This window comes from Kluyvera sp. NPDC087067 (assembly GCF_044745165.1).
In the GTDB taxonomy this organism is placed as follows: Bacteria; Pseudomonadota; Gammaproteobacteria; order Enterobacterales; family Enterobacteriaceae; genus Kluyvera.
The window spans coordinates 1-44,277 of record NZ_JBIUZS010000001.1; the positions used below are offsets into that span (position 1 = coordinate 1).

39 protein-coding genes and 1 riboswitch are annotated in these 44,277 nt (G+C 55.7%); of the genes, 20 read left to right on the top strand and 19 right to left on the bottom strand.

Annotated features, from left to right (window positions below; all coding sequences use genetic code 11):
• From ACIPDS_RS00005 to modE, 3 genes are all read right to left on the bottom strand, one after another.
• Positions 1-2,051 (bottom strand): DUF6531 domain-containing protein (locus ACIPDS_RS00005; protein ID WP_400731831.1); only part of this gene is annotated, 2,051 nt, incomplete at its 3' end.
• A gap of 233 nt (positions 2,052-2,284) precedes the next feature.
• Positions 2,285-3,754: a molybdate ABC transporter ATP-binding protein ModF gene (modF, locus tag ACIPDS_RS00010; RefSeq protein WP_400731832.1), complete on the bottom strand. Its 1,470-nt coding sequence runs from the start codon at positions 3,752-3,754 to the stop codon at positions 2,285-2,287.
• A gap of 67 nt (positions 3,755-3,821) precedes the next feature.
• Entirely contained in the window at positions 3,822-4,610 is a 789-nt protein-coding gene (modE, locus tag ACIPDS_RS00015; RefSeq protein WP_166514908.1) for a molybdenum-dependent transcriptional regulator, read from the bottom strand.
• Positions 4,611-4,740: 130 nt separating this feature from the next.
• On the opposite strand from modE, the gene ACIPDS_RS00020 reads away from it, so the two are divergent.
• From ACIPDS_RS00020 to modC, 4 genes are all read left to right on the top strand, one after another.
• A complete protein-coding gene (locus tag ACIPDS_RS00020; protein WP_073971125.1) occupies positions 4,741-4,890 on the top strand; it encodes an AcrZ family multidrug efflux pump-associated protein in 150 nt (49 codons plus the stop codon).
• A gap of 177 nt (positions 4,891-5,067) precedes the next feature.
• Positions 5,068-5,841, top strand: a complete 774-nt coding sequence (modA, locus tag ACIPDS_RS00025) for a molybdate ABC transporter substrate-binding protein (protein WP_400731833.1) — start codon at positions 5,068-5,070, stop codon at positions 5,839-5,841.
• Positions 5,841-6,530, top strand: coding sequence for a molybdate ABC transporter permease subunit (modB, locus tag ACIPDS_RS00030; RefSeq protein WP_400731834.1), 690 nt, complete (start codon positions 5,841-5,843; stop codon positions 6,528-6,530). Before modA ends, modB begins: the two co-directional genes overlap by 1 nt.
• Before the next feature lie 3 nt (positions 6,531-6,533).
• Positions 6,534-7,592, top strand: coding sequence for a molybdenum ABC transporter ATP-binding protein ModC (gene modC, locus ACIPDS_RS00035; protein ID WP_400731835.1), 1,059 nt, complete (start codon positions 6,534-6,536; stop codon positions 7,590-7,592).
• On the opposite strand, the gene ACIPDS_RS00040 is transcribed toward modC, so the two are convergent.
• Positions 7,593-8,411 (bottom strand): pyridoxal phosphatase, encoded by an 819-nt coding sequence (locus tag ACIPDS_RS00040; RefSeq protein WP_400731836.1) that lies wholly within the window; start codon positions 8,409-8,411, stop codon positions 7,593-7,595.
• Positions 8,412-8,540: 129 nt separating this feature from the next.
• Between ACIPDS_RS00040 and pgl the strand changes: the two genes are divergently transcribed.
• Complete coding sequence (pgl, locus tag ACIPDS_RS00045; RefSeq protein ID WP_166514913.1) at positions 8,541-9,536, top strand: 6-phosphogluconolactonase; 996 nt, start codon at positions 8,541-8,543, stop codon at positions 9,534-9,536.
• A 154-nt stretch (positions 9,537-9,690) separates the two neighbouring features.
• On the opposite strand, the gene ACIPDS_RS00050 is transcribed toward pgl, so the two are convergent.
• From ACIPDS_RS00050 to bioA, 6 genes are all read right to left on the bottom strand, one after another.
• Positions 9,691-10,971, bottom strand: a complete 1,281-nt coding sequence (locus ACIPDS_RS00050; RefSeq protein WP_166514914.1) for a putative acyl-CoA thioester hydrolase — start codon at positions 10,969-10,971, stop codon at positions 9,691-9,693.
• Between the two features lie 215 nt (positions 10,972-11,186).
• Entirely contained in the window at positions 11,187-11,744 is a 558-nt protein-coding gene (locus tag ACIPDS_RS00055) for an MltR family transcriptional regulator (RefSeq protein WP_400733370.1), read from the bottom strand.
• Between the two features lie 162 nt (positions 11,745-11,906).
• Entirely contained in the window at positions 11,907-13,064 is a 1,158-nt protein-coding gene (locus ACIPDS_RS00060; protein WP_400731837.1) for a mannitol-1-phosphate 5-dehydrogenase, read from the bottom strand.
• A 55-nt stretch (positions 13,065-13,119) separates the two neighbouring features.
• Positions 13,120-15,090 (bottom strand): PTS mannitol transporter subunit IICBA, encoded by a 1,971-nt coding sequence (locus ACIPDS_RS00065; protein ID WP_400731839.1) that lies wholly within the window; start codon positions 15,088-15,090, stop codon positions 13,120-13,122.
• A gap of 455 nt (positions 15,091-15,545) precedes the next feature.
• Positions 15,546-16,022, bottom strand: a complete 477-nt coding sequence (locus ACIPDS_RS00070; protein WP_166514918.1) for a kinase inhibitor — start codon at positions 16,020-16,022, stop codon at positions 15,546-15,548.
• A 70-nt stretch (positions 16,023-16,092) separates the two neighbouring features.
• A complete protein-coding gene (bioA, locus tag ACIPDS_RS00075) occupies positions 16,093-17,382 on the bottom strand; it encodes an adenosylmethionine--8-amino-7-oxononanoate transaminase (RefSeq protein ID WP_400731841.1) in 1,290 nt (429 codons plus the stop codon).
• An 84-nt stretch (positions 17,383-17,466) separates the two neighbouring features.
• On the opposite strand from bioA, the gene bioB reads away from it, so the two are divergent.
• From bioB to uvrB, 5 genes are all read left to right on the top strand, one after another.
• Positions 17,467-18,507 carry a biotin synthase BioB gene (gene bioB, locus ACIPDS_RS00080; protein ID WP_166514920.1) on the top strand — a complete coding sequence of 347 codons (1,041 nt, stop codon included), beginning with the start codon at positions 17,467-17,469 and terminating at the stop codon, positions 18,505-18,507.
• Positions 18,504-19,661 carry an 8-amino-7-oxononanoate synthase gene (bioF, locus tag ACIPDS_RS00085; RefSeq protein WP_400731844.1) on the top strand — a complete coding sequence of 386 codons (1,158 nt, stop codon included), beginning with the start codon at positions 18,504-18,506 and terminating at the stop codon, positions 19,659-19,661. Before bioB ends, bioF begins: the two co-directional genes overlap by 4 nt.
• A complete protein-coding gene (gene bioC / locus ACIPDS_RS00090) occupies positions 19,645-20,400 on the top strand; it encodes a malonyl-ACP O-methyltransferase BioC (protein WP_400731845.1) in 756 nt (251 codons plus the stop codon). The genes bioF and bioC overlap by 17 nt, the downstream gene beginning before the upstream one ends.
• On the top strand, positions 20,393-21,070 hold the full coding sequence (gene bioD / locus ACIPDS_RS00095) for a dethiobiotin synthase (RefSeq protein WP_400731846.1): 678 nt from the start codon (positions 20,393-20,395) through the stop codon (positions 21,068-21,070). The genes bioC and bioD overlap by 8 nt, the downstream gene beginning before the upstream one ends.
• Positions 21,071-21,708: 638 nt before the next feature.
• Complete coding sequence (gene uvrB, locus ACIPDS_RS00100) at positions 21,709-23,733, top strand: excinuclease ABC subunit UvrB (RefSeq protein WP_400731847.1); 2,025 nt, start codon at positions 21,709-21,711, stop codon at positions 23,731-23,733.
• Positions 23,734-24,631: 898 nt separating this feature from the next.
• On the opposite strand, the gene pmrB is transcribed toward uvrB, so the two are convergent.
• From pmrB to yvcK, 4 genes are all read right to left on the bottom strand, one after another.
• Complete coding sequence (pmrB, locus tag ACIPDS_RS00105) at positions 24,632-25,711, bottom strand: two-component system sensor histidine kinase PmrB (RefSeq protein ID WP_400731849.1); 1,080 nt, start codon at positions 25,709-25,711, stop codon at positions 24,632-24,634.
• A gap of 3 nt (positions 25,712-25,714) precedes the next feature.
• Complete coding sequence (pmrA, locus tag ACIPDS_RS00110; RefSeq protein ID WP_400731850.1) at positions 25,715-26,386, bottom strand: two-component system response regulator PmrA; 672 nt, start codon at positions 26,384-26,386, stop codon at positions 25,715-25,717.
• A gap of 10 nt (positions 26,387-26,396) precedes the next feature.
• Positions 26,397-28,028 (bottom strand): phosphoethanolamine transferase EptA, encoded by a 1,632-nt coding sequence (gene eptA / locus ACIPDS_RS00115; protein ID WP_400731852.1) that lies wholly within the window; start codon positions 28,026-28,028, stop codon positions 26,397-26,399.
• A gap of 77 nt (positions 28,029-28,105) precedes the next feature.
• Positions 28,106-29,011 (bottom strand): uridine diphosphate-N-acetylglucosamine-binding protein YvcK, encoded by a 906-nt coding sequence (gene yvcK / locus ACIPDS_RS00120; RefSeq protein WP_166514928.1) that lies wholly within the window; start codon positions 29,009-29,011, stop codon positions 28,106-28,108.
• Positions 29,012-29,242: 231 nt separating this feature from the next.
• Positions 29,243-29,377: riboswitch (molybdenum cofactor riboswitch) on the top strand.
• On the opposite strand from yvcK, the gene moaA reads away from it, so the two are divergent.
• The 7 genes from moaA to ACIPDS_RS00155 all read left to right on the top strand — a co-directional run bounded on the left by moaA (position 29,365) and on the right by ACIPDS_RS00155 (position 33,519).
• Positions 29,365-30,354, top strand: coding sequence for a GTP 3',8-cyclase MoaA (gene moaA, locus ACIPDS_RS00125; RefSeq protein ID WP_400731854.1), 990 nt, complete (start codon positions 29,365-29,367; stop codon positions 30,352-30,354). It overlaps the preceding riboswitch by 13 nt.
• Positions 30,355-30,376: 22 nt before the next feature.
• The gene (moaB, locus tag ACIPDS_RS00130; RefSeq protein WP_166514930.1) at positions 30,377-30,889 is read left to right on the top strand and encodes a molybdenum cofactor biosynthesis protein B; all 513 of its coding nucleotides are present in this window, start codon (positions 30,377-30,379) and stop codon (positions 30,887-30,889) included.
• Between the two features lie 4 nt (positions 30,890-30,893).
• A complete protein-coding gene (moaC, locus tag ACIPDS_RS00135) occupies positions 30,894-31,379 on the top strand; it encodes a cyclic pyranopterin monophosphate synthase MoaC (RefSeq protein WP_166514931.1) in 486 nt (161 codons plus the stop codon).
• Entirely contained in the window at positions 31,372-31,617 is a 246-nt protein-coding gene (moaD, locus tag ACIPDS_RS00140) for a molybdopterin synthase sulfur carrier subunit (protein ID WP_166514932.1), read from the top strand. The genes moaC and moaD overlap by 8 nt, the downstream gene beginning before the upstream one ends.
• Before the next feature lies 1 nt (position 31,618).
• Positions 31,619-32,071 carry a molybdopterin synthase catalytic subunit MoaE gene (gene moaE, locus ACIPDS_RS00145; RefSeq protein ID WP_166514933.1) on the top strand — a complete coding sequence of 151 codons (453 nt, stop codon included), beginning with the start codon at positions 31,619-31,621 and terminating at the stop codon, positions 32,069-32,071.
• Between the two features lie 41 nt (positions 32,072-32,112).
• Positions 32,113-32,823 carry a Bax inhibitor-1/YccA family protein gene (locus ACIPDS_RS00150; protein ID WP_166514934.1) on the top strand — a complete coding sequence of 237 codons (711 nt, stop codon included), beginning with the start codon at positions 32,113-32,115 and terminating at the stop codon, positions 32,821-32,823.
• A 285-nt stretch (positions 32,824-33,108) separates the two neighbouring features.
• Complete coding sequence (locus tag ACIPDS_RS00155) at positions 33,109-33,519, top strand: YbhQ family protein (RefSeq protein WP_166514935.1); 411 nt, start codon at positions 33,109-33,111, stop codon at positions 33,517-33,519.
• Here the strand turns inward: ACIPDS_RS00155 and ACIPDS_RS00160 are convergent.
• From ACIPDS_RS00160 to cecR, 5 genes are all read right to left on the bottom strand, one after another.
• On the bottom strand, positions 33,481-34,587 hold the full coding sequence (locus tag ACIPDS_RS00160; protein WP_166514936.1) for an ABC transporter permease: 1,107 nt from the start codon (positions 34,585-34,587) through the stop codon (positions 33,481-33,483). The genes ACIPDS_RS00155 and ACIPDS_RS00160 overlap by 39 nt on opposite strands.
• Positions 34,588-34,683: 96 nt before the next feature.
• Positions 34,684-35,817: an ABC transporter permease gene (locus ACIPDS_RS00165; RefSeq protein WP_400731856.1), complete on the bottom strand. Its 1,134-nt coding sequence runs from the start codon at positions 35,815-35,817 to the stop codon at positions 34,684-34,686.
• Positions 35,807-37,546 (bottom strand): ATP-binding cassette domain-containing protein, encoded by a 1,740-nt coding sequence (locus ACIPDS_RS00170; RefSeq protein ID WP_400731857.1) that lies wholly within the window; start codon positions 37,544-37,546, stop codon positions 35,807-35,809. Before ACIPDS_RS00170 ends, ACIPDS_RS00165 begins: the two co-directional genes overlap by 11 nt.
• Positions 37,539-38,534, bottom strand: a complete 996-nt coding sequence (gene hlyD, locus ACIPDS_RS00175; protein WP_166515086.1) for a secretion protein HlyD — start codon at positions 38,532-38,534, stop codon at positions 37,539-37,541. Before hlyD ends, ACIPDS_RS00170 begins: the two co-directional genes overlap by 8 nt.
• Positions 38,534-39,208, bottom strand: a complete 675-nt coding sequence (gene cecR / locus ACIPDS_RS00180) for a transcriptional regulator CecR (protein ID WP_400733374.1) — start codon at positions 39,206-39,208, stop codon at positions 38,534-38,536. Before cecR ends, hlyD begins: the two co-directional genes overlap by 1 nt.
• A 229-nt stretch (positions 39,209-39,437) precedes the next feature.
• Here cecR and rhlE point away from each other — a divergent pair, with 229 nt between their 5' ends.
• The 3 genes from rhlE to ybiB all read left to right on the top strand — a co-directional run bounded on the left by rhlE (position 39,438) and on the right by ybiB (position 44,138).
• Positions 39,438-40,805 carry an ATP-dependent RNA helicase RhlE gene (gene rhlE / locus ACIPDS_RS00185; RefSeq protein WP_166514939.1) on the top strand — a complete coding sequence of 456 codons (1,368 nt, stop codon included), beginning with the start codon at positions 39,438-39,440 and terminating at the stop codon, positions 40,803-40,805.
• A gap of 96 nt (positions 40,806-40,901) precedes the next feature.
• A complete protein-coding gene (gene dinG / locus ACIPDS_RS00190; protein WP_400731858.1) occupies positions 40,902-43,049 on the top strand; it encodes an ATP-dependent DNA helicase DinG in 2,148 nt (715 codons plus the stop codon).
• A gap of 120 nt (positions 43,050-43,169) precedes the next feature.
• Entirely contained in the window at positions 43,170-44,138 is a 969-nt protein-coding gene (gene ybiB, locus ACIPDS_RS00195; protein WP_400731859.1) for a DNA-binding protein YbiB, read from the top strand.
• Positions 44,139-44,277: the final 139 nt, after the last annotated feature.

Here is a 44,277-nt window from a genome sequence, read left to right on the forward strand (position 1 = left end):
GTGATGAGGTTTTCATCAGCGCTCTGCGTGAGATGCCCGGTCAGGTCGTAGTGGTAGCGCTGGCATCTGCCGTCAAAGCCGGTCTGCGCCGTCAGGCGGTCCATCACGTCATAACTGAACGTTGTGGTGGCGGCGTTTTCGTTGGTGAGGCGAATGGCTCTTCCGGCAATATCATAGGCCATTTTCCGCGTCAGGCCGCCCTGGGTGGTGCTGGTGATGTTGCCCCGGCTGTCGTAGTGGGTTTCTGTCCGGCTGCCGTCCGGGGCGGTCACGGTTATCAGGTCACCGGCGGCGTTGTAGTCGTAGCGGGTTTCACGATTTTCACCGTCACGGACGGCGATTAACTGGCCACGGCTGTTGTAGCTGCGGTAAACGCTCAGCCCTTCCTCGCGGTGCAACGCCGTCATCTGGCCGAAGCGGTCATACTCATAGCGCGTCTGGTAACCCGAGCAGTCGGTAAAGGCCAGCAGCAGCCCGTCGTCCCGCCAGTGCATCTCCTTGCGGCTGCCGGTCGCATCTTCTGTTGATGCGGGCAGTTCACTGGCCGGATTGTCATAACTGTACGTCGTGGTTTCGCCGCTGCGCGAGGTCTCCTTCACCAGCCGGCCCATTTCATCATAGTCACGGCTGCTGTGCAGGCCGTCCGGGTACGTCGTGGCGGTCAGCTGGCTCTGGCGGTTATAGCCGTAGCGTGTTTTCCGGCCGTCCGGCCACATCACCTCCGTGACGATACCCGTGGTGACCGTCCGGCTGTATTCCGTGCGCCGTCCGGCGGCATCCGTCTGTGCCTTTAACCTGCCATAACCGTCGAACTCACTGTGAGTGACGCTGCCGTCAGCGAATTCTTTTTTCACCACCCGCTTCAGGCCGCCTTCGCCTTCGGTGTGTAAGACCTCGCGGCGGTTCAGGCTGTCGGTAATGGTGACGGTGTTTTTGCCATAGGCGTAGGTGTAGCTCAGACCATCGGGGTGATGCTGGGCGATAACCCAGCCGTCAGCATCATATTCGTAGGAGACCGGCGGGCGCCCGGCGTACTGCTGGGCCACCATTCTGCCGGTGTGGTGCGGGTCATAAGAGAAGCGGCGCACCTGCACATCGCCACGGTCATAGACCGCCAGCAGTTCACCGCGCGGGGAGTAGGCGTAGCGCACCAGCGGGGCGGCGGGAAGGTCGTCAGGAAACAGCGGGTCATGCGTCAGCCACACCTGGGACAGGCGGACCCCGCAGTCCTGACCGTATCCGGCGGCGGGCAGGGTTTCCCGATAAGGTACTTCAGCCGCTTCCGCGCGCTGTGCCTGGGTGGTCAGTACCAGCTGAAAACGTCTGCCGTTGCCATCGGTGACGCCGGTGATGTGGCCGGCCAGCTCACCCTCTACCGCGCGGTGATAGCGCAGGGTACGACCGAAGCGGTCCGCCAGCCCGGTCAGTACCCGGTACGGTGGCAGCGGCGCAGGAAGCACCTCATCCACGCCCGGCACCCGCTCTGCCCAGCCGAGTATCCACCACGGCCCCTGAAAGCTGTTCGTTGCCAGATAAATATGCGGGCTTAAGCGGATATCTTCCGGCAGCGTCTGCCAGAGTGCATGCAGCGGATGACTGTCATGCAGGGCAGCAATCCCGCCGCGCGCCAGCCAGAAGGACTCGCTGCGGCTGTACGAGCACTCGCCCGGAAAGAGCGGTTCAAAGTGAATACTTCGCCCGCCGTTGTCGTTCAGAATCAGCGCTGCATCGCGCAGCTGTAAGCGCAGGTCGGCGGGCATTTTCCAGCCGGGGCCGAATAAACCTACCAGTGCCGGTGTTTTCGTCTGGTAGCTGTTGTACGAGCGGGTGAGGACAAACGGCAGCGGGCCGGGCAGCGCGATATCCGTCTCGCCGGGCTGCACCTTTGCCCCCAGCAGCGGGTTGACCGGGTTACCGGAAGTCACCCCACCGGGGCAGACCGAGCAGGCGACGCCGGAAGGCGCACCAATCATCACACCCAGCGAGCCCTGCACTATCGGGCCGCCGTATTTGGTCATGTCCCCCTGGCGTGCCGCCGGTTTTCCGCTCATCGCTCAAATCCTTTTGCTGTTAATCCGTGCACATCAGACGTTGTGCAAAAGTATTAGAGGCAATAATCAGTTATGGATGTGTGATGAGAACCTCATTTTTATAGGAGGTGAAAAAATAAATCATAGTATTTTCAATTAATTAATAAATTTTTATGATGAGGTGGCTTTTTTGTATATGATAAAAAAATAGATCTGCATCTAAAGAGATAGTGTAGAACACTCATCCCATTGATTCAGATTGCACCCACCCTGTAGCCATATCCATCCCCCTCGGCCACAAATTCCAACCGGTGGGTAATACACTCCGGCGCATCCTCCGCGTGGTGCGAGACAAACAGCAGCTGCGTTTTTCCTTCACCGATCAGCACGTCTATAAAGCGTCGGACTACCTGACGATTGAGGGGATCTAACCCCTGCAATGGCTCATCAAGGATCAATAACGTTGGATGTTTCACCAACGCGCGAACGATCAGCGCCAGGCGCTGCTGCCCCCAGGAGAGACTGTGGAACGGCGCGTCGGCGGTGCGTGCGTCCATACCGAGAATATTTAACCACTCATCGACCAGTTTGCGCTGCTTATCGGAGACGGCCTGATAGATGCCTATCGAATCAAAATAGCCGGAGAGGATGACGTTGCGCACGTTTGTGCTGACGCGGTAATCCAGATGCAGGCTGCTGCTGACGTAGCCGATGTGCTTTTTAATGTCCCAGATGGTTTCACCGCTGCCGCGACGGCGGCCAAACAGGGTTAAATCGTTGCTATAACCCTGCGGATGATCGCCGGTGACCAGACTTAATAGCGTAGATTTCCCCGCGCCGTTTGGCCCGACAATTTGCCAGTGTTCGCCAGGGGCGACCGTCCAGCTCAGATGGTTAATGATGGGCCGGTCGTTGTAGGAAATCACGCCGTCATTGAGCACGATAAGCGGCTGGCCGTCGGGCAGAGAAAGCCGGGCAGAAGGGGCGTCCGGCTCGGGCAATGTCATGCCGGAGAGTTTTTCACTGTGCGCAAGTTGGGCGATGAGCGTTTGCGCCAGCAGCGCCTTTGTCTCACCGGTTTGCGCTAACGTACAATCTGCCAGCACACCGGCGAAGGGCACAAAGTCTGGGATATCATCAAAACGGTTAAGCACCAGCACCAGCGTATAACCGGCTTCGTGCAGCGTTGCCAGATGACAGGCAAGCTGGCGGCGGGAGGCAACGTCCAGCCCGTCAAACGGTTCATCAAGGATCAAGAGATCCGGCTGCGACATTAACGCCTGGCATAACAAGGTTTTGCGCGTTTCCCCGGTCGAAAGATACTTAAAGCGGCGCTCCAGCAGATGGCTGATGCCGAACTGTTCAGCGAGCGTTGCACACCGTGCTGGGTCGTTCACTTCATCCTGAATAATTTGTGCGGTAGTGCGTCCGGTATCGTCTTCATCGGGGCTGAGCATATCGGTGTTGTTGCGTTGCCATTCATCACTGACCAGCTTTTGCAGCTGTTCAAAAGAGAGGCGGGTGATGCGATGAAATTGGCATTGGCGACTACCGGAAAGCAGCGGCAGCTCGCCTGCCAGCGCGCGGGCGAGTGCCGATTTACCGCTACCATTACTGCCGACGAACGCCCAGCTTTCTCCGGCACGCAGCGTCAGATGCTCAATTTTTAATGTTTTTGTGTCGCTAAGACGAAACGTGCCTTGCGTAATTTGCAATGATGACATGATGTATCCCGATTTTTGCAGCGTTATACATCAGGGATACGTGTTCAGGCGGATAATGTCAATGCCATTAGCATAGCGTCGCAACAATGATACGGTCGGCATTAAAGAATGCGATGACCTCGGCACCTTCTTCCAGCGTCTGGGCCTCAGCAAGCGCAAGAGTGGCGCATAACGTCTGCCCGTCCGGTAAAGCCATCAGCACTTCGCACTGTTCTTTACCGCGCTGAATGTGGCTGATACGGCAGGCCAGCTGATTATCGGCCTGGGCGGCAACCGCGGGATCTCGCGTGACGTTAACCCACGGCGCTTTCAACAGCACCAGAACCTCTTTACCTTCATCCAGCCCCAGCCGTTCGCCGCTTTGGGCGGTGATGGCCACTTTCAGGCGGGTAGTGCCGTCCGCTAAAAGGATATCGACGTGCTGCTGTACCTGCTGATGGTCGCGTTGAGTGACCGTACCAAACCATTGGTTGCGGGCGCTGGTTTGCAGCGAGAAGCGGGAGATGGCGGCCAGCAGGCTGTCCAGCGGCAGAGCATCGTCATCGCTTAACACATCGAAGGCTTTTTGCTGGATTTGCGCCAGCAGATCGTAGAGTTGGATCAGGCGCTGACCGTAGCGGGTTAATACCGCGCCGCCGCCGCCTTTACCGCCTGTCGCGCGGTCAACCAGCGACTGTTCGCTAAGCTGATTCATCTCATTAATGGCGTCCCAGGCGCTCTTGTAGCTGATTCCCGCATTTTTAGCTCCCTGGCTGATTGAGCCGGTCTGTGCTATTTGTTTGAGTAGCGAGATGCGGCGCGGATCGGCAAACAGGCGCTGCTGGAGCTTAAGGGTCAGAAGGATTTCGGCTTGCATAAGAGTATCCTGGCAAGAAAAAGGGTATTCTGACCCAAATAGCCGCTCACGCAAAGCACACCGCACAAAAGGGAGTGTATTTCTGCGCTATCCGGTTACAATAGCCGCATCACAATATCTGGAGTTAACCATGTTAGAGCTGTTGAAAAGTCTGGTATTTGCCGTAATCATGGTGCCCGTAGTGATGGCTATCATCCTGGGGTTGATTTACGGTCTGGGTGAAGTGTTTAACATCTTCTCCGGCGTCGGTCACAAAGATCGCGACCAGAAAACTCACTGATTTCCTCAAAAACGTCCGGTTTCACCGGACGTTTTGCTATGAAGTTCCTCACACTCCTGCCGATAATATCCCGTAAATACAGTAATAATTCATGCATCTGTAATGCAATAAACCAGGAAAGTCCTTATACTCACCGCTGTATTTTTTTGTATACAACGGTATTCACAGGAGTTTCAAATGACAGGTTCATGGTTACGTTTGTTTGCGGGAGCGACATTGACGCTCTCCGTGGCGGGTCACGCGCTGGCGGATGACGCTAAAATCACCGTATTTGCTGCCGCCTCGCTGACCAATGCGATGCAGGATATTGCTAAAGAGTACAAAAAAGAGAAGAACGTTGACGTGGTTTCTTCTTTCGCGTCTTCCTCGACGCTGGCTCGCCAGATTGAAGCGGGTGCACCCGCTGACCTGTTTATCTCCGCTGACCAGAAATGGATGGACTACGCGGTAGATAAGAAGGCGATTGATACCGCCACGCGTGAAACTCTGCTGGGCAATAGTCTGGTCGTGGTCGCGCCAAAAGCGAGCGCGCAGGGCGATATCACTATCGATGCGAAAACCAACTGGACCAGCCTGCTCAAAGACGGCCGTCTGGCGGTAGGTGACCCGGAACACGTCCCGGCAGGCATCTATGCGAAAGAAGCGCTGCAAAAGCTCGGCGCATGGGAAACCCTGTCACCGAAACTGGCGCCAGCGGAAGACGTTCGCGGCGCACTGGCGCTGGTAGAACGTAATGAAGCGCCGCTGGGTATCGTTTACGGCTCTGACGCGGTGGCCAGCAAAGGTGTTAAAGTTGTCGGCACCTTCCCGGAAGATTCCCACAAGAAGGTTGAATACCCTATTGCCATTACCGATGGTCATAAAAATGCGACGGTTACCGCGTTTTATGATTATCTGAAAGGGTCGCAGGCATCTGAAATCTTTAAACGTTACGGATTTACAACTCGCTAATGATATTGTCCGATCCCGAATGGCAAGCGGTTCTGCTGAGCCTGAAAGTGTCATCCCTGGCTGTGGTTTTTAGTCTGCCGTTTGGGATCTTTTTTGCCTGGCTGCTGGTGCGCAGAAATTTCCCCGGTAAAGCGCTGCTCGATGGGTTTATCCATCTGCCGCTAGTGCTGCCGCCGGTGGTTGTGGGTTATCTATTGCTCATCGCGATGGGACGCCGTGGCTTTCTCGGTAGCTGGCTTTATGACTGGTTCGGTCTGACCTTTGCCTTTAGCTGGCGCGGTGCGGTGATAGCGGCGGCGGTGATGTCGTTCCCGCTGATGGTCAGAGCGATTCGTCTGGCGCTGGAAGGCGTTGACGTCAAGCTTGAACAGGCGGCGCGTACCTTAGGCGCCGGGCGCTGGCGCGTGTTTTGTACCATTACGTTACCGTTAATGCTGCCCGGCATTATCGTCGGTACGGTGCTGGCCTTTGCCCGCTCGCTGGGCGAGTTTGGTGCGACGATCACCTTTGTCTCGAATATTCCCGGCGAAACGCGCACCATTCCTTCCGCGATGTACACCCTGATTCAGACCCCCGGTGGCGAAAGCGCAGCGGCGCGTCTGTGCCTGATTTCCATTGTCCTGGCGCTGATTTCGCTGATGATTTCAGAATGGCTGGCGCGTCTGAGCCGTCAACGGATAGGAGCGTAACGCATGCTGGAGCTCAATTTTAGCCAGACGCTGGGCACGCACTGTCTGCAAATTAACGAATCTCTGCCTGCCTCCGGAATTACTGCCGTATTCGGCGTTTCCGGGGCGGGTAAAACCTCGCTGATTAATGCCATTAGCGGGCTGACCCGGCCGCAGCAGGGGCGCATCGTGCTCAATGGACGAGTGCTCAATGACGCGGAGCAGGGCATCAACCTCGCGCCTGAAAAAAGGCGCATTGGCTACGTGTTCCAGGATGCGCGACTTTTTCCGCACTACAAAGTACGCGGCAATCTGCGCTACGGAATGGCGAAAAGCATGGCTGACCAGTTTGATAAACTGGTGGAGCTACTCGGCATTGAATCATTGCTCGACCGCCTGCCCGGCAGTCTCTCCGGCGGGGAGAAACAGCGCGTGGCGATTGGCCGGGCGCTATTAACCGCGCCGGAACTGCTGCTGCTTGATGAGCCTCTGGCGTCGCTCGATATTCCGCGCAAACGTGAGCTGCTGCCGTACCTGCAACGCTTAGCGCGGGAGATTAATATTCCGATGCTCTACGTCAGCCATTCGCTGGACGAAATCCTGCATCTGGCCGATAAAGTGCTGGTGCTGGAAGGCGGGCAGGTCAAAGCCTTTGGCAATCTGGAGGACGTGTGGGGCAGCAGCGTGATGCACCCGTGGCTGCCGCAGGATCAGCAAAGCAGCATTCTGCGCGTGACGGTCATGGAGCATCATCCGCATTACGCAATGACCGCGCTGGCGTTGGGCGACCAACATATCTGGGTAAATAAGCTCGAGAAGCCGCTGCAAAGCGCGGTGCGAGTGCGCATTCAGGCGACCGATGTGTCGCTGGTGCTCCAGCCTTCACCCCACACCAGTATCCGTAACGTGCTGCACGCCAAAGTGTTGCAATGTTTTGACACTCAGGGCCAGGTAGAAGTCCAGCTTGACGTCAGCGGCCGCACGCTGTGGGCGCGCATCAGCCCATGGGCAAGAGATGACCTGGCGGTGAAACCAGGCCAGTGGCTCTATGCGCAGGTTAAAAGCGTGTCGATCACCGCCTGATTACAGCAGGTTTTTATAGATAAAGTCGGCGATAGCATCCGTGGTGTTTTCGCCGATCACCACGTTGGCGCGGGCTTTGACTGCCTCGTCGGCATTTCCCATCGCCACACCGGTTCCCGCCGCTTCCAGCATACTGATATCGTTAAAATTATCGCCAAAAGCAATCACGTCCTGCATAGACCAGCCCTGCGAGGTCACAAACTGGGTCAGGCGTTTACCCTTACTGTTACCCTGGCGGGCGATATCCACCTGATCGTGCCATGACCATTCGCACTCCAGTTGCAGCGTCTGCTCAACGTGTCTGGCGAAGTTTTGCAGCTTCTGGCCGTCTTCATCGGTCAGGGCAAATTTCCACACGTTTTTGACGTCGTGCGCGGCCTGGGCCAGGGAATCCACCTGAGTAAAGGAGGGCCGCTGATCTTCTGGCAGCGTCAGCGCCCAGTTACCGGTGCGAATAACATGTCCGGTGGGGTACTGGTACATCATGGTATCGTCGACATACATCAGGCCATGGATCTTGTGCTCATCCAGTAACGTAATCAGCTGCTGGGCTTTTTCCACCGGCATGGGATCGGCATCCAGGACTTTTTTTGCTTGATAATCATACAAGTAAGTACCATTACAACAAATTGCAGGTGTATCTAACGCCAGTGCCTGATAAAAAGGATGAATCGCAACGTGGTGACGACCGGTCACAATCATTAATTGATACCCCGCATCGCGGGCACGATTGAGCGCTTCCAGAGAAGAGGGGAGCAGGGTTTTCTTCGGCGTCAGGAGCGTTCCGTCCAGATCCAGGGCAATTACACGTGCAGTCATAGATATGTCTCGAGTTAAAGAGAAAATTCGCTGTTCAGGATGGTACACCGAGATACCTGTGCGGCAAAATGATGTGAAGCAGGCCGCGATAAATCGCCACAATTCTACGTTTTCCTAAAAGGAGTAGTCATGAAACAGACCGTTTATACCGCCAGCCCGGAAAGTCAGCAGATCCACGTCTGGACGCTGAATCACGACGGTAGCCTGACGCTGGTGCAGGTGGTAGATGTTCCAGGTCAGGTGCAGCCGATGGTCGTCAGCCCCGATAAACGTTTCTTGTATGTTGGCGTACGCCCGGAGTTTCGTGTGCTAGCTTACCGTATCGCCCCGGACGATGGCGCGTTGACCTTTGCGGCCCAGGCACCGTTACCGGGCAGCCCAACGCATATCTCTACCGACCGCAAAGGCAACTTCGTCTTTAGCGCCTCTTACAACCAGGCCAACGTGAGCGTGATTCGTCTGGAAGACGGTCTGCCGCGCGACACGGTGACGGTGCAGGAAGGGCTTGATGGCTGCCACTCCGCCAATATCTCTCCGGATAACCGCACGCTGTGGGTTCCTGCCCTCAAACAAGATCGTATCTGCCTGTTTACGCTTGGTGATGATGGCTTCTTATCCGCGCAAACGCCTGCGGAAGTGACGACGGTTGAAGGTGCGGGCCCGCGTCACCTGGTGTTCCATCCGAACGAGCAGTACGCCTACTGCGTCAATGAGCTCAACGGCACCGTTAACGTCTGGGAGCTAAAAGATCCTCACGGCAACATTGAGTGCGTACAGACGCTGGATATGATGCCAGCCGATTTCTCTGACACCCGCTGGGCGGCAGACATCCACATCACCCCGGATGGCCGTCACCTTTACGCCTGCGACCGTACTTCAAGCCTGATTACCATCTTTAGCGTATCGGAAGATGGCAGCGTGCTGTCATTAGAAGGCTTCCAGCCAACCGAAACCCAGCCGCGCGGCTTTAATATCGACCATAGCGGTAAGTACCTCGTCGCGGCAGGTCAGAAGTCGCACCATATCGCGGTGTATGAAATTGCCGGTGTGCAGGGGCTGCTGCAGGAGAAAGGCCGCTATGCGGTAGGTCAGGGCCCAATGTGGGTAGTGATTAACGCGCATTAATCAGGTAGGCCGGATAAGGCGTACGCCGCCATCCGGCAATGGCGTCGGGCTGCCTGATGGCGCTACGCTTATCAGGCCTACGCGGCAGTCTTATTCAGCAGGCCAAAAAAAAGGCTCATGCGATGCATGAGCCTTTTATCACTTAGCTAAATGACTATTTAGCTTCCGCCATCACATGACTTCCCACGCCGCGGTTGTTGTACTCCCACATACGGTTGAAGTTACGGTCGTTCAGATCGCGTTTCATCTCGCCTTTGTCGTCCTTCGCGCCGGTGTTGCCGCTGAAGGGACGTTTTGAAATGGCGGCGTCAGCCCACGGTTTTGCCCCGTTGAAGCCTTCGTTAATCACGCTATCGCGGATCACAACCTGACCGTTGGTATTGCTGTCGACGTCCAGAGAACGGCCCAGCTGCGCCACGCCGTCACCGGATGCGGTGAAGCGGCTGTTAGTCGCCAGGAAGCCGTAGAAGATGTTGGACTGTGTTGCCGGGGCGAACACGTAACCTTCCTGCTGGGTACGGGAGTTCACCACGCGGAAGTCGGTGTTATCAAACACCACCGCGCCGCGGCCGGAAACGATATCTACATCACCTTCAATATAGCTGTTGCTGACCAGCGTACGGGTCTGGCGGTTGTTCTGCAGACGGTTGTCTACGCCGCTGTTGGTGACAAAGAAGGTGTTCTGACGGCCCAGAATGTTGACGTTGTTCAACTGGGTTTTGTCGCCATCGGTACGCAGCGCGACGGCCTGGTGCGTACCCGCATCCACGCTATCGCCGAGGTTGTTTTCGATGGTCAGGTTCTGCATTTGCAGACCGTTGTTTTGTGACCAAACGACCGCGGAACACATCATGCCGATGGTGGCGCTACGTTTGCTCTGGCAGTTGTCGAACATATACCACGCTGGTTTACCAGGCATGTATTTACCGCCCGGGTTCACCAGACGACGCCAGGTCGCGGTGTCAATTTCGGAGTCGATAGCCAGACCGATTTTCACGTCGGAGGCTTTCTCGCCGCTGCCGTAAATGGTAATGCTGCCGGAGGCTGCCGGAATATACACGGTGCCCTGATATTCACCCGGTAACACTTCAATGAACTGGCGCGTGTTGCTGCGGCGGGTAATCGCGGCGTCAACCGCAGCTTGCAGGGTGGTATGCGTCACGCCCTGTGTACCCGCAGGCCCCACCACGAAGTCAGCTTTGGCTGGAATCGCGATAGGCGATGGAGACCAGGCAGCAGCGTTCGGATCAAGCGATGAGAAGTAACGCGCGGCGGTAAAGTTCTGCGCTTCATCAGCAGATAACACCGGACGAGAGGATGTTCCAGGTGCGGCCTGATCAGATGGCCGTTGATCCGCAGGCGTTGAGCTGCACGCCGTCAGTGTCACGCCAAAAGCCAATGCCAGCGCCAGACGAGAAACCGATAAAATGTTCATGTTGCTCCAGGCTAATTAAGTGAATGTGAATCCTGTAAAAGCAGCCTTTTTATACTATGTTGAGCGAAACGGGAAGATATACTGACAAAAATCGCCTGTTTTTTTGGCGACTTAGGTGTGCGGAAGACGATGGTGGGATTTCTGAGTAAGAATAGCCTCATCATAACGACAGCATCATTGTGCCGCTCTACGGTCGTGCGCCATCCTGCTACCCTTTAAAACGCTTTTTTATGCGTCAAATTCGTGACTAAATCGGTGATGCTCAACACTAACGTAGAACGCACCATCTGCTGATAGCGTTGCTCTTGCATGGTAATGAGTGATTCATCCACCACGTCCTCAGGCAGATGCAACGTCGGCTGCGGTGGCAGCGCCGTCATGCAGTGCAGCATGCTGATGGGCCCCAGAATTTCATCATCGGTAAAGCTGTAGATCTTATTTTCATTAAGCAATTCACCGTTGAGCGCCACCAGAAGCTCGACGTCTTCATATTCATCGCGGCTAATGACGCCGAGCGCATAAATCAGTTTCAGGCGCACCGACAAATTTGCCAGCGGCCCCGTGCCCTCCAGCAGCGGCTCTACCGCGTATTTCACGGCATAGTCGTCTTTACGAAAGGCTTGCAGAATCAGGAGATCCACCGCTTCCGCTAGCAACCCCACGGCAGTCTGAATGAAGCCGGTGAGCGTTTGCCGCGCGTTTAATCGCTCTAAAATTCGATTTTCAACGGCCTGATTTTTATAAAGATCGGATTCGTCCATTGGGGTCATCATCGTGGCTTCATATTCCGGTGCCCGCGGCTTTGCGGGCGCAGGCGCTTTTGGATGATGCTCATTTATCTCTGTTTGCGCGGCTAAGCGCAGGCGATTGTGTTTCATCTCATCATTCCTATCTGGCGCTACCGGAGAGCGGCAGCGCCAACCACATGGGTGGCATCATGCCTTGCGTTGCATGGCGTTATACACATTCGCTATCTGTGCGACAAGTTTTGGCTGGTCGTTCAGGCCACAAACCTGAACAACGGTATCCGTGACGCCATGTTCGCGCAATAAAGCGGCCATTTCTTGCGCCTGCGGGTCATTCTCGCTGCGATAGCGTAATGCGGCCGCAATGCCTATCACCAGATTTGCGTGGGGGAGGCCATACTCAAGCGTTCCGCGCAGTGGCTTAATTAAGCGATCGCCTTCGCTTAACTTACGCAGCGGCTGGCGACCCACGCGTTCAACGTCGTCATGCAAATACGGATTCTCAAAGCGGGTAAGAATTTTGTTGATATACGCCGCATGCTGGGCTGCATCAAAACCGTAGCGCTGAATGAGCACCTCGCCGCTTTCGCTCATCGCACCTTGTACCACTTCACGAATTGCCGGATCGAGAATGGCATCGCGAATGGTTTGATGCCCCGCCAATTGTCCAAGATAAGCGGTAATGGCATGACCGGTGTTAAGCGTAAAGAGCTTACGCTCAATGTAGGCCATCAGATTCGAGGTGGGCTCCATCCCGGCAATCTCTGGCAACTGGCCTTTGAACTGGGTGCTGTCAACAATCCACTCGCTAAAGGTTTCCACCGTCACGTCCAGAGGATCGTCGTTCGCCGCAAGGCTGGGTGGAACAATGCGATCGACGGCGGAATCGACAAAGCCTACATGTGCTTCAACCCAGGCATGAAGTTCAGAAGGAACGGCCTCCAGTACATGATTTTTAAGCTGACTGGTGCCGCGCACCATATTTTCACAGGCGATGATATTCATCGGCCGGTCGTTACCGCTGGCATGACGGGCAATCAGCCCGAGGGCCAGCGTATTGGCGATTTTGCTCAAGACCTGAGGGCCGACGGCGGTGGTTATCATATCCGCCTCGGCAATCTGTTGAATGGCATCAGGGCTATTGCTGTTGATGGCTCGGATATGACTGACCTGCTCCACGCGGGCGTTTTCCCCTACCACGTTGACCAGATAGCGCTGCTGATGGGCCAGCTGATCGATTAACGGCTGATTGACATCGGCAAAGGTGACTTCAGCCTTTGCATCCGCCAGCAGTTTGCCAATAAAACCGCGACCGATATTACCTGCGCCAAAATGTATTGCTTTCATAAAATGCACTCCAAAAAAGACTATCCGTATCGGGGGCGGGTCGCCCGCACAACCCTTATGCCGCTTGCTCGCCTGACAGAATCTGCAGGATTTCCTGGACGCTGGTGGTTTGCGTCAGACGTTCAATAACGTCTTTATCATCCAGCGCGTTGGCGAGGCGGGCGATAACCTGTACGTGCTCGTTATTACGGGCAGCAATGCCGATAACCAGCCGGGCAATATCATCCGGCTCATCGCCGAATCGCACGCCCTGCGGGTACTGGCAAATGACAATCCCGGTGTGAAGTACGCGGTCTTTGGCCTCTACGGTGCCGTGTGGAACGGCGATAGACTCTCCCAGATAGGTGGTGGTTAGCGCTTCTCGCGCCAGCATGGCGTCAATGTAGTCCGGTTCAACGTAGCCGCCAGCGACCAGCATCTCACCGGCAAAGCGAATGGCCTGCGCTTTGTTGTCTGCGGTTAAGTTAAGGAAAATATTGTCGGCGCTCAGCTTGAACAGATTCTCATCACGCTCACTGGCGTCAAATGCCTCGTCGTTGGCGGCAATGATCGTTTGGTTAATCAGTCGATTATCGTTCGCGGCCGGCGGCAGTTTTGCCACCATCAGGCGGGTGGTTAAATCGGTATACAGCCCGCTATCGAGGAAATTACTCAGCGAAATATGCATCGCGTGAGGCGCATGACGCATGGCACGTTCCGTTAAGTCCTGGTGCGTAATCACCAGATCAACATCTTCAGGCAGGCTGTTAATCGCGCAGTTGCTCACTGAAATATGCGTCAGACCGGCATCTTTGACTTTTTTGCGCAGCACGCCTGCACCCAGCGCGCTCGACCCCATACCCGCGTCACAGGCAACAATAATCTTGCGTACATGTTGCATATCTTTGGACAAATCGAGCGCCGGTGCCGGCTGCTCGCCGGACGGTTTGCCCGCGGATTTAGACTGCTGCTTCATTGCCTGCATGCGGCGAGTGGCTTCAGACAGGCCGTTGCTCTCCTCGTCGCCGACGCGTACGCGTTTAAGCAACATTGAAGCGGTAAGGAAGGAGACCAGCGTAGAGGCCATAATCGATAATGCCACGCCAATTAATGAAGCTTTCGGCGTCATCAACAGGACCGCAAAGATGGAACCCGGTGAGGCAGGGGAGACCAGACCTGCATTAAACAGGGTCAGGGTAAAGACGCCGGTCATGCCACCCAGAATCACCGCCAGAATTAAGCGAGGATTCATCAGCACATAAGGGAAGTAGATCTCGTGGATACCGCCGAAGAAGTGAATGATCGCCGCACCGCCCGCAGACTGTTTGGCGCTGCCTTTGCCGACGAACATATACGCTAACAGCACGCCCAGACCCGGGCCCGGGTTGGCTTCAATCAGGAAGAAAATTGACTTGCCGGTTTCCGTCGCCTGCTGAATGCCCAGCGGCGAGAAGATCCCGTGATTAATGGCATTGTTGAGGAACAGGATTTTTGCCGGTTCAACAAACACTGAGGTCAGCGGCAGCAGGTTATTTTGCACCATCACGTTGACCCCAGAGGCCAACACTTTCGACAGTATCTCAACCATTGGGCCAATCGCCATAAAGGCGAGCATCGCCAGCAGCATGCCGATAATCCCGGCCGAGAAGTTGTTCACCAGCATCTCAAAACCGCTTTTGATTTTACCGTCTACCCAGCGGTCGAAACGCTTAATCGCCCAACCGCCGAGCGGCCCGGCAATCATTGCGCCCATAAACATCGGCATATCTGCGCCGACGATAACGCCCATCGTGGTGATGGCGCCGACCACGCCGCCGCGCTCGCCGCCAATAAGACGACCCCCGGTGTAGCCGATAAGCAGCGGCAGCAAATAGGTGATCATCGGGCCAACCAGCTTGGCTAACGTTTCATTAGGCAGCCAGCCTGTTGGAATAAATAATGCGGTAATCAAACCCCAGGCAATGAATGCGCCAATATTGGGCATCACCATATTGCTGAGAAAACGGCCAAAATTCTGTACCTTGACCTTGATATCTGGTGATAACATAAAACACCCCTCGTGGTGCGCGTAAAGACGTTACGCGTCGTCATAGTTGTGATGGTTTCGCCAAAAACCATCCAGTCGTTCTGTATGCAAAATCGACTCTATCACGCCGTTTTCATCTCGCGTACTCGAGGGGGATTTGTGATGATGATCACTCTACCTACCCCCGAATTCGACTCTTTCTAGTGATACTGATCACATAAAGAGGTGTAATTTGGCTACAAAGTTAAAAAATCGCCTCCATCGACGGTTTTTTTGTGAAGTAAATCACCTTTGTTTTTTGCTTCTTTGTTTTTAAATTGTGACGCCATTCACAAGATGTTTTTCGCCTCGTCTTACTTCACCTCTTTTTCGCCGTCCGCCGCGTTTTTTACGTCATAAAATTACAACCACCCGATCGCCAGACGCAAAAAAGCCCCGCAAAGTTTCCCTTGCAGGGCTTAATGATAAGAAGGGGATTAGCTAAAAAGTGCGGTAATTGATGCGCTCGCCAGCGAGTGGAAGTGCACGTTAAAGCCCACCATCGCGCCGCTTGCACCCTCATCAACGTCGATTTTGTCGACATCCAGCGCATGCACGGTAAAGATATAACGGTGGGTTTCGCCTTTTGGCGGTGCCGCGCCGCCGTAACCGGCTTTGCCGAAATCGGTGCGGGTTTGTAGCGCGCCTGTCGGTAAATTCACGACGCCTGAGCCGCTACCGGTAGGCAATTCGCGGGTGTCGGCGGGAATATTCGCGACGATCCAATGCCACCAGCCTGAGCCGGTAGGCGCATCGGGATCGAAGCAGGTGACGACAAAGCTTTTGGTGCCGGTAGGCACATCGTCCCATGCCAGATGCGGAGAGAGGTTTTCGCCCTCATAGCCCATCCCGTTGAAAACCTGCTGCGCGGGGAGTTTTTCGCCATCACGCAGGTCGTGGCTGACTAATTTCATCGACTGCCTCCTTTGTTAATCCACTGATTAACAAAGGAGTGTAGCTTTTATTCAGCGCGATGGCTGCTGCTTATTGGATAAAAAATGTTTCCTCCTCGACCGCTAAACAGACCGCGCGGGTCAAACGCGTAAGCTGGGCTTTGCTAATGAGATAAGGTGGCATCAAATAAATCAGGCGGCCAAACGGTCGTACCCACACGCCTTGTTCGACGAAGAATCGCTGCAACTGTGCCATGTTGACCGGATAGCGGGTTTCAACCACGCCGATAGCGCCCAGGACACGCACGTCGGCCACCAGCGGAGAATCCCCCGCCGGTGCCAGCTCGCGTTTTAACTGGCTTTCAATCGCCGCGACCTGGGTTTGCCATTCGCCGCTTTCCAGGATAGCGAGGCTTTCGGTGGCAACGGCGCAGGCCAGAGGATTGCCCATAAACGTCGGCCCGTGCATAAAGCAGCCCGCTTCGCCGTTGCTGATGGTTTCTGCCACTTCCCGGGTGGTGATGGTGGCCGACAGCGTCATGGTGCCGCCGGTCAACGCTTTCCCCAGACACAGAATATCGGCGCTGATCCCCGCATGATCGCAGGCAAAGAGCTTGCCGGTACGCCCAAAACCGGTGGCAATCTCGTCGGCAATCAACAAAATGCCTTCGCGGTCGCACATTTTGCGGATGCGTCTTAACCACTCTGGATGATACATCCGCATTCCGCCTGCACCCTGCACGATAGGCTCGAGGATCACCGCGGCAATTTCCCCGCGATGCGCCGCCATCAGCCGCGCAAACGTCACCATATCGTACTCATCAAATTCGCCATCAAAGCGGCTGTGCGGGGCAGGCGCGAACAGATTCTCCGGCAAATAGCCCTTCCACAAACTGTGCATGGAATTGTCCGGGTCGCACACCGACATCGCGCCAAAAGTATCGCCGTGGTAGCCGTTACGGAAGGTCAGAAAACGCTGACGGGACTCGCCTTTGGCCTGCCAGTACTGCAACGCCATTTTCATCGCCACTTCCACCGCCACGGACCCGGAATCGGCAAGGAATACGCACTCCAGCGGCTCCGGCGTCATGGCCACCAGTTTGCGGCACAAGGCCACGGCAGAAGGGTGGGTTATGCCGCCAAACATCACGTGCGACATCTGGTCGATTTGCGCTTTCATCGCCGCGTTGAGGCGAGGGTGGTTGTAACCGTGGATGGTGGCCCACCAGGACGACATCCCGTCAACCAGGCGTTCGCCGCCAGCAAGCTTAAGCTCGCAACCTTCAGCGGAAACCACTGGATACACCGGCAGCGGTGCGGTCATGGAGGTATAAGGGTGCCAGATGTGGCGCTGATCGAAGGTGAGATCGTCCATTTTCATAATCGACTTGTAAACCATTTTGAAAAGTTTTAGGTTTACGAGTATAAACCGATCTGAAAATTAACAAAACCCCCGGAGAAGCCAATGGCTAACCCTTTACGTTGGACAATGTCGCAAGTCACCGCTCTTTTCGAAAAACCGCTGCTCGATTTACTGTTTGAAGCGCAGCAGATTCATCGTCAACATTTTGACCCTCAGCAGGTGCAGGTGAGTACGCTGCTGTCGATTAAAACCGGCGCCTGCCCGGAAGACTGCAAATACTGCCCGCAAAGCTCGCGCTACAAAACCGGGCTTGAGAGTGAACGCCTGATGGAAGTGGAGCAGGTGCTGGAATCTGCGCGCAAAGCGAAGCTCGCGGGTTCAACCCGATTCTGCATGGGCGCGGCGTGGAAAAACCCGCATGAGCGCGATATGCCCTACCTTGAGCAAATGGTGCAGGGCGTGAAAGAGATGGGCCTCGAAGCCTGCATGACGCTGGGTACGCTGTCCGATACTCAGGCGGAACGTCTGGCCTCGGCGGGGCTTGATTACTATAACCACAACCTCGACACCTCGCCGGAATTCTACGGCAATATCATCACCACCCGCAGTTACCAGGAACGTCTGGATACGCTGGGGAAAGTGCGCGATGCCGGGATTAAAGTCTGCTCCGGCGGCATTGTCGGATTGGGAGAAACCGTCACCGATCGTGCCGGTCTGCTGCTGCAATTAGCTAACCTGCCGACGCCGCCGGAAAGCGTGCCCATCAACATGCTGGTGAAGGTAAAAGGCACGCCGCTTGCGGATAACGACGATGTGGATGCGTTTGATTTTATTCGCACCATTGCGGTGGCGCGCATCATGATGCCGACCTCCTACGTGCGTTTGTCCGCCGGTCGTGAGCAGATGAACGAACAGACTCAGGCAATGTGCTTTATGGCCGGGGCAAACTCGGTGTTCTATGGCTGCAAACTGCTGACCACGCCGAACCCGGAAGAGGACAAAGATCTACAACTCTTCCGTAAGCTGGGGCTAAACCCGCAGCAGACCAGCGTGAGTCTCGGCGATAACGAGCAGCAGCAACGTCTGGAGCAGGTTCTCAAAACCCCGGACACCGAGGAATATTACAACGCGGCGGCGATATGAGCTGGCAAAGCCGAATTGAACATGCGGTAGCTGAACGCCGGGAGACGCAGGCGTTTCGCCAGCGTCAACCGCTGACGCTGGGCGCCGGGCGCTGGCTGGTGCGCGGTGAACGCCGATACCGCAATTTCTCCAGCAATGATTATCTCGGCTTAAGCCAGCATCCGCATGTGGTGCGCGCCTGGCAGCAGGGGGCCGAGCTGTATGGTGTGGGCGCGGGCGGCTCCGGGCATGTCACCGGCTATCACCAGGCTCATCAACGTCTGGAGGAGCAGCTTGCCGACTGGCTAGGCTACGATCGCGCCTTGCTGTTTATCTCGGGTTTCGCCGCCAATCAGGCGGTGATTGCCGCCCTCGCCGGCAGGGAAGACCGGATTGTTGCCGACCGTCTGAGCCACGCATCGTTACTGGAAGCGGCAGCGCAGAGCCCGGCCCAGCTACGTCGCTTCCAGCATAATGACAGCCAGCATCTTGCCCGCCTGCTCGGCGCGCCCGTTGGCGGCCAGCAGCTGGTGGTGACGGAAGGGGTGTTCAGCATGGACGGTGACCGCGCGCCGCTGGCCGATATTGCCCGCGTCACGCGAGAAGCTGAAGGCTGGCTGATGGTTGACGACGCGCACGGTATTGGCGTTGAGGGCGAAAATGGCCGGGGGAGCTGCCAGCAGCAGGGCATACATCCTGAACTGCTGATCGTTACCTTTGGTAAGGCCTTTGGTCTGAGCGGGGCGGCGGTGCTATGCAGCCACGATGTTGCCGACTACCTGGTGCAATTCGCCCGGCATCTGATTTACAGCACCGCCATGCCGCCCGCTCAGGCGGTGGCATTACAGGCGGCGCTGGGCGTTATTCAAAGCGATGACGGGCAGCAACGGCGCGAGATACTAGCCCAGCACGTGGCTGATTTTCGCCGGGGAGCCCGCGGGCTGGACTATCCTCTGACCGACTCGGAAAGCGCCATTCAGCCGCTGATTATTGGTGATAACCAGCGCACGCTGCAACTGGCCGACCGGCTGCGCGAGCAGGGTTGCTGGGTCACCGCCATCCGCCCGCCGACCGTTCCTGTCGGGACTGCACGTTTGCGTCTGACGCTGACCGCCGCGCACCAGCCGGAAGATATCGCCCATTTGCTGGAGGTGCTGAATGGCGAACGTGGATAAGCAGGCCGTCGCCGCCGCATTTGGGCGCGCGGCGGCCCATTATCATCAGCATGATGAGCTGCAACGCTTAAGCGCCGCGCATCTTCTGGCCCAGCTTCCTGCACAGACATTTGCCCGCGTGCTGGATGCAGGCTGCGGGCCTGGCAGCTACAGCCGCTACTGGCGAAGCCAGGGGAGTCACGTGACGGCGCTGGATCTCTCCCATGAAATGCTGCAACACGCGCGGGAACATCAGTCGGCAGACCGCTATTTGCAGGCCGATATCGAAGATATCCCGCCACTGGAAAGCGATTTTGAACTGGTGTGGAGCAATCTGGCCGTGCAGTGGTGCAGCGACATCCGCGTGGCCCTCGACGGTCTTTATCGGCAGCTTAGCCCCGGCGGGATATTAGCGTTTACCACGCTTACCGCAGGGTCTTTACCGGAACTTAACCGGGCCTGGCAGGCCGTGGATCATCACCCGCACGCCAATCGTTTTCTGCCCGAACAGACGCTGCGTGAAGCCCTGGCGCCGTATCGTCATCGCGCCACGGTCACTACCCATACGTTAGCGTTTCCCGATGCCTTAAGCGCAATGCGCTCGCTCAAGGGAATTGGTGCGACGCATCTTCATCAAGGGCGCAGTAGCCGGACGCTGACGCGCGGAAGACTGCAACAGCTTCAGCTAGCATGGCCATCGCAGGCGGGAGAATGCCCTTTGACTTACCATCTTTTTACAGGAGTGATCGCGCGTGATTGAACGCTACTATGTTACCGGAACCGATACGGAAGTAGGGAAAACCGTCGCCAGTACCGCATTGCTACAGGCAGCGCGTTTACTCGGGCGTCGTACCGCAGGCTACAAGCCGGTGGCGTCAGGCAGCGAGATGACCCCGGACGGGTTGCGCAACAGCGACGCCCTGGCGCTACAGCGTAACAGCGTGGTGCCGCTGGGCTATGCAGCGGTGAACCCGTATACCTTCGCTGAACCCACCTCTCCGCATATCGTCAGCGCTGATGAACTGCGTCCGATTGAGGCCCGCGTCCTCTCAGCGGGCTTGCGCAAGCTGGAGGCTCAGGCTGACTGGGTGCTCGTCGAAGGGGCGGGTGGCTGGTATACGCCGCTTTCGCCGACGTTGACGCTGGCGGACTGGGTGAAGGGGGAACAACTGCCGGTGATTCTGGTGGTCGGCGTGAAACTTGGCTGCATCAACCATGCGGTGCTGACGGCTCAGGCCGTACAGCAAGCGGGATTGAGGCTGGCGGGCTGGATTGCCAATGATGTCACCCCGCCAGGACGTCGGCACGCGGAGTATCTCTCTACGCTAAAACGGATGATCCCAGCCCCTATGCTCGGTGAAATTCCCTGGCTTGGCGATGAGATTACCGATAAGCCACTGGGTCAATATCTCGACCTGAGCATCCTGTAACCCTCTTTAATGACCCGCTGAAAGTCCTCAGCGGGTTATCTTCATTCGTAACTGAAACGCCGTAAAAAACGTAAGGGAATCATGTCTGTTATCGCCAGATAAAGAGGCGACATTTCGCTGATACATATCAAAATCGAGAGTAAAATATTTTTTTGCATCAGCATTGACAGGATGTTGCGCAAATCGCCGGGTGGCGGGGGATACGGGCTGGAGGTAGTTATCCACTATTCCTGTGGATAACCCTGTGTATTAGGGTTAGAAAACTCGCGGTGAACGAGAGAGCATGCGGCTTTCGCCCGAATTGGTGTGAAACGCGTCTTTTGTCTGTTTTCTTTAAATATCAATAAGATAAATAAAAGCAATGGCGTCATAAAAAGTGCAGGTGATTGCCATAAAACTTTCATGACCTATATTGACAAATGTTAAAAGGGAAAATGTTCTGGGGATAACCTTATCTGGTGGCGGTTTTATCTGCCCGGTCGTTAAATTTCACCGATTCTTGCGGGTTATCTGCGCAGCCTGGCGAAATACGATAATGCACAACTGTGTTTATATCCAGTATTTTTTATTGGCAAATATGCGAGGGGCGAGTAGAATTAATCTCCAGCCCGGCCATCAGTCATCAGGTAGCGTTGTCAATGAGTAAACCCTTTAAGTTACATTCCGCGTTTAGTCCTTCTGGCGACCAGCCGGTTGCCATTTCACGTCTGAAAGAGGGGCTGGAAGACGGTCTGGCGCATCAGACCCTGCTTGGCGTGACCGGTTCAGGGAAAACCTTTACCGTGGCTAACGTCATCGCTGACCTCCAGCGTCCCACCATGGTACTGGCACCGAATAAAACGCTGGCGGCGCAGTTGTACGGTGAAATGAAAGCGTTCTTCCCGGAAAACGCGGTGGAGTACTTTGTCTCTTACTACGACTATTATCAGCCGGAAGCTTACGTTCCCAGCTCCGATACCTTTATCGAAAAAGACTCCGCGGTGAATGAGCACATCGACCAGATGCGCCTGTCCGCCACTAAAGCGCTGCTTGAGCGGCGCGACGTTATCGTGGTGGCGTCGGTATCGGCCATCTACGGTCTGGGCGACCCTGACCTGTATTTGAAAATGATGCTGCACCTGACGGTGGGCACCATTATCGATCAGCGCTCCATTCTGCGTAGGCTTGCAGATTTGCAGTACACCCGTAACGATCAGGCGTTTCAGCGCGGGACATTCCGTGTGCGCGGTGAAGTCATTGATATCTTCCCCGCAGAATCGGACGATCTGGCGCTTCGCGTTGAGCTGTTTGACGAAGAGGTTGAGCGGCTGTCACTGTTCGACCCGCTAACCGGTCACGTCGAAACCACGCTCCAGCGCTATACGGTTTACCCGAAAAGCCACTACGTTACCCCGCGCGAGCGTATCGTACAGGCGATGGAAGAAATCAAAGTTGAACTGGCTGAACGACGCAAGGTGTTATTGGCAAACAATAAGCTGCTCGAAGAGCAACGCATTAGCCAGCGAACCCAGTTTGACCTCGAAATGATGAATGAGCTGGGCTACTGCTCGGGCATTGAAAACTACTCGCGTTTCCTTTCGGGGCGTGGGCCGGGCGAGCCACCGCCGACGCTATTTGACTACCTGCCGGCTGACGGTCTGCTGGTGGTGGACGAATCCCACGTGACGATCCCTCAAATCGGCGGCATGTACCGTGGCGACCGGGCGCGTAAAGAGACGCTGGTCGAGTATGGTTTCCGTCTGCCGTCTGCGCTGGATAACCGTCCGCTGAAATTTGAAGAGTTTGAAGCGCTGGCACCGCAGACGATTTATGTCTCCGCGACGCCGGGCAACTATGAGCTGGAAAAATCTGGCGGCGAGGTAATCGACCAGGTCGTTCGCCCTACCGGGTTGCTTGACCCGATTATCGAAGTGCGTCCGGTCGGCACGCAGGTTGACGATCTGTTATCCGAAATTCGCAAGCGCGCGGTGATTAACGAACGAGTGCTGGTCACCACGCTCACCAAACGTATGGCGGAAGACCTGACGGATTATCTTGAAGAACACGGAGAACGGGTGCGTTATCTGCACTCTGATATCGACACCGTCGAGCGTATGGAGATCATACGCGATCTGCGTCTGGGCGAATTCGACGTGCTGGTGGGAATCAACTTGCTGCGTGAAGGGTTGGATATGCCGGAAGTTTCGCTGGTGGCAATTCTTGACGCCGACAAAGAGGGCTTCCTGCGTTCTGAACGTTCGTTGATTCAGACTATTGGTCGTGCCGCGCGTAACATTAACGGCAAGGCGATACTGTACGGAGACAAAATCACCGCGTCGATGGCCAAAGCCATCGGTGAAACCGAGCGTCGCCGTGAGAAGCAGCATCAGTACAACGTCGAGCACGGCATTGTGCCGCAGGGCCTGGTCAAAGACGTCGTTGATATTCTGTCGATGGGTGAGGGGCTGGCGAAGACCAAAGCAAAAGGCCGCGGTAAGTCACGTGGCGCATCGTCGGTGGTTGAAGCCGATGCACCGGTGCTGACGCCGAAAGCGTTGCAGCAGCAAATCCAGGTCGTGGAGGCGCAAATGATGAAACATGCGCAAAACCTCGAGTTTGAAGAAGCGGCAGAAGCCCGCGACCGGCTGCACAAGCTCCGCGAGTTGTTTATCGCCACGTCATAATGACGGCACCCTCGGTATGACCCGGCGCTAACCCCGGCGTCACTACGTTCGGCCGGGCTACCGTCCCGTAGCACGGGCAAGGCGCCAGCCGCCCCCGTGATAGCTCGGTGCCACCCCCAGCGTCACTGCGTTCGGCCGGGCTACCGTCCTGTAGCCCGGGCAAGGCGCAAGCCGCCCCCGTGATAGCTCGGTGCTACCCCCGGCGTCACTGCGTTCGGCCGGGCTACCGTCCCGTAGCCCGGGCAAGGCGCAAGCCGCCCCCGGGATAGCTCGGTGCCACCCCCGGCGTCACTCCGTTCGGCCGGGCTACCGTCCTGTAGCCCGGCCAAGGCGCAAGCCGCCCCCGGGATAGCTCAGTGTCACCCCCGGCGTCACTCCGTTCGGCCGGGCTACCGTCCCGTAGCACGGGCAAGGCGTAAGCCGCCCCCGTGATAGCTCGGTGCCACCCCCGGCGTCACTGCGTTCGGCCGGGCTACCGTCCCGTAGCCCGGGCAAGGCGCAAGCCGCCCCCGGGATAGCTCGGTGTCACCCCGGCGTCACTGCGTTCGGCCGGGCTACCCTCCCGTAGCCCGGGCAAGGCGCAAGCCGCCCCCGGGATAGCTCGGTGCCACCCCCGGCGTCACTCCGTTCGGCCAGGCTACCCTCCCGTAGCCCGGGCAAGGCGCAAGCCGCCCCCGGGATGGCTTAGCGCGGATATTGGCGAGAAATGCGAACGGCGTCACTCTCAGGAGACGCCAGCCTTAATGTTCACTTAATAAACTGCGCTCATACTATCCTTAAAATAAATAAGGATCGCGCTATGTTCCCTCTCAATACCCAGCAACTGTTTACCGTCACTCTCTCCATTGCCATTGTCGTCGGTTTTGTCTGCCAGTGGATAATGACGTTCTGACGCGCATTAATGCTTAGGCGACTGAAACTCCACCCATGCCCGGGTGCCGTTTTCGTTCTCGCGATTTTGCAAGAAGAATGCCGCTTCATGAAGCTGGGCGATACGCGTCACGATGCTGAGCCCGAGACCAATCCCCCCATAACGACTGTCCATGCGCACAAACGCCTGGCTTAACTCACCCACTTTCGACTCATCAATCCCCGGCCCCTCATCCTCAACCACTAACATTGGTCGTGATGCGGACACAAGCGACAGCGTAATCGTCGAGTTCTCCGGGCTGTATCGATGCGCATTCTCCAGCAAATTACGCACCAGCAGACGCAGCAAGGTCGCATCACCGGAAACGGTCAATGCCGACGGCGGATGGTGAATAACCAGCTTTTGCGCTCGCGCACCCAGCATAGTTTCAAGCTCAGTGCGTATTGGCTCAATGACATCACTCAGCAGATTCACCTGCTGATAGCTACCTGCCGAAAATGACTGGCCCACGCGCGCTAAAAGCAGCAGCTGCGCAACGCTCTCAGTCATCTGATCGATGCGCTGTACCAGCGGCGCCAGATTCAAGTGCTGCGTCTTTTCCAGCAGTTCCAGATGGAGTTTTAAACCCGCCAGCGGCGTCCGCAGTTCATGGGCGACATCGGCGGTAAACAGACGCTCGCGATCGAGGGTCTGCGTCAGATTCAGCACCAGCTGGTTAATGGCGTTGGTCACAGCCTCCACCTCAACCGTCGTCTGTTGCAGAAAGATGGGCTGCAAATTTCCCGGCGTACGGGTATCGAGCTCTTTTTGCAGGTCGGCGAGCGGGCGCGTAATGCTTTTTACCGCCTGCAAGCACAGATACAACGCCAGCGAGATAATCACCAGGCTTGGCAACAGCAGGCTGGCAATTGCCTCTCGCACTTCATGCTGAATATGCTTAGCATTATTGTGATTGTTTATCAGCATCGCGACTTCCAGCTCGATCTGCTCTTTGCTTTCATGCCAGAGCCAGAACACGCTGATAAGCTGGAAAAACACCAGAATCAAGCCGATGGCGAGCAGCAGCTGATGACGCATCGGCCATTTGCGAACGGAAAATAATGCCATCGCTTAGTCTGCCTTGCAGGAGTTAACCAACTGATAACCAAAGCCGCGCACGGTACGGATACGGGCTTTCCCCACTTTATCGCGCAGATTGTGAATATGGACTTCCAGCGTATTGGTCGCCGGTTCGTTATCCCAGTTGTAGATATCGTTGTAGAGAATCTCACGGTGTACCGGACTACCTGCTTTAAGCATCAGGCGTGAAAGCAGGGCGTATTCTTTGGGCGTCAGCTCCAGAATCTCACCGTCCAGCCATACCTGGCGGCGCGTCACGTTAAGACGCAGATTCTCCACCGTGACTTCGTTATCGCCCTGATTGAGATTACGACGCAGCAGCGCGCGAATGCGGGCGTTAAGCTCCTCTAACGCAAACGGCTTCACCAGATAATCGTCGGCGCCGGTATCCAGACCGCTCACGCGATCCTCAAGGGTGTCACGGGCGGTCAGAATAAGCACTGGCGTGCTCATTTTTTCCTGGCGCATGCGGTTTAGAAAATGCAATCCGTCTTCATCTGGCAAACCTAAATCCAGCACGACCAGACTGTAGTGCCCGTTAGCCAGACTCAGCGCCGCCTGCTGCGCCGTCTCGACGCCATCGCACGCGTATCCTTCACTCTGCATGGCCAGAATCAGCCCCTGTAATAGCAGCGTGTCATCTTCAACGACTAATATTTTCATCCGTTTGCCTCTATTTACACGTGGCTAATATATCGTCTGCGGCACGATATTCCTGTGTTTCTACGCCGGTCATACCCAGCATTGTAGAGAACAGATTGTCCTGCGAGTAGTCATTTTCTTTGGCCTTTTTTTGCAGACAGGCGTAATTCACGTTATAGCGTTTTTGATAATCATCGGATAACCATAACAGCATTGGCACATGTTTCTGCGTTTCTGGCGCAATGGCATAAGGCAACCCGTGCAAATAAACCCCGTTCTCACCCAATGACTCGCCGTGGTCGGAAAGATAAACCAGACTGGTGGTGAATTTATCTTGTTTGGATTGCAGCAGCTTAATGGCTTTATCGACAATATAGTCAACGTACAAAATCGTATTATCGTAGCTATTTTTGAGCTGTTCCTGAGTACAGGATTGTATTTCGCTGGTATCACAGGTTGGCGTAAAGCGACGGAACGCTGGTGGATAACGGTTGTAATACGTTGGGCCGTGGCTGCCAATTGTATGCAGAACAATCACGCCGTCACCTTGCATATTATCGATGGTCTGCTCCAGACCGTGGAACAGCACCTCGTCGTAACATTCGCCGTTAATACATTCGCCGGGCAGTTTTAAATCGGTGACATCCTGATGCGGTACGCGGTCACAGGCCCCTTTACAGCCGCCGTCATTATCATTCCACTGCACCTGAATCCCCGCGCGCTGGATAATATCGAGCAAACCTTCCTGATGGTGGGCGAGCGACTCATCGTAGCCGGTACGCGGCATATTCGAGAACATGCAGGGAACCGAAACGGCGGTGGCCGTACCGCAGGAGGCTGTTTTCGGGAAATAGACCACGTTATCTTTGGCGAGTAACGGGTTAGTTTCACGGTCGTAACCCCCCAGTGAGAAATTGGCGGCGCGTGAAGTTTCACCCACGATTAAAATCGTCAGATTTTTGCGCGGGCCATTTTTCATCGCCGCGTTTTGTTTCGCGTCTTCACCAATTTTAACTAACGGTAAATTGTCCATCTTATGGTGAAAATACCAGGAGTTTATAGCCACAATACTGTTTGACGGATTTAAGGACTTCACCAGCTCCTTATTATTGCGAAACAGCGAGGCGTAATCTTTATAAAATAATGCAGCGACCAGCAAAATTAAGACGGCGGAGACAACCAGCGTCATTGCGCGAGTCAACGTCCCGCGCCACAGATTTGCTGACGGTTTGATTTTTATCCACCACGCCAGCGCAATAAACAGCAGCGCAGTGAATCCCAGTACTACGACCATCTGGCCCGAGAGTAGGGCATAGCTTTCAGCGGAGGTGGTATCTAGAATATTGGTGACCATTGATCGGTCAACAATGATGCCGAAATTCATCATGAAATACTGAGCGCAGGCGCTCAGCAGAATAAACAGCGTGGCGACGAGTTTTTCAAGACGAATAAAAGAGGCCAGCGTCAGAAATATTGCCATCACTGAAAATGCCACCACCGGCATGCTGATAAACACCAGCATGTTATGCACGCTATCTACGGGCAACAGGGTGAAGGCCTGACGATAGAAAACGATATTCAGGGCCAGGGCAATATAGAGTGCGAACAACACGATGTACGTTAAGCGACTAACGGTCGGGCGATAGCGTGACAGGCGAAGCATAGCGATGGACTCAGTAATGATGATGTTCGCTATACTGCCTGAGCTTTTTTAAGACAACCTTAAGATTTTAAGGTTGCTCAACCAAATGCCTGAAGTGCTTCCTCAAGCGCCGCACGCAGAAGAGCGCGGTCGTGGCGATAGGGAATATCATCAGCTTCCAGTGGCTGCTGGACCACCACTTTACACTGCACATGGCTAGCGTCGACTTTCGGCCCGACAACCACCGCGTCAATCACCGCTTTGCCGATATAGTGCTCCAGCAGCCCAATGCGTGTTTCAATGCTGAGATCGCCCGCCGGGCTGTGCTCACGGCCAAGATTATCAATGTAGACCATTGGCGCAGGCGTGCGGCGCATTGCCTGGGCAATATCGGGCAGCAGCAGAATCGGTAACAGGCTGGTGTAGAAACTGCCCGGGCCGATGAGAATTAAATCGGCCTCGGCGATGGCTTCCACGGCTTCACGCGTCGCTGAAACTTGCGGCGTTAACATTAATGTTTGCGGCGGCAGTTTAAGTTGATCGATATTCACTTCACCGTAGATTTCATGCCCCTCGCTGTCGATTGCCATTAAATCTACCGGCTGTTCGGACATTGGAATCAGGGATGCTTCCACTTTTAGCAGGTTTCTAATGAGATTGATGGCCTCTAAGGGTCTGATACTCAGGTTGTCTAAGGCCTTTAACATCAGATTTCCGAGGTTATGCCCGGAAAGTTCGCCATTACCGCCAAAACGATACTCAAACATTGTCGAAGCAACGCTGGGTTCGGTAATTAATTGATTCAGGCAGTTGCGCATGTCCCCCCAGGCAATGCCCCCTTCCGAACGACGAATTCGTCCGGTAGAGCCGCCATTGTCGGTGGTGGTGACGATGCCGGTCAGGCGTGAACCGAGTGATGACAGGGATGACATGACGCGTCCAAGTCCATGTCCACCGCCCAGTGCGACAACGCGGTCAAGATCGGCAAAAGTGCGATTGCGCATACAACTTCCTTATAGTGAAAAACGTGCCTACATTAGCCTAACTACCCCTAAAAGACGATGCTCTCTCGCGGTCAAAATGACGTATATCAATGCAAAAAGGAGATTTTTACGTATTCTGTACGGAAAATGCAGGATAACACCGCTATATATAACTTTATACAGCGTAAGCGAGAATGGCGAAATTGTTTTTCTCGCGCTACTATTCGGCATAACCTGGTTTAGTTTTTAAGACTAAACAACACACTCTAGCCTCTGCGCCTAAGTTGAAAAATACGGCGTTTTGGCCGCGGCAGATTCTTGTCGCCAGGGCGAAGGAAGAAATGATCTCGCCTCCCGTATTTGGAAAGGTGTCTATGGCTTCACAACTCACTGATGCGTTTGCGCGCAGATTTTTCTATCTGCGTTTGTCGATTACCGACGTTTGCAATTTCCGCTGCACCTACTGCCTGCCTGATGGCTATCAGCCCAATGGGGTGACCAACAAAGGATTTCTGTCGCTTGACGAAATTCGCCGGGTTACGCGCGCCTTTTCGGCCCTGGGGACGGAAAAAGTCCGCCTGACCGGCGGTGAGCCATCTTTACGTCGTGATTTTACCGACGTCATTGCCGCCGTGAAAGAAAACGCCGCTATCCGTCAGATTGCCGTCACCACCAACGGTTACCGAATGGCGCGTGATGTCGCCGCCTGGCGTGATGCTGGTCTGACGGCGTTAAACGTCAGCCTGGACAGTCTGGACGCGCGTCAGTTTCACGCGATTACCGGTCAGGATAAATTCCGCCAGGTGATGGACGGCATCGATGCCGCCTTTAGCGCAGGCTTTGATAAAGTGAAGGTCAACACCGTGCTGATGCGCGATGTAAACCATCACCAGCTCGACACCTTTCTGGCGTGGATCAAACCGCGCCGCATTCAACTCCGCTTTATTGAATTGATGGAAACCGGCGACAGTAGCGAACTGTTCCGCAAACACCATATCTCCGGCATGGTGCTGCGCGATCAACTGCTTAAGCGTGGCTGGATCCATCAAATCCGTCAGCGCAGCGACGGCCCGGCGCAGGTCTTTTGCCACCCCGATTATGAAGGGGAAATCGGTTTAATTATGCCGTACGAAAAAGACTTCTGCGCGAGCTGTAACCGTCTGCGCGTATCGTCCGTTGGGAAGCTGCACCTGTGCCTGTTTGGCGACGGCGGCGTTGATCTGCGTGAACTGCTGGCGGAAGACGCTCAGCAGCAGGCGCTGGAAGAGCGCATTGCTGAAGCCTTAACCCATAAAAAGCAGACCCACTTTCTGCATCAGGGCGATACCGGAATTACCCAGAATTTATCCTATATTGGTGGATGATTCGTCATCAAGGAGCTATCAAATGAGTCAGGTGAGCGCTGAATTTATCCCGACACGCATTGCTATTCTCACTGTTTCAAATCGTCGCGGCGAAGAGGATGACACTTCCGGTCATTTCCTGCGCGACTCCGCCCTGGAAGCTGGGCATCAGGTCGTCGACAAAGCTATCGTTAAAGAAAATCGTTACCAGATTCGTGCCCAGGTCTCCGCGTGGATTGCCCGCGATGACGTGCAGGTGGTGCTTATCACCGGCGGCACCGGGTTGACCGATGGCGACCAGGCCCCTGAAGCGTTACTGCCGCTGTTTGACCGCGAAATTGAAGGCTTTGGCGAAGTGTTCCGCATGCTCTCCTTTGAAGAAATTGGCACTGCTACGCTGCAATCGCGCGCAGTGGCGGGGATGGCAAACCGCACGTTGATTTTTGCCATGCCGGGCTCAACCAAAGCCTGTCGCACCGCGTGGGATAATATTATTGCCCCGCAGCTGGATGCCCGTACGCGTCCATGTAACTTCCACCCTCATCTGAAGAAATAAAACCATGTCGCAACTGACCCATATTAACGCGGCGGGTGAAGCTCATATGGTGGATGTCTCTGCCAAAGCGGAAACCGTTCGTGAAGCGCGCGCCGAAGCGTTCGTCACCATGCTGCCAGAAACCCTGTCGATGATTATCGAAGGTAGCCACCACAAAGGCGATGTGTTTGCCACCGCGCGTATTGCTGGCATTCAGGCCGCGAAACGTACCTGGGAGTTGATCCCGCTGTGTCACCCGCTGATGCTGAGCAAAGTGGAAGTCAATTTGCTGGCTGAACCGCAACACAACCGCGTTCGCATTGAATCGCTGTGCCGCCTGACCGGAAAAACCGGCGTGGAGATGGAAGCCCTGACCGCCGCGTCGGTCGCCGCGCTGACCATTTATGACATGTGTAAAGCGGTGCAAAAAGACATGGTTATCGGCCCGGTTCGCCTGTTGGCGAAAAGCGGCGGTAAATCCGGTGATTTCAAGGTGGATACTCATGATTAATGTGCTGTTTTTTGCTCAGGTTCGTGAGCTTGTCGGCACCGATTCGCTAGCGTTAGCCGCGGAATTTGCCACGGTAGAAGCGCTGCGCCAGCATTTAGTGGCGCAAGAAGGGCGTTGGGCGCTGGCGCTGGAAGAGGGCAAACTGCTGGCGGCGGTAAATCAGACGCTGGTGAGTTTCGACCACCCGGTGGCTGACGGTGATGAAGTCGCCTTTTTCCCGCCAGTTACTGGAGGTTGAGATGAGCGAAACGCGTATTATTGTCGGTCACCAGCCGTTTAGCGTAGGCGAGGAGTATCCTTGGCTTGCTGCCCGCGATGAAGACGGCGCGGTGGTGACCTTCACCGGTAAAGTGCGTAATCATAATCTCGGGGATAGCGTCAAAGCGCTGACCCTCGAACATTATCCCGGTATGACCGAAAAAGCGCTGGCTGAGATCGTCGATGCCGCGCGCGAACGCTGGCCGTTGGGCCGCGTGACCGTTATCCATCGTATTGGTGAGATGTGGCCCGGTGATGAGATTGTATTTGTCGGCGTCACCAGCGCGCATCGCAGCAGCGCCTTTGACGCGGGCGAATTTATCATGGACTATCTAAAGACCCGCGCCCCGTTCTGGAAACGCGAAGCCACGCCGGAAGGGGAACGTTGGGTAGACGCGCGCGACAGCGATAAGCAAGCAGCCGAACGCTGGTAGAGTACACTTACTTTAGGCTCTTTTAACTTCAGGAGAACGTCATGGAACGATTCCCTCGCTCTGGCTCTGATTCGATTGTGCAGGCCCGTTCAGGTCTACAAACGTATATGGCGCAGGTTTACGGCTGGATGACCTGCGGGCTTTTGCTGACCGCGTTTATCGCGTGGTATGCGGCTAATACGCCTGCGGTGATGATGTTTGTTTTCTCCAGCAAAATCACCTTCTTTGGGCTGATTATTGCGCAACTGGCGTTGGTATTCGTGCTCTCAGGTATGGTGCAACGTCTTAGCGCCGGTGTGGCGACAACGCTGTTTATGCTGTATTCGGCGCTCACTGGGTTGACGCTCTCCAGCATTTTTATCGTCTATACCTACTCATCCATCGCCAGCACCTTCGTCGTGACCGGCGGTATGTTTGGCATCATGAGCCTCTACGGCTACACCACCAAACGTGATCTCAGCGGCTTTGGCAATATGCTGTTTATGGCGCTAATTGGTATCGTACTGGCGTCGCTTGTGAACTTCTGGCTGAAAAGCACCGCGCTGATGTGGGCGATTACCTACATCGGGGTTATCGTATTTGTTGGCCTGACCGCCTACGACACGCAGAAACTGAAAAATATCGGTGAACAAATTGATGTCCGTGATTCATCAAACCTGCGCAAATACGCCATTCTCGGCGCGCTGACGCTGTATCTCGACTTCATCAACCTGTTCCTGATGCTGCTGCGCATCTTCGGTAACCGCCGCTAAACCCGTAGGCCGGATAAGGCGACGCCGCCATCCGGCAACCTGTTCTGGTGTGCCTGATGGCGCTACGCTTATCAGGCACACCGGACGAATAATATCCCGGCCATTCGCCCTGATGCTGGGAGTTAACCTGCGTATTTCCCCCTCGTTTGGCGAAGGTTTAATCACGTTTTTCCACAATATGAACGAAAATGTGACACCACTGTCACAAAAAGAAGCGTCTTTACGGAATTTTCCGTAGACTTGCGTACTCTGAATAAGCAAATAAAATTCTTCAGGAGAGAAGCCATGAAGTGGCAACAACGAATTCGTGTCGCAACAGGGCTAGGTTGCTGGCAGATTATGTTGCATTTACTGGTCGTCGCCGTGTTGGTTATGGGCTGGATGAGCGGCACGCTGGTGCGCGTTGGACTCGGCCTTTGCGTGCTGTACGCCGTAAGCGTTTTACTGATGCTGGCGCTGCAGCGCCACCACGACAAACGTTGGCGAGACGTCGCCGATGTGTTCGAAGAACTGACGACCACCTGGTATTTTGGCGCCGCGATGATTGCCCTTTGGCTGCTGTCCCGCGTGCTGCACAATAACTATCTGCTGGCGTTGGCCGGGCTGGCAATCCTTGCCGGGCCAGCCGTATTCTCGCTGCTGGTTAAAGATAAAAACTCAGGCGATCTTGCGGCGAAACATCGCGTACGCCACTGATCCCGTCGTGGCCGCTATGAACAGTAGCGGCCACAAGCTCCCCCAGATAATCGACAAACTCGCATCCTTCAAATAGATCTGCTTCGTGATATCCGTGAAATGGCGGATAGGGTTTATCCACGTCAGGTGCTGGAGCCACAGCGGCATATTCTCAACCGGCGACACGTAGCCTGAGAGTAAAATCGCCGGCATCATAAACACAAACACGCCGATAAATGCCTGCTGCTGCGTGGAGCACAGCGAGGAGATCAGTAGCCCAAACCCCACCAGCGACAGCCCGTAAATCACCATCGTGAAATAGAACAGCGCCAGCGATCCGGCGAAGGGGATTTGATACGCCCAGATTCCTATCCCCAGAACAATACTCGCTTGCGCGGTAGCGACAATCAGCGCAGGAACCGCTTTACCGACGAATATTTGCCAGGTGGCGAGCGGGGAGACCAGCAGTTGATCGAGCGTGCCTTGTTCGCGCTCGCGGGCGACCGAAAGAGAGGTGACGATCATCACGCCAATGGTGGTGATCATGGCGATAAGCGACGGCACCACGAACCATTTGTAATCAAGGTTCGGGTTATACCAATTGCGCACTACCAGCTCGCTGTTGTTGGGTTTGGCTTTGCCGTCCATCAGCTCCTGCTGGTAGTTTTTGACGATCTGTTGCAGATAGTTCGCGGCGATCTGGGCGCTATTGGAGTTGCGTCCGTCGAGTAAAAGCTGCATGGGCGCGGTCTGGAAAGTATCGAGGTTACGTGAGAAATCCGCCGGGAACCGCACCAGCAGCAGCGCCTTTTGGGTGTCGATGGTCGGCTGAATCTCCTGCGGGTTTTTTAGCAGCAGCACGTGGGTAAAGGCTTTGGCGCGGGCAAAGCGCTGGGTCAACTCGACGGCGTGCTTGCCGTTGTCTTCGTTATAGACGGCGATGGTGGCGTTGGTCACCTCAAGGGTGGCGGCAAAGGGGAACAGCAGCACCTGAATCAAAACCGGCGCGATTAAAATCGCACGGGTCTGCGGCTCGCGGAGCAGCGATTGTAGCTCTTTGCGGATAAGCGTCCATAAACGGTAAAACATGCGAGTTCTCCATCATTCCCGGCGTCACTTCGTTCGGCCGGGCTACAACTGTGCGCAAATGTAGCCCGGCCAAGCGCAGCGCCGCCGGGAGGGGCATTAATCCAACCGACGTTTGGTTTTCATCCACGTCAGGCCAATAAACATCACCGCCGAAGCGATTAAAAACAGGGTATTAATGATCAGCACCACCGGGATATTGCCCGCCAGAAACAGGCTTTGCAGGGTGCTGACGAAATACCGTGCCGGAATGATATAGGTCACTACGCGAATCGCCGCCGGCATACTGTCTATCTGGAAAATAAACCCGGACAGCATAATCGACGGCAAAAATGCGGCGTTAAGCGCCACCTGGGCGGCGTTAAACTGGTTGCGGGTGATGGTCGAAATTAAAAGCCCCATCCCCAGCGTGCTGAGTAAAAACAGGCTGGTGATGAAAAACAAAATAATCAGCGACCCGCGATACGGCACGCCAAGAATAAACACCGACACCAGCATACACAGCAGCATCGCCAGCATGCCGAGGAAATAGTAGGGGATAAGCTTACACAACAGCAGTTCGACGCGCGTGACTTCCGTTGACAGCAGCGCCTCCATGGTGCCGCGCTCCCATTCGCGGGCAATCACCAGCGAGGTCAGAATTGCGCCGATCACCGTCATAATAATGGTGATAGCCCCAGGAATGATAAAGTGCTGACTTATCGCCGCCGGGTTAAACCAGTAGCGCGTCTGCACGTCAATCAGCGGCGTGAAGGTCTGGCCGTTATCCTCCGCGCGCTGTTGCTGCCAGATTTGCCAGATGCCCTCGACATACCCCTGTACAAAGTTCGCGGTATTCGGCTCGCTGCCGTCGGTGATCACCTGAATTGGCGCATCGTCGCCAGCCCGCGCCATCTTCTTATCGAAATCAACCGGCACCACCACCAGCCCACGAATGCGCCCGGCCTGCATCATCTCAACCAGCTGCGCGTGATTATCGCTAATGGTCGCGTCAATATAGGGCGAACCGGTGAGCGTGTGGGTAAAATCCAGCGCCTCTTTACTTTGTTGTTCCAGCAATACGCCAACGCGCAGTTTGCTGGAGTCGAGGTTAATGCCGTAGCCAAAGATAAACAGCAGCAGCAGCGGGATCACCACGGCAATCAGCCAGCTACTGGGATCGCGGATAATCTGCCGTGTCTCTTTGACGCACAGCGCCCGCACGCGCCGCCACGACAGCCCTTTAGCGCTCATCGGCATGCTCCTTATCCCAGTCATTTATGAGGGTGATAAATGCCTGCTCCATGGTCGGGTCTGACTGCTTTTCGTCCGCCGCCTGCGCTTTTAAATCGTCCGGCGTGCCGCTGGCGATTAATTTGCCGCGGTACACCAGGCCAATGCGATCGCAGTACTCCGCTTCATCCATAAAGTGGGTGGTCACCATCACCGTGACGCCTTTCTCCACCATGCTGTTGATATGGAGCCAAAATTCGCGGCGGGTGATGGGGTCAACGCCGGAAGTCGGTTCATCGAGGAACAGAATATCCGGTTCGTGCATCAGCGAGCAGGCCAGCGCCAGACGCTGCTTAAAGCCCAGCGGCAGCGCGTCGGTAGTATGGCGGGCAATCTCATCGAGCCCAAACGCTTCGCTCATACTACGGATTTTTTCATTCTGCGCGCGACCGCGCAGGCCGTACACCCCGGAGAAAAAGCGCAGGTTTTGCTCAACGGTCAGGTTGCCGTAAAGGGAGAATTTTTGCGCCATATAGCCTAAATGCTGGCGCGCTTTACCGGAACCGGTTTTCAAATCCATGCCCAGCACCAGCGCATTGCCGGAGGTGGGTACCAGTAGACCGCACATCATCTTAAAGGTGGTCGATTTTCCGGCACCGTTTGGGCCCAGCAGGCCAAATATCTCGCCGCGTTTGACGGCGAAGTTAACATGGTCGGTGGCAGCAAAATCGCCAAATTTCTTGGTCAACTGTTTGGCTTCAATCACCGTTTCGTCAGGCGTCCCCTCCACGGTATGCAGAATGGCGCCCAGCGGCGATTCTGAGGTGCCCGCGCCGCCGAGCAGATCGATAAACGCATCCTCAAAGCGCGGGGTAGTCTCCTCAATTTCCAGTTCAGGCATGCCCGGCACGCGTTGCAGATCTTCTGCAGTGGCGGATTTTTTGAGGATCGTGCGCACTGACCGGCCCTGAATCATGCCGTCGCTGACGATCTCCTGCTTTAGCGCCCGTTGCAGCAGCTTACGGTTATTTTCCGCCGGGCTGTGCATCAGGAAGCTGCGCCCAGCCATGGTGCGGGTGAGGGCGGTCGGCTCGCCTTGATATAACAGCTCGCCTTCGTTCATCAGCAGCACGTCCTGACACTGCTCGGCCTCGTCGAGATAGGAGGTACTCCACAGAATCAGCATCCCGTCGCCCGCCAGCTCATGAACCATCTGCCACAGCTCGCGGCGCGAGATAGGATCGACGCCAACGCCGGGTTCATCCAGCAGCAGTACTTTAGGCTCGCCGACCAGCGTACAGGCCAGCCCCAGTTTCTGTTTCATCCCGCCGGACAGCTTGCCCGCCAGCCGCGAGGTAAACGGGCCAAGCGAGGTAAATTCCAGCAGCCGGGCGAAGGTTTTCTCCCGGGTTTCACCGGTCACGCTGCGCAGGTCGGCGTAGAGATTGAGGTTCTCCATCACCGTCAGGTCTTCATACAGCCCGAATTTCTGCGGCATGTAGCCCATCACCGCGTGCAGGGCGCTATCATCATTAATGGGATCAAGCCCCAGCACCGTAGCACTGCCTTCATCGGGCTTAAGCAGCCCGGCGAGCATGCGCATTAGCGTGGTTTTTCCCGCGCCATCAGGCCCAACCAGACCGGTAACGTAGCCCGATTGAATGGTACAATCCAGCCGGGCTACCGCCGGTTTTTTCATCCCGGCGAACTCTTTAACCAGCCCGTGAAGCTGGATCTGATGTTCACTCATGACGCGGCTCATCGTCAAAACTGAGCGTCACCGGCATCCCTTGACGCAGGCTGGCATCGGCGTCGGTCACGATGATGCGCAGACGATAAACGAGGTCGGTACGCAGGTCTGGCGTTTCGACCGTTTTCGGCGTGAACTCGGCGGTAGGTGAAACAAAGCCAATCTTGCCGTGATATGGCTTATCAGGACGACCGTCGGTATACAGCAGGATTTCACGCCCCGGCTGTGCCTGGTTTAAATTCTTCTCATCAACATACGCGCGTACCCAAACCGGATGCGTCAGCGAGAGGGTCATGACCGTACTGCCGGCGGTAAGCATACTGCCCGGTTCCACGGCGCGGGTTAATATCGTGCCATCAGCAGGGGCGGTTAATACCGTGTCTTGTAAATCAAGCGTTGACTGGGCCAACTGCGCCTGGGCCTGTTCCAGATTGGCTTTCGCCTGGGCAATTTCCTGCGGACGATTACCGGCGCGATACTGGCTTAATTTATCCTGCGCTGATTTCAGCGTGGCGAAGGCCTGGTCGCGTGAGGAGCGGGCGTTGGCCAGATCGTTGGCTGAAATGGTGCGGCTGTTCCACAATCCTTGCTGGCGCTGCAAGAAGCTTTGCGCATAATCATAGGCGGCCTGCGCCTGTTTCACGGCGGCTGCGGCCTGAGCGATCTCTTCTGCCCGGTAGCCCGCCATCATCAAATCGTACTGCGCTTGTGCCGTCGCCACATTGGCTTTGGCCTGCATTAACGCATTTTCATACGGCGCTTTGTCGAGTTGGCCCAGCGTTTGCCCAACCTTTATCGCGTCGCCTTCATCGACGTTCAGTGATTGCAAACGACCGCCGACGCGGAAGCTCATATTAACCGTGCGAATGTCGACGTTTCCATACAGCGTCAGACCGTTATTTTGCAAGCTCTGATACCACCACGTCCCCGCGCCAATCAGCGCGACAAGCACAGCAACGGCCAGAATAAGGGCGACCGGTTTTTTCATCACTTCAGGCTCCTTTGGGTTAATCCTTGCAAAATAAAATCGATATGGCAGGTCACAACCTGAAAGATTTGCTCGGCTTTCTCGCCATCAAACTGCGACCAGCCGGTGCGCATCAGAATCGTTTCCCGCCCGAGGCGGAATGCCAGAACTTCACCCAGCAGTGCATGGGTGTGGAGGATCATCTGCGTGCTATTGGCATCGCAGCCAGTATAGGCTGCAATCAGCCGGGTGAGGTGCGCGTGCAGCGGCGCAATCACCTGGTCGTGAATACGCTGATAGGCGGCCGTCGGCGAAAGCTGTTCGCGGGAGATAAATTTGCTCAGGTTGAGCGTGTCGTCCTGGGTCAGCAGTAAGATCATGTTTCGGCAGGCTTGCAGAATTAAGCTGCGCATTGCTTCCCGGTTCGGCTGCGCTTCGGCAAAGAGTTTTTCAGCGGCCTCCGCATGCGGGCGAAAATTTTCGCCGATAAAGTCAGCAATCCACTGCGCACAGGCCTGGTATAAATCTTCTTTTGAGCCAAAATAGTAGGTAATGGCAGCAATGTTCTGCCCGGCCTCGGCCGCAATATCGCGAGTTGTGGCGTGCAGGCCATATTCGCCGAACTGGGCGAGCCCGGCGGCGATGAGCTGGTTTTTAGCTTGCTCACCTTTGCTGGTTATTGGCGTTACATTCATCATGCCACCAAAAATTAATCAAATGATTGATTAAGATTATGCTGCGTTTTTAATCTTGTCCAGTCCGGTGAATAATCTTGTTTTCCCCCGTTAAGGGGATAATTTATGCGGTGTATCACAAAAACTGCTACACTCCGCCCCTTCATGACATTGTGGTTTTTGTCATTCCCTCGTTTTTTATCCCCTCGAAAACTACACCGCATGCGGTCGGGGTGGGTGTGGAGTATGTATGTCTTTTGATTCCCTCGGATTGAACCCCGAAATTCTGCGTGCCATTGCTGAGCAAGGTTACCAGGAACCCACCCCCATTCAGCAGCAGGCGATTCCTGCTGTACTGCAGGGCCGTGACTTGATGGCGAGCGCCCAAACCGGTACCGGTAAAACGGCAGGCTTTACTCTGCCGCTGCTGCAAACCCTGGTATCCCGTGAGCCGCACGTTAAAGGTCGTCGCCCGGTACGCGCGCTGATCCTCACCCCTACGCGTGAACTGGCTGCGCAGATTGGTGAGAACGTGCGTGAATACAGCCGCTACCTGAACATTCGTTCGCTGGTGGTTTTCGGTGGTGTGAGCATTAACCCGCAGATGATGAAGCTGCGCAGCGGCGTTGACGTGCTGGTGGCGACACCGGGCCGCCTGCTGGATCTGGAACATCAAAATGCCGTGAAGCTCGATCAGGTAGAGATCCTGGTGCTGGATGAAGCCGACCGCATGCTGGATATGGGCTTTATCCACGATATCCGTCGCGTGTTGACCAAACTGCCCGCGAAGCGTCAGAACCTGTTGTTCTCTGCAACCTTCTCCGACGACATTAAAGGCCTGGCTGAAAAACTGCTGACCAACCCGCTGGAAATTGAAGTGGCGCGCCGGAATACCGCTTCCGAGCAGGTGACGCAGCACGTTCACATGGTGGACAAAAAGCGTAAACGCGAACTGCTGTCGCAGATGATTGGGGAAGGTAACTGGCAGCAGGTGCTGGTGTTTACCCGTACCAAACACGGTGCGAACCACCTGGCTGAACAGCTCAATAAAGACGGTATCCGCAGCGCGGCTATCCACGGCAACAAATCGCAGGGTGCGCGTACCCGCGCGCTGGCCGATTTTAAATCCGGCGACATCCGCGTACTGGTGGCGACCGATATCGCCGCTCGTGGTCTGGATATCGAAGAACTGCCGCACGTTGTGAACTTCGAGCTGCCAAACGTGCCGGAAGATTACGTTCACCGTATCGGTCGTACCGGCCGCGCGGCGGCGACGGGTGAAGCGCTGTCGCTGGTCTGTGTCGATGAAATTAAACTGCTGCGTGATATCGAACGCCTGCTGAAAAAAGAGATCCCACGTATTGCGCTGGAAGGTTATGAGCCGGATCCGTCTATCAAGGCTGAGCCGATTCAAAACGGTCGCCAGCAGCGCGGCGGTGGCAACGGCGGCGGTCGTGGCCGTCAGGGTCAAGGCCAAGGCGCGGGCCGGGGTCAACAGGCACCACGCCGTACCGACGGCGGGGCACCGAAAGCCAAGCCGCGCAGTGCGGATGGCAAACCGGCTAGCGATAAGCCGCGTCCGCCGCGTCGCCCGCGTAGAATCACCCCAGCACAGTAAATTGCGAGCCCGGCCGAAAGCCGGGCTTTCTTTTTTGCGGCAACCGCCAGAAGATGTCACAATAGTGGCTGTTTATACAGTATCTCAGGTTTTCTCATGGCTTTGACCGCCGCGCTAAAAGCGCAAATCGCCGCCTGGTACAAGGCGCTCCAGGAACAGATACCCGACTTTATCCCCCGTGCGCCGCAGCGGCAGATGATTGCGGACGTCGCAAAAACGCTGGCCGGGGAAGAGGGGCGGCATCTGGCTATCGAAGCACCGACCGGCGTCGGGAAAACCTTGTCCTACCTTATCCCCGGCATCGCTATCGCCCGGGAAGAACAAAAAACGCTGGTGGTGAGTACCGCCAACGTCGCCTTACAAGATCAGATCTACAGCAAAGACCTGCCGCTGCTGCGCAAAATTATTCCCGATTTACGTTTTACCGCAGCCTTTGGTCGCGGCCGTTATGTCTGTACGCGCAACCTGTCAGCGCTTGCCAGCACTGACCCAACCCAGCAAGACCTGCTCGCCTTTCTTGAAGACGAACTGACGCCGAATAATCAGGAAGAACAGAAGCGCTGCGCAAAGCTAAAAGGCGATCTGGACAGCTATAAATGGGACGGTTTGCGCGATCACACCGACGTCGCGATTGATGACGACCTGTGGCGGCGTCTCAGCACGGATAAAGCCAGCTGTCTCAATCGTAACTGCCATTACTACCGCGAATGCCCGTTTTTTGTCGCCCGCCGCGAGATTCAGGAAGCGGAAGTGGTGGTCGCCAACCACGCGCTGGTGATGGCGGCAATGGAGAGTGAAGCGGTACTGCCAGAGCCGAAAAACCTGCTGCTGGTGCTTGATGAAGGCCATCATTTGCCGGATGTGGCCCGCGATGCGCTGGAGATGAGCGCGGAAATTACTGCCCCGTGGTATCGGCTTCAGCTCGATCTCTTTAGCAAGCTGGTGGCAACCTGCATGGAGCAGTTCCGCCCGAAAACCACGCCGCCGCTGGCATTGCCGGAGCGGCTGACCGCACACTGCGAAGAGCTTTACGAGCTTATCGCCTCGCTCAACAATATCCTCAATCTTTATCTGCCAGCGACCCAGGAGGCTGAACATCGCTTCCCGATGGGCGAGTTGCCTGACGAAGTGATGGAAATCTGCCAGCGCCTGGCAAAACTGACCGAAATGCTGCGCGGGCTGGCCGAGCTATTTTTAAACGATCTCAGCGAGAAAACCGGCAGCCACGATATCGTGCGCCTGCATCGGATTATTTTGCAGATGAACCGCGCGCTAGGGATGTTTGAATCCCAGAGCAAACTGTGGCGGCTGGCGTCGCTGGCGCAGGCTTCGGGCGCGCCGGTGACCAAATGGGCGACGCGCGATGTGCGCGACGGGCAGATGCACGTCTGGTTCCACTGCGTGGGCATCCGCGTCAGCGATCAGCTTGAACGCCTGCTGTGGCGCAGCGTACCGCATATTGTTGTCACTTCCGCGACCCTGCGTTCGCTTAACAGCTTCTCGCGCTTACAGGAAATGAGCGGCTTGAAAGAGAAAGCGGGCGACCGCTTTGTGGCGCTGGATTCCCCGTTTAATCATGTTGAACAAGGCAAGATCATCATCCCGCAGATGCAGTATGAACCGCTTATCGACAACGAAGAGCAGCATATTGCCGAGATGGCGGCCTATTTCCGCCAGCAGGTTGAGAGTAAAAAACATCATGGCATGCTGGTGCTCTTTGCCAGCGGTCGCGCTATGCAGCGCTTTCTGGAGCATGTTCTCGACCTGCGTTTAATGTTGCTGGTGCAGGGCGATCAGCCGCGCTATCGGCTGGTGGAGCTGCATCGTAAGCGGGTGGAGAACGGCGAGTACAGCGTGCTGGTTGGGCTACAATCTTTTGCTGAGGGGCTCGATCTTAAAGGTGAGCTTCTAAGCCAGGTGCATATTCATAAAATCGCCTTCCCGCCTATCGACAGCCCGGTAGTGATAACCGAAGGTGAGTGGCTGAAAAGTCTCAACCGCTATCCTTTTGAGGTGCAGAGTTTACCGAGCGCCTCGTTCAACCTCATTCAGCAGGTGGGGCGTCTTATCCGTAGCCACAGCTGTTGGGGCGAAGTGATCATCTACGATAAACGGTTGTTGACCAAAAACTACGGTCAGCGTTTACTGAATGCGTTACCGGTATTTCCTATCGAACGCCCGGAAGTCCCGGAAGTCAAAGCGTTAAAACCGAAAGCCAAAACGCCGCGCCGTAAAAAACGGTAGCCCGGTAGGCCTGATAAGGCAAAGCCGCCATCAGGCGAGCTTTTCAGGGTGCCTGATAGCGCGCACTTGGGTTTTTCGCGAAAATGCTGCTGTCGAATGAGTATTCAAAAGGAGTCGCACATGGATTACCGCAAAATCATCAAAGAGATCGGGCGAGGCAAAAATCACGCTCGCGACCTGGATCGGGATACCGCGTGCGGCTTATATACCCGAATGCTTGCAGGGGACGTGCCGGATCTGGAAATGGGCGCCATCTTGCTTTCCATGCGCATTAAGGGCGAGGGAGAGGCGGAAATGCTGGGCTTCTATGAAGCTATGCAGCACCACACTCTTCGTCTGACGCCACCGGCAGGCAAGCCGATGCCGATTGTTATTCCGAGCTATAACGGCGCGCGCAAGCAGGCTAACCTCACGCCGCTGCTGGCGATGCTGCTGCACAAGCTGGGTTTCCCGGTCGTCGTACACGGCGTCAGTGAAGATCCCACGCGCGTGCTGACGGAAACCATTTTTGAATTAATGGGTATCGCGCCGACGCTTCATGCTGGGCAAGCACAGGCGAAACTCGACGGTCATCAGCCGGTTTATATTCCGATTAGCGCGCTGTGCCCACCGATGGAAAAACAGCTGGCAATGCGCTGGCAGCTGGGCGTGCGCAACAGCGCCCACTCGCTGGCGAAACTCGCCACGCCGTTTGCAGAAGATGCAGCTTTGCGCCTGTCGAGCGTGTCGCATCCTGAGTATGTGGGCAAAGTGGCGAAGTTCTTTAGCGATATCGGCGGCCGTAGCTTGTTGATGCACGGCACGGAAGGGGAAGTGTACGCCAATCCCCAGCGTTGCCCGCAGGTGACCCTGATTGATGCGCAGGGGGCGCGGGTGGTTTACGAAAGGCAAAGCGAACAAACGGAAGAGGCGGTGGTGTTACCTACGGCAAAAGATCCGCAAACAACAGCGCACTGGATTGAACGCTGTGTGGCGGGGGTAGAGCCGGTGCCACAATCGCTGAAAATTCAGATGGCCTGCTGTTTGCTGGCGGCGGGTGAAGTTAGCTCTCTGGCAGATGGCTTAGCGCGCGTCGCGCAGATGTATTAAGCCTTTGAGCATTCCCGGCGGCGGGGGGGGGGGGGGGGGGGGGGGATTATTTTATTTTTTTTTTTGGGGGGGAGGCCCGCCCCCCCCCCCCGCCCCCCCCCCCAAAAAAAACACAAAAAAAAAAAAACCACGCCGCGCG

Bases quoted from the DNA above. Each gene is read 5' to 3' on its own strand.
- moaC (WP_166514931.1), top strand. From the start codon at position 30,894: ATGTCGCAACTGACCCATATTAACGCGGCGGGTGAAGCTCATATGGTG.
- modF (WP_400731832.1), bottom strand. From the start codon at position 3,754: ATGTCATCATTGCAAATTACGCAAGGCACGTTTCGTCTTAGCGACACA.
- modC (WP_400731835.1), top strand. From the start codon at position 6,534: ATGCTGGAGCTCAATTTTAGCCAGACGCTGGGCACGCACTGTCTGCAA.
- modA (WP_400731833.1), top strand. From the start codon at position 5,068: ATGACAGGTTCATGGTTACGTTTGTTTGCGGGAGCGACATTGACGCTC.
- ACIPDS_RS00040 (WP_400731836.1), bottom strand. From the start codon at position 8,411: ATGACTGCACGTGTAATTGCCCTGGATCTGGACGGAACGCTCCTGACG.
- pgl (WP_166514913.1), top strand. From the start codon at position 8,541: ATGAAACAGACCGTTTATACCGCCAGCCCGGAAAGTCAGCAGATCCAC.
- bioC (WP_400731845.1), top strand. From the start codon at position 19,645: ATGGCGAACGTGGATAAGCAGGCCGTCGCCGCCGCATTTGGGCGCGCG.
- ACIPDS_RS00020 (WP_073971125.1), top strand. From the start codon at position 4,741: ATGTTAGAGCTGTTGAAAAGTCTGGTATTTGCCGTAATCATGGTGCCC.
- uvrB (WP_400731847.1), top strand. From the start codon at position 21,709: ATGAGTAAACCCTTTAAGTTACATTCCGCGTTTAGTCCTTCTGGCGAC.
- hlyD (WP_166515086.1), bottom strand. From the start codon at position 38,534: ATGAAAAAACCGGTCGCCCTTATTCTGGCCGTTGCTGTGCTTGTCGCG.
- pmrA (WP_400731850.1), bottom strand. From the start codon at position 26,386: ATGAAAATATTAGTCGTTGAAGATGACACGCTGCTATTACAGGGGCTG.
- yvcK (WP_166514928.1), bottom strand. From the start codon at position 29,011: ATGCGCAATCGCACTTTTGCCGATCTTGACCGCGTTGTCGCACTGGGC.
- modE (WP_166514908.1), bottom strand. From the start codon at position 4,610: ATGCAAGCCGAAATCCTTCTGACCCTTAAGCTCCAGCAGCGCCTGTTT.
- eptA (WP_400731852.1), bottom strand. From the start codon at position 28,028: ATGCTTCGCCTGTCACGCTATCGCCCGACCGTTAGTCGCTTAACGTAC.
- ACIPDS_RS00165 (WP_400731856.1), bottom strand. From the start codon at position 35,817: ATGAGCGCTAAAGGGCTGTCGTGGCGGCGCGTGCGGGCGCTGTGCGTC.
- modB (WP_400731834.1), top strand. From the start codon at position 5,841: ATGATATTGTCCGATCCCGAATGGCAAGCGGTTCTGCTGAGCCTGAAA.
- ACIPDS_RS00065 (WP_400731839.1), bottom strand. From the start codon at position 15,090: ATGTTATCACCAGATATCAAGGTCAAGGTACAGAATTTTGGCCGTTTT.
- dinG (WP_400731858.1), top strand. From the start codon at position 40,902: ATGGCTTTGACCGCCGCGCTAAAAGCGCAAATCGCCGCCTGGTACAAG.
- moaA (WP_400731854.1), top strand. From the start codon at position 29,365: ATGGCTTCACAACTCACTGATGCGTTTGCGCGCAGATTTTTCTATCTG.
- ACIPDS_RS00050 (WP_166514914.1), bottom strand. From the start codon at position 10,971: ATGAACATTTTATCGGTTTCTCGTCTGGCGCTGGCATTGGCTTTTGGC.
- ACIPDS_RS00150 (WP_166514934.1), top strand. From the start codon at position 32,113: ATGGAACGATTCCCTCGCTCTGGCTCTGATTCGATTGTGCAGGCCCGT.
- ACIPDS_RS00155 (WP_166514935.1), top strand. From the start codon at position 33,109: ATGAAGTGGCAACAACGAATTCGTGTCGCAACAGGGCTAGGTTGCTGG.
- bioB (WP_166514920.1), top strand. From the start codon at position 17,467: ATGGCTAACCCTTTACGTTGGACAATGTCGCAAGTCACCGCTCTTTTC.
- bioA (WP_400731841.1), bottom strand. From the start codon at position 17,382: ATGAAAATGGACGATCTCACCTTCGATCAGCGCCACATCTGGCACCCT.
- ybiB (WP_400731859.1), top strand. From the start codon at position 43,170: ATGGATTACCGCAAAATCATCAAAGAGATCGGGCGAGGCAAAAATCAC.
- cecR (WP_400733374.1), bottom strand. From the start codon at position 39,208: ATGAATGTAACGCCAATAACCAGCAAAGGTGAGCAAGCTAAAAACCAG.
- ACIPDS_RS00055 (WP_400733370.1), bottom strand. From the start codon at position 11,744: ATGATGACCCCAATGGACGAATCCGATCTTTATAAAAATCAGGCCGTT.
- ACIPDS_RS00070 (WP_166514918.1), bottom strand. From the start codon at position 16,022: ATGAAATTAGTCAGCCACGACCTGCGTGATGGCGAAAAACTCCCCGCG.
- moaD (WP_166514932.1), top strand. From the start codon at position 31,372: ATGATTAATGTGCTGTTTTTTGCTCAGGTTCGTGAGCTTGTCGGCACC.
- rhlE (WP_166514939.1), top strand. From the start codon at position 39,438: ATGTCTTTTGATTCCCTCGGATTGAACCCCGAAATTCTGCGTGCCATT.
- ACIPDS_RS00170 (WP_400731857.1), bottom strand. From the start codon at position 37,546: ATGAGTGAACATCAGATCCAGCTTCACGGGCTGGTTAAAGAGTTCGCC.
- pmrB (WP_400731849.1), bottom strand. From the start codon at position 25,711: ATGGCATTATTTTCCGTTCGCAAATGGCCGATGCGTCATCAGCTGCTG.
- ACIPDS_RS00060 (WP_400731837.1), bottom strand. From the start codon at position 13,064: ATGAAAGCAATACATTTTGGCGCAGGTAATATCGGTCGCGGTTTTATT.
- moaB (WP_166514930.1), top strand. From the start codon at position 30,377: ATGAGTCAGGTGAGCGCTGAATTTATCCCGACACGCATTGCTATTCTC.
- bioF (WP_400731844.1), top strand. From the start codon at position 18,504: ATGAGCTGGCAAAGCCGAATTGAACATGCGGTAGCTGAACGCCGGGAG.
- ACIPDS_RS00160 (WP_166514936.1), bottom strand. From the start codon at position 34,587: ATGTTTTACCGTTTATGGACGCTTATCCGCAAAGAGCTACAATCGCTG.
- moaE (WP_166514933.1), top strand. From the start codon at position 31,619: ATGAGCGAAACGCGTATTATTGTCGGTCACCAGCCGTTTAGCGTAGGC.